Annotated in this window: 50 protein-coding genes (1 of these 50 running past the window's edge); 28 read left to right on the forward strand and 22 right to left on the reverse strand. The window is 53.7% G+C overall.

Going from position 1 to position 57,671, the window contains the following annotated elements; genetic code table 11:
* Nucleotides 1-329 precede the first annotated feature (329 nt).
* Together sbcC and sbcD are read right to left on the reverse strand one after the other, a co-directional pair.
* Complete coding sequence (gene sbcC / locus VGM55_RS07675; RefSeq protein ID WP_331635141.1) at nt 330-3,485, reverse strand: exonuclease subunit SbcC; 3,156 nt, start codon at nt 3,483-3,485, stop codon at nt 330-332.
* Entirely contained in the window at nt 3,482-4,699 is a 1,218-nt protein-coding gene (gene sbcD, locus VGM55_RS07680; RefSeq protein WP_154185379.1) for an exonuclease subunit SbcD, read from the reverse strand. Before sbcD ends, sbcC begins: the two co-directional genes overlap by 4 nt.
* Nucleotides 4,700-4,724: 25 nt before the next feature.
* On the opposite strand from sbcD, the gene VGM55_RS07685 reads away from it, so the two are divergent.
* Genes VGM55_RS07685 through phoR form a run of 3 tightly spaced genes read left to right on the forward strand, consistent with a single transcriptional unit; the run spans nt 4,725 to nt 6,918 of the window.
* On the forward strand, nt 4,725-4,895 hold the full coding sequence (locus VGM55_RS07685; RefSeq protein WP_331635142.1) for a hypothetical protein: 171 nt from the start codon (nt 4,725-4,727) through the stop codon (nt 4,893-4,895).
* Nucleotides 4,896-4,898: 3 nt separating this feature from the next.
* Nucleotides 4,899-5,588 (forward strand): phosphate response regulator transcription factor PhoB, encoded by a 690-nt coding sequence (gene phoB / locus VGM55_RS07690; RefSeq protein ID WP_154185378.1) that lies wholly within the window; start codon nt 4,899-4,901, stop codon nt 5,586-5,588.
* A gap of 22 nt (nt 5,589-5,610) precedes the next feature.
* The gene (gene phoR / locus VGM55_RS07695) at nt 5,611-6,918 is read left to right on the forward strand and encodes a phosphate regulon sensor histidine kinase PhoR (RefSeq protein ID WP_331635143.1); all 1,308 of its coding nucleotides are present in this window, start codon (nt 5,611-5,613) and stop codon (nt 6,916-6,918) included.
* Here phoR and VGM55_RS07700 read toward each other — a convergent pair.
* Entirely contained in the window at nt 6,915-7,070 is a 156-nt protein-coding gene (locus tag VGM55_RS07700; protein WP_154185377.1) for a hypothetical protein, read from the reverse strand. The genes phoR and VGM55_RS07700 overlap by 4 nt on opposite strands.
* Before the next feature lie 272 nt (nt 7,071-7,342).
* Here VGM55_RS07700 and brnQ point away from each other — a divergent pair, with 272 nt between their 5' ends.
* The 3 genes from brnQ to malZ all read left to right on the forward strand — a co-directional run bounded on the left by brnQ (nt 7,343) and on the right by malZ (nt 12,169).
* Nucleotides 7,343-8,662 (forward strand): branched-chain amino acid transporter carrier protein BrnQ, encoded by a 1,320-nt coding sequence (gene brnQ, locus VGM55_RS07705; RefSeq protein WP_154185376.1) that lies wholly within the window; start codon nt 7,343-7,345, stop codon nt 8,660-8,662.
* A 71-nt stretch (nt 8,663-8,733) separates the two neighbouring features.
* Nucleotides 8,734-10,092 (forward strand): proline-specific permease ProY, encoded by a 1,359-nt coding sequence (gene proY / locus VGM55_RS07710; protein WP_154185375.1) that lies wholly within the window; start codon nt 8,734-8,736, stop codon nt 10,090-10,092.
* A gap of 259 nt (nt 10,093-10,351) precedes the next feature.
* On the forward strand, nt 10,352-12,169 hold the full coding sequence (malZ, locus tag VGM55_RS07715) for a maltodextrin glucosidase (protein ID WP_154185374.1): 1,818 nt from the start codon (nt 10,352-10,354) through the stop codon (nt 12,167-12,169).
* A 57-nt stretch (nt 12,170-12,226) separates the two neighbouring features.
* Here malZ and VGM55_RS07720 read toward each other — a convergent pair whose 3' ends face one another.
* Both VGM55_RS07720 and acpH read right to left on the reverse strand, forming a co-directional pair.
* Nucleotides 12,227-12,829, reverse strand: coding sequence for a peroxiredoxin C (locus tag VGM55_RS07720; protein WP_126357339.1), 603 nt, complete (start codon nt 12,827-12,829; stop codon nt 12,227-12,229).
* 200 nt (nt 12,830-13,029) lie between these two features.
* A complete protein-coding gene (acpH, locus tag VGM55_RS07725; RefSeq protein ID WP_154185373.1) occupies nt 13,030-13,611 on the reverse strand; it encodes an ACP phosphodiesterase in 582 nt (193 codons plus the stop codon).
* A 114-nt stretch (nt 13,612-13,725) separates the two neighbouring features.
* On the opposite strand from acpH, the gene queA reads away from it, so the two are divergent.
* The 7 genes from queA (at nt 13,726) to VGM55_RS07760 (ending at nt 20,615) form a co-directional block, all read left to right on the forward strand.
* Nucleotides 13,726-14,841: a tRNA preQ1(34) S-adenosylmethionine ribosyltransferase-isomerase QueA gene (queA, locus tag VGM55_RS07730; RefSeq protein WP_154185372.1), complete on the forward strand. Its 1,116-nt coding sequence runs from the start codon at nt 13,726-13,728 to the stop codon at nt 14,839-14,841.
* A gap of 178 nt (nt 14,842-15,019) precedes the next feature.
* Nucleotides 15,020-16,147, forward strand: a complete 1,128-nt coding sequence (gene tgt, locus VGM55_RS07735; RefSeq protein ID WP_331635147.1) for a tRNA guanosine(34) transglycosylase Tgt — start codon at nt 15,020-15,022, stop codon at nt 16,145-16,147.
* A 21-nt stretch (nt 16,148-16,168) separates the two neighbouring features.
* Entirely contained in the window at nt 16,169-16,501 is a 333-nt protein-coding gene (yajC, locus tag VGM55_RS07740; protein ID WP_154185370.1) for a preprotein translocase subunit YajC, read from the forward strand.
* Between the two features lie 27 nt (nt 16,502-16,528).
* Nucleotides 16,529-18,376 (forward strand): protein translocase subunit SecD, encoded by a 1,848-nt coding sequence (gene secD / locus VGM55_RS07745; protein WP_331635148.1) that lies wholly within the window; start codon nt 16,529-16,531, stop codon nt 18,374-18,376.
* 10 nt (nt 18,377-18,386) lie between these two features.
* Complete coding sequence (gene secF / locus VGM55_RS07750; RefSeq protein WP_331635150.1) at nt 18,387-19,358, forward strand: protein translocase subunit SecF; 972 nt, start codon at nt 18,387-18,389, stop codon at nt 19,356-19,358.
* A 130-nt stretch (nt 19,359-19,488) separates the two neighbouring features.
* Complete coding sequence (locus tag VGM55_RS07755) at nt 19,489-19,854, forward strand: VOC family protein (RefSeq protein WP_331635151.1); 366 nt, start codon at nt 19,489-19,491, stop codon at nt 19,852-19,854.
* Nucleotides 19,855-19,913: 59 nt separating this feature from the next.
* Nucleotides 19,914-20,615: a helix-turn-helix transcriptional regulator gene (locus VGM55_RS07760; RefSeq protein WP_154185367.1), complete on the forward strand. Its 702-nt coding sequence runs from the start codon at nt 19,914-19,916 to the stop codon at nt 20,613-20,615.
* Nucleotides 20,616-20,656: 41 nt separating this feature from the next.
* Here the strand turns inward: VGM55_RS07760 and VGM55_RS07765 are convergent, their stop codons facing one another.
* Nucleotides 20,657-21,511, reverse strand: a complete 855-nt coding sequence (locus VGM55_RS07765; RefSeq protein WP_085540368.1) for a nucleoside-specific channel-forming protein Tsx — start codon at nt 21,509-21,511, stop codon at nt 20,657-20,659.
* Between the two features lie 362 nt (nt 21,512-21,873).
* The gene (locus VGM55_RS07770) at nt 21,874-22,434 is read right to left on the reverse strand and encodes a DUF3251 domain-containing protein (RefSeq protein WP_154185366.1); all 561 of its coding nucleotides are present in this window, start codon (nt 22,432-22,434) and stop codon (nt 21,874-21,876) included.
* A gap of 154 nt (nt 22,435-22,588) precedes the next feature.
* Here VGM55_RS07770 and nrdR point away from each other — a divergent pair, with 154 nt between their 5' ends.
* From nrdR to VGM55_RS07805, 7 genes are all read left to right on the forward strand, one after another.
* The gene (nrdR, locus tag VGM55_RS07775; RefSeq protein WP_016535162.1) at nt 22,589-23,038 is read left to right on the forward strand and encodes a transcriptional regulator NrdR; all 450 of its coding nucleotides are present in this window, start codon (nt 22,589-22,591) and stop codon (nt 23,036-23,038) included.
* A 5-nt stretch (nt 23,039-23,043) separates the two neighbouring features.
* The gene (ribD, locus tag VGM55_RS07780) at nt 23,044-24,162 is read left to right on the forward strand and encodes a bifunctional diaminohydroxyphosphoribosylaminopyrimidine deaminase/5-amino-6-(5-phosphoribosylamino)uracil reductase RibD (RefSeq protein WP_154185365.1); all 1,119 of its coding nucleotides are present in this window, start codon (nt 23,044-23,046) and stop codon (nt 24,160-24,162) included.
* A gap of 76 nt (nt 24,163-24,238) precedes the next feature.
* Entirely contained in the window at nt 24,239-24,709 is a 471-nt protein-coding gene (gene ribE / locus VGM55_RS07785) for a 6,7-dimethyl-8-ribityllumazine synthase (protein ID WP_154185364.1), read from the forward strand.
* 20 nt (nt 24,710-24,729) lie between these two features.
* The gene (nusB, locus tag VGM55_RS07790; protein ID WP_331635154.1) at nt 24,730-25,149 is read left to right on the forward strand and encodes a transcription antitermination factor NusB; all 420 of its coding nucleotides are present in this window, start codon (nt 24,730-24,732) and stop codon (nt 25,147-25,149) included.
* A gap of 62 nt (nt 25,150-25,211) precedes the next feature.
* Nucleotides 25,212-26,183, forward strand: coding sequence for a thiamine-phosphate kinase (gene thiL, locus VGM55_RS07795; RefSeq protein WP_154185362.1), 972 nt, complete (start codon nt 25,212-25,214; stop codon nt 26,181-26,183).
* 320 nt (nt 26,184-26,503) lie between these two features.
* Entirely contained in the window at nt 26,504-27,724 is a 1,221-nt protein-coding gene (locus VGM55_RS07800) for a hypothetical protein (protein ID WP_331635155.1), read from the forward strand.
* A gap of 43 nt (nt 27,725-27,767) precedes the next feature.
* Complete coding sequence (locus tag VGM55_RS07805) at nt 27,768-28,970, forward strand: amidohydrolase (protein WP_414648218.1); 1,203 nt, start codon at nt 27,768-27,770, stop codon at nt 28,968-28,970.
* Between the two features lie 41 nt (nt 28,971-29,011).
* Here the strand turns inward: VGM55_RS07805 and VGM55_RS07810 are convergent, their stop codons facing one another.
* The 4 genes from VGM55_RS07810 to xseB form a co-directional block, all read right to left on the reverse strand.
* Nucleotides 29,012-29,986 carry an aldo/keto reductase gene (locus tag VGM55_RS07810; protein WP_331635156.1) on the reverse strand — a complete coding sequence of 325 codons (975 nt, stop codon included), beginning with the start codon at nt 29,984-29,986 and terminating at the stop codon, nt 29,012-29,014.
* Nucleotides 29,987-30,168: 182 nt separating this feature from the next.
* Nucleotides 30,169-32,031: a 1-deoxy-D-xylulose-5-phosphate synthase gene (gene dxs / locus VGM55_RS07815; RefSeq protein ID WP_331635157.1), complete on the reverse strand. Its 1,863-nt coding sequence runs from the start codon at nt 32,029-32,031 to the stop codon at nt 30,169-30,171.
* A 29-nt stretch (nt 32,032-32,060) separates the two neighbouring features.
* A complete protein-coding gene (ispA, locus tag VGM55_RS07820) occupies nt 32,061-32,960 on the reverse strand; it encodes a (2E,6E)-farnesyl diphosphate synthase (protein ID WP_331635158.1) in 900 nt (299 codons plus the stop codon).
* A gap of 1 nt (nt 32,961) precedes the next feature.
* Entirely contained in the window at nt 32,962-33,204 is a 243-nt protein-coding gene (xseB, locus tag VGM55_RS07825; RefSeq protein WP_016535170.1) for an exodeoxyribonuclease VII small subunit, read from the reverse strand.
* A 221-nt stretch (nt 33,205-33,425) separates the two neighbouring features.
* On the opposite strand from xseB, the gene thiI reads away from it, so the two are divergent.
* A complete protein-coding gene (gene thiI / locus VGM55_RS07830) occupies nt 33,426-34,874 on the forward strand; it encodes a tRNA uracil 4-sulfurtransferase ThiI (RefSeq protein WP_154185357.1) in 1,449 nt (482 codons plus the stop codon).
* A gap of 138 nt (nt 34,875-35,012) precedes the next feature.
* Here thiI and yajL read toward each other — a convergent pair whose 3' ends face one another.
* Entirely contained in the window at nt 35,013-35,609 is a 597-nt protein-coding gene (gene yajL, locus VGM55_RS07835; protein WP_331635160.1) for a protein deglycase YajL, read from the reverse strand.
* Nucleotides 35,569-36,486, reverse strand: coding sequence for a 2-dehydropantoate 2-reductase (gene panE, locus VGM55_RS07840; RefSeq protein ID WP_154185468.1), 918 nt, complete (start codon nt 36,484-36,486; stop codon nt 35,569-35,571). Before panE ends, yajL begins: the two co-directional genes overlap by 41 nt.
* Before the next feature lie 140 nt (nt 36,487-36,626).
* On the opposite strand from panE, the gene VGM55_RS07845 reads away from it, so the two are divergent.
* Nucleotides 36,627-37,118, forward strand: coding sequence for a YajQ family cyclic di-GMP-binding protein (locus tag VGM55_RS07845; RefSeq protein WP_331635161.1), 492 nt, complete (start codon nt 36,627-36,629; stop codon nt 37,116-37,118).
* A 41-nt stretch (nt 37,119-37,159) separates the two neighbouring features.
* Here the strand turns inward: VGM55_RS07845 and VGM55_RS07850 are convergent, their stop codons facing one another.
* The 7 genes from VGM55_RS07850 to VGM55_RS07880 form a co-directional block, all read right to left on the reverse strand.
* Nucleotides 37,160-38,521 (reverse strand): MFS transporter, encoded by a 1,362-nt coding sequence (locus tag VGM55_RS07850; RefSeq protein ID WP_154185354.1) that lies wholly within the window; start codon nt 38,519-38,521, stop codon nt 37,160-37,162.
* A 228-nt stretch (nt 38,522-38,749) separates the two neighbouring features.
* Nucleotides 38,750-39,637 carry a heme o synthase gene (cyoE, locus tag VGM55_RS07855; protein ID WP_154185353.1) on the reverse strand — a complete coding sequence of 296 codons (888 nt, stop codon included), beginning with the start codon at nt 39,635-39,637 and terminating at the stop codon, nt 38,750-38,752.
* Between the two features lie 11 nt (nt 39,638-39,648).
* The gene (locus VGM55_RS07860) at nt 39,649-39,978 is read right to left on the reverse strand and encodes a cytochrome o ubiquinol oxidase subunit IV (RefSeq protein ID WP_038475091.1); all 330 of its coding nucleotides are present in this window, start codon (nt 39,976-39,978) and stop codon (nt 39,649-39,651) included.
* Complete coding sequence (locus VGM55_RS07865) at nt 39,978-40,586, reverse strand: cytochrome o ubiquinol oxidase subunit III (RefSeq protein WP_154185352.1); 609 nt, start codon at nt 40,584-40,586, stop codon at nt 39,978-39,980. Before VGM55_RS07865 ends, VGM55_RS07860 begins: the two co-directional genes overlap by 1 nt.
* Nucleotides 40,576-42,567, reverse strand: a complete 1,992-nt coding sequence (gene cyoB / locus VGM55_RS07870) for a cytochrome o ubiquinol oxidase subunit I (protein ID WP_154185351.1) — start codon at nt 42,565-42,567, stop codon at nt 40,576-40,578. The genes VGM55_RS07865 and cyoB overlap by 11 nt, the downstream gene beginning before the upstream one ends.
* A gap of 19 nt (nt 42,568-42,586) precedes the next feature.
* On the reverse strand, nt 42,587-43,549 hold the full coding sequence (gene cyoA / locus VGM55_RS07875; protein ID WP_039290768.1) for a cytochrome o ubiquinol oxidase subunit II: 963 nt from the start codon (nt 43,547-43,549) through the stop codon (nt 42,587-42,589).
* A 682-nt stretch (nt 43,550-44,231) separates the two neighbouring features.
* The gene (locus VGM55_RS07880; RefSeq protein WP_331635162.1) at nt 44,232-45,743 is read right to left on the reverse strand and encodes an anion permease; all 1,512 of its coding nucleotides are present in this window, start codon (nt 45,741-45,743) and stop codon (nt 44,232-44,234) included.
* Between the two features lie 647 nt (nt 45,744-46,390).
* Between VGM55_RS07880 and VGM55_RS07885 the strand changes: the two genes are divergently transcribed.
* Nucleotides 46,391-49,168: a flavocytochrome c gene (locus tag VGM55_RS07885; RefSeq protein ID WP_331635163.1), complete on the forward strand. Its 2,778-nt coding sequence runs from the start codon at nt 46,391-46,393 to the stop codon at nt 49,166-49,168.
* A 79-nt stretch (nt 49,169-49,247) separates the two neighbouring features.
* On the opposite strand, the gene ampG is transcribed toward VGM55_RS07885, so the two are convergent.
* Both ampG and VGM55_RS07895 read right to left on the reverse strand, forming a co-directional pair.
* Nucleotides 49,248-50,723 carry a muropeptide MFS transporter AmpG gene (gene ampG / locus VGM55_RS07890; RefSeq protein ID WP_331635165.1) on the reverse strand — a complete coding sequence of 492 codons (1,476 nt, stop codon included), beginning with the start codon at nt 50,721-50,723 and terminating at the stop codon, nt 49,248-49,250.
* Nucleotides 50,724-50,780: 57 nt separating this feature from the next.
* On the reverse strand, nt 50,781-51,359 hold the full coding sequence (locus VGM55_RS07895; protein WP_038475068.1) for a lipoprotein: 579 nt from the start codon (nt 51,357-51,359) through the stop codon (nt 50,781-50,783).
* A 304-nt stretch (nt 51,360-51,663) separates the two neighbouring features.
* On the opposite strand from VGM55_RS07895, the gene bolA reads away from it, so the two are divergent.
* The 5 genes from bolA to lon form a co-directional block, all read left to right on the forward strand.
* Entirely contained in the window at nt 51,664-51,981 is a 318-nt protein-coding gene (gene bolA / locus VGM55_RS07900; RefSeq protein WP_039897969.1) for a transcriptional regulator BolA, read from the forward strand.
* Between the two features lie 349 nt (nt 51,982-52,330).
* On the forward strand, nt 52,331-53,629 hold the full coding sequence (tig, locus tag VGM55_RS07905; RefSeq protein ID WP_331635166.1) for a trigger factor: 1,299 nt from the start codon (nt 52,331-52,333) through the stop codon (nt 53,627-53,629).
* 295 nt (nt 53,630-53,924) lie between these two features.
* Nucleotides 53,925-54,548, forward strand: a complete 624-nt coding sequence (gene clpP / locus VGM55_RS07910) for an ATP-dependent Clp endopeptidase proteolytic subunit ClpP (RefSeq protein ID WP_038475060.1) — start codon at nt 53,925-53,927, stop codon at nt 54,546-54,548.
* Nucleotides 54,549-54,680: 132 nt separating this feature from the next.
* Entirely contained in the window at nt 54,681-55,955 is a 1,275-nt protein-coding gene (gene clpX, locus VGM55_RS07915; protein WP_154185346.1) for an ATP-dependent protease ATP-binding subunit ClpX, read from the forward strand.
* Nucleotides 55,956-56,130: 175 nt separating this feature from the next.
* Nucleotides 56,131-57,671 carry the 5' portion of an endopeptidase La gene (lon, locus tag VGM55_RS07920; protein WP_331635168.1) on the forward strand. It continues 814 nt past the right edge of the window, so the window shows 1,541 of its 2,355 coding nt (coding positions 1-1,541); the start codon lies at nt 56,131-56,133; the stop codon falls past the right edge of the window.

Here is a 57,671-nt window from a genome sequence, read left to right on the forward strand (position 1 = left end):
GCCCGGCGAGCTCATCGCCGCTGAAGCGGTAAACCCACCGGCTATCACCCAAACAGTCGGGGTCGTTCGCGATTCGTTCCCGACGATCGCTCTCTTTCGCTGCTCCCGGCAGCTCAACCCCGCCTGAGTTGGGTCATAACCTGGGGCGATGAGAGCCGGGAACAAGGGCGTGGCTGTAAGTCTTGAAGTGACGGTGACTTCCCCGAGTCGTTCACCGGTTCGGTGGCTGCATATAAAACAGGGCTGGAAGTGAACGGAACTTTAGCCGATCCTTCATAAGCGTATTTGTGACTACCAGACACTTCCCTGGGAGTGAGCCAGGATAAAGGTCAATCCACCGCAAAAACCTTATCCAGTCGGCTCACGCCCAGGCCGTTGATCTTCTTCACCTTAATTTGCACCGGGATCCGCTCTTTCATCGCCTCAACGTGGCTGATGACGCCGATGGTTTTGCCGCTGGCGTTCAGCGTATCCAGCGCGTCGAGCGCGGTATCCAGCGTTTGTGCGTCCAGGGTGCCAAAGCCTTCGTCAAGAAACAGCGAGTCAATGCGCGTTTTGTGGCTGACAAGGTCGGACAACGCCAGCGCCAGCGCCAGACTCACCAGGAAGCTTTCGCCGCCGGAGAGCGTGCGGGTATCCCGCACCGCGTCAGCCTGCCAGGTATCAACCACCTGTAACTCAAGCGCTTCGTTATCTTTACGCTGGAGCAGGTAGCGGCCGTGCAGGCGATTAAGCTGATTGTTTGCCAGCCATACGAGGTTATCCAGCGTCAGTCCTTGGGCGAACTTACGGAATTTATCCCCTTCTTTGGAGCCGATAAGCGCGTTGAGATAACCCCAGTCTTCCACCTGCGCTTCACAGGCTTTTATCTCCAGCATCAGCGTTTGCTGGCGAACCCGGTTTTCCTCGTCGTGGCGAAGCTGTTGGACGATTTGCCCTTGCTGTGAAGCATTTTCACGCAGCTGGAGGGCAAGCGCTGAGATTTGCGCCTCCAGCGCGCCAGGGTCTGTTTCTTCATGCAGATTTTCTGGCCGTGCCGATAAGTGCTGAGCCAGCGCATTTTCAGCCTGTTCCAGCAGAGTGACCTGCTGTTGCTGCTGGCGCTCCAGATGCTGTTTACGCTGTTCCAGCCCAAGGCGCTCGGTTTCTTCCAGCAGGGCGCTGCAGAAATCGGCTTCATCGCTGAACTGGCTGGCCGAAAGCGCATTCCTGAACTGAGTCTGCGCCGCAGTACTTTCTTCTTCGCTTTGCTTCAGTTGCTGTTGCAGGGACTGGCGCTGCCCTTCAAGCAGGTTGCAATCGTTATGCAATGCCTGCCAGTTTTGCAGCGCTGCCTGGTGCTCGTGTTCATCCAGCAGCGGTGGGGTGGAGCCATCGTCTGCAAGGGTTGAGAGCAACATGTCGAGAGCGGAGAGCTGCTGGCGAAGCTGGGGCAGTTTGTCCTGCTGGTGCTGCCATTGCTGAGATTCCTGTTGGCGAGTCTCAAGCCAGGTTTGCTCTTCGCCCGGCTCAGGTCGCTGAAGACCTGCCTGCTCCAGTACCGCTTGTAGCGAAGCGCGCTGCGCCACAAAGTCTGCGTTCAACTTTTCATGTTGCTGGCTGTCGCGCTGATATTGCGCCTCCAGCGTCTGGCGTTCACCTAGCTGGCGCAGCTGCTGTTCACGCTGTTCCTGCTCTTCAAGCCAGGCGGTGAGATCGTCCTGCGGCGTTAAAGCGATACCTAGTTCTGCGCACTGCTGCTGCCAGCGGGCGGACAGTGAAGTTTCTTCTGCCTCAATGGCGGCGCTGGACTGTGCCAGTTTTTCGCGCTGCTGGCACAGTGATTCCCATTGCGCTTTTAGCGCAGCCCCAAGTTTGGACAGGGTGGAAACATCCTCTTCAACTTGAGCCAGCCGTTTTTGGTTCTCCCTCGGTTGCAGAGCCGTATATTCTGCAACTGCTGGATGTGACGTTGAGCCGCACAGCGGGCAAGGTTGATCTTGTTGCAGGCGCTCTCGCTCATCATTCAGGCGAATAATATGATTTTCTTGCTCACAGATTGTTTTTACATCCAGCAATTCCTGTCGTTTAGCGGCGAACTCGGTTCTTTTCTGTTTTAGTTCAGCATCACGCCCGGCAATCAGTTTATCCAGCTCGGCAAGCTCGCGCTGTTGCTCGGTTTTGCGTTTCTCAAGCGTGGCAAACTGCGGCTGCAAAGTGGCCAACAGCTGGCGAGCAGGCCGGGTTGCCAGCATTCGCTGTAAATGAGCACTTACTTCATCAGGAGAAAGGCTAAGCTTTGGCTCCGGCAGCGCCTGTAGTTTTTGCCGGCTGGCTTCTCGCGCCTGCTTTAGCTCAGTCAGCTGTTTTTCGTCGCGCTGCTGCTGGGTAAACGCCATGCGCCAGCCCGTCAGCTCTGCGCCCCACAGGCGATAGCGGTCATTGGCCGCGAGCCATTCCTGTACATGCTGTGCTTCCGACTGAAGCTTTTGAGCCTGTTCGGCGGCTAACAGACGGGTTTGCTGGCGACGAACGGTGAGCTGCTGTAAGCGGGTATTCACTTTCTCTGCGGCTTCGCCGTTTTGCCTTAACGTCTGCTGCTTTTCCTGCAGTCGCTGCCAGTGAGGGCGCAGTTTTTCGGCAGGCAAGGCGCGGGTCAGCTTCGCCAGCATCGGCTCTGCGGCTTTGAGCGACTGATTGGCTGCGTCCAGCGCCTGCTGCTTTTGGGCTTTGTCGGTGGTGAGCCGGGCGAGCTGGCTGAGCCAGTGCTGATGTTGCTGCTGCTGTTGGTGTTCCCCGGACAGCTTTTTCTCTTCCAGAGTGAGCGCCTGCAAACTTTCCGTAAGCTGCTGTTGCTGCTCTTCATTCAATAGTGCAACACCTGAAGCCTGAGCCAGCAGGTTTTCAAAGCGGCTTTTGATTTGCTTATGATTTTCAAACACTGCGGCGGAAACGGTGCCGTAAATCTCCGTGCCGGTCAGCTCTTCAAGCAGCGAGGCGCGGTCGTTGGCATCGGCGTTTAAAAAGGCGGCAAACTGCCCCTGGGAGAGCATCATCGAGCGGGTGAAGCGATCGTAGTCCAGCCCGGTCAGCGAGGCGACAATCTCAAGCTTGTCTTTAATTTTATCGGCGAGGATTTGGCCGTCGCTGATTTGGGCCAGCTCTACGCGCGGTGCCTGGAGGTTGCCGTTTGCCGCGTTACGGGCGCGGTTCTGGCTCCAGAACGCCCGGTAGCCAACGCCTTTGACTTCAAATTCGACTTCTGCCAGGCACTCTGCGGTGTCCCGGGTCATCAGGTCGTTTTGCGACTGCGAAACGGTGCTGAGGCGAGGCGTCTTGTGGTAAAGCGCCAGGCAAATAGCGTCCAATAGGGTAGTTTTTCCCGCGCCCGTCGGGCCGGTGATGGCAAACAGCCCGTTGCTGGCGAAAGGCTCCTGGGTGAAATCAATTTTCCACTCGCCTTTCAGGGAGTTGATGTTTTTTAACCGCAGGCTGAGGATCTTCATGCCTGGTCCTCCTGCTGGTGCAAATCTGAAAGGGTTTGGGCAAACAGCGTTCTTAGCCTGGCGGCGCGTTCCTCGCTGGTTCCTTCCTGACTCAGCCGCCGCTCAAAAACCTCTTCAACGCTTAACTCGCTCAGCGTCTCTTTATGCTGGCTGGCAATCACCCGTTCGCGCTGTTCGCGGCTGCGGCGAAGCAGGACGACTTCAACCGGTAAATCGTCGGTCAGCGCCTGTACCTGGCGCTGCATGTCGTGCAGATATTCATCGGTGGCGATTTCGATATCCAACCAGACTTTCGGTTCAGTCGGCGCGTTTCGCCACTGCTCAAGCTTCTGCTCAATTTCGCGCAGCGAGCCTTTGACGATGGCCAGTGGCTGGCTGATGGGGACCTCCAGCGGTTCGACGCTGGCCAGCGCAGCGCCGCTAAACTCGACGAGAAACACGCTTTTTGCTTTGCCGGTTTCGTCGAAGCTCAGCGGAATCGGCGAGCCGCTGTAGCGAATATGCTCGCTACCGCCGATTTTCTGTGCGCGATGAATATGCCCGAGCGCGATGTAGTCGGCGGGCGGGAAGTGCTGCGCCGGGAAAGCGTCCAGCGTGCCGATATAAATGTCGCGAACCGCGTCGGATTTCGTTACGCCAACGGTGGTCAGGTGCCCGGTGGCGACAATCGGCAGCGGTCTGTCACCTCGCAGGGCAACGGCAGCCTCATAGCAGTGCTGATAATGTTCGCTGATGGCTTCCATTAAGGAGCGCTGTTTTTCATGGCCGGACAGCCCGGCCTGGCTGCTTTGAATGTCGCGTGGGCGAAGGAACGGAATAGGGCACAGGATAGCGCCAGGCGTGCCGTCTTTTTGATTAAGGACCAGCGCCTGCTCGTCTTTTTGGTGGCGGGCGCTGGCAATCACCCGGGTATTCAGGCAGGCCAGCAGCTCGCGGGATTCGTTAAGTGTGGCAACGGAATCGTGGTTACCCGCCAGCACCACAAGCTGGCAGCCGGTGGCCTGCAGCTGTACCACAAAGCGGTTATACATTTCGCGGGCGTAGCTCGGCGGCGAGCCGGTATCAAAGATGTCCCCCGCGACAATAATCGCGTCCACCTGATGCTCAAGCGCGGCGTTTAGCAGCCAGTCGAGAAAGGCCTGGTGTTCAGACGCCCGGCTTTTGGTATAGAAGTTTTGGCCGAGGTGCCAGTCTGATGTGTGGAGAATGCGCATAACCTGTCCCATGGCAAAGAGGCGAATGACCGATTATAAGCTATTGAGTCAGAAGCGTAACCGTCAGCAAAAATCTGTGGCTGTCATAATTCAAAAAGGTGAAATATCTGGCCGTAATCTTTTTCATAAATCTGTCACAAATCTGACGCATACTGGCGCACAATTAATAAGAGATGGTCTCTTTTCAACAGGGTAAATCATGGCGAGACGCATTTTAGTCGTAGAAGATGAAGCTCCGATTCGTGAAATGGTGAGCTTTGTGCTCGAGCAAAATGGCTTCCAGTCGGTAGAGGCGGAAGATTATGACAGCGCGGTTAACCTGCTGATTGAACCTTTCCCCGATCTGATCCTGCTGGACTGGATGCTGCCAGGCGGCTCCGGGATCCAGTTCATCAAGCACCTTAAGCGCGAAGCATTGACCCGCGAGATCCCGGTGATGATGTTAACCGCGCGTGGCGAAGAAGAAGATCGCGTCCGCGGTCTTGAGGTCGGTGCCGATGACTACATCACCAAGCCGTTTTCGCCAAAGGAGCTGGTTGCGCGTATTAAAGCGGTAATGCGCCGTATTTCACCGATGGCGGTGGAAGAGGTGATAGAGATGCAGGGCCTCAGCCTTGACCCGTCCTCACACCGCGTGATGACCGGTGAAGAGCCGCTCGACATGGGGCCAACCGAATTTAAGCTGTTACACTTCTTTATGACTCACCCGGAGCGCGTTTACAGCCGTGAACAGCTACTTAATAACGTGTGGGGGACTAACGTTTACGTTGAGGACCGTACCGTAGACGTGCATATTCGCCGCCTGCGCAAAGCTTTGGAAACAAGTGGTCATGACAAAATGGTGCAAACAGTTCGCGGCACGGGTTATCGTTTTTCAACCCGTTTTTAAGATGCTTACAGGAGCGTGACGCGTGCTGGAACGGCTGTCATGGAAAAGGCTGGTACTGGAGCTCATGCTCTGTTGTTTACCGGCGGCTATTCTCGGATTGATTTTTGGCCATCTGCCGTGGTTTCTACTGGCGGCAGTGACTTCCCTGTTGAGCTGGCATTTCTGGAACTTGCTCCGTCTCTCCTGGTGGCTATGGGTTGATCGCAGCATGACGCCTCCTCCGGGGAGCGGGAGCTGGGAACCGCTGCTTTACGGGCTGCACCAGATGCAGTTGCGCAATAAAAAACGCCGTAAAGAGTTAGGTAATCTGATCAAACGTTTTCGCAGTGGAGCGGAATCCCTGCCCGACGCGGTGGTGTTGACCACCGAAGAAGGCACCATTTTTTGGTGTAACGGCCTGGCTCAGCAGCTGCTTGGCCTGCGCTGGCCGGATGATAATGGCCAAAATATCCTCAACCTCCTGCGCTACCCTGAATTCACGCAATACGTCGCAAAGCAGCAGTTTACTCGCCCGCTTACGCTGGTATTGAACAGCGGGCGCCACCTTGAATTTCGCGTTATGCCTTATGCCGACGGGCAGTGGCTGATGGTCGCGCGGGATGTTACCCAGATGCACCAGCTTGAAGGGGCCAGACGAAACTTCTTTGCCAACGTCAGTCATGAATTGCGTACCCCGCTAACCGTATTGCAGGGGTATCTGGAAATGATGCAGGATCAGGCGCTGGAAGGGCCGCTCAAGGATAAGGCGTTGCATACCATGCGTGAACAAACGTCACGTATGGAAGGGCTGGTCAAACAGTTGCTAACCTTGTCGAGAATTGAAGCGGCACCGGCGATTTCAATGAACGAGAAAATCGACGTCCCGCTTATGCTGCGGGTCGTTGAGCGCGAAGCGCAGACGCTAAGCCAGCAAAAGCATACGCTCACTTTTAACGTTGAGTCAGGGCTACAGGTTTACGGTAATGAAGAGCAACTGCGCAGCGCCATTTCCAACCTGGTCTACAACGCTGTAAACCATACGCCTGCAGGAACGCATATCACCGTTACCTGGAGGCGTTTGCCTCACGGCGCGGCGTTTAGCGTTAAAGATACCGGGACCGGGATTTCTGCCGAGCATATTCCGCGCCTGACCGAGCGTTTCTACCGGGTGGACAAAGCCCGCTCGCGCCAAACGGGAGGAAGCGGGCTTGGGCTGGCAATTGTGAAACATGCTCTCAGCCATCATGATGCGCGACTGGACATTGAAAGCCAGCCGGGGCAGGGGGCAACGTTCTCATTTATCCTCCCTGAGCGATTAATTGCCCATGATGCTGCGGTGGCGGCACATTAATTTGCCCCTGCCGTCAATTTCACTTTCCACAGGCCAGTTTTCTGGCCTTTTTTGTTTGTATTTCCACCACTCGTTAAGTGCTGAATATCGAATTGATGCTTTTTTGTCCGAATGATAAGCCATAACAAAAGCGCATAATCAACTTTATTCACTGGTTATCCGTATTTTAAAAGGATATCTTTCTGGTTTCCCGATCCCTTCTTGCCTTCAAACGCTATAAGCGTTTTAATTGCCCCCTGTTATTACCAGACCGACTGAAATTGCGTGGTAATTCGACTAACTATTCTTCGCCACCGATCTGGAGAAGCATATTCCGCTGTCGTTACCGGTAATAACCGCGTTTTTACCGAATGTTGATTGGAACAACTGACGGTGAAAAATTTGAATTTTTTCAACACCACACATCCACAGGCTGCATTATTTTATGACCTATCATTTAAAATCTCGTGACATCATCGCATTGGGCTTTATGACCTTTGCGCTGTTTGTGGGCGCGGGCAATATTATTTTTCCCCCTATGGTTGGCTTACAGGCTGGCGAACACGTCTGGACGGCGGCGCTTGGCTTCCTGGTGACCGCGGTCGGTCTACCCGTTCTGACTATCGTGGCGATCGCGCGCGTGGGCGGCGGCATTGATAGCCTCAGCTCGCCGATTGGCCGCCGCGCCGGTATCTTGCTGGCGACCGTTTGCTATCTGGCCGTTGGGCCGCTGTTTGCCACGCCGCGTACCACCACCGTCTCCTTTGAAGTGGGAATTGCCCCGCTGACCGGTATGGGTGATATGCCGCTGTTTATCTATAGCCTGGTGTACTTCGCGTTGGTGATTGGTATCTCTCTTTATCCTGGCAAGCTGCTGGATACCGTAGGCCACGTACTGGCGCCGGTGAAAATCATCGCGCTGCTGATCCTGTCTGCCGGCGCGCTCCTGTGGCCAGCCGGTGGCCTGAGCACGGCGACCGAGGCTTACCAGAATGCAGCCTTCTCTAACGGGTTTGTTAACGGCTACCTGACGATGGATACCCTGGCTTCGCTGGTGTTCGGTATTGTTATCGTTAACGCCGCACGCTCTCGCGGCGTGACGGAGTCTCGCCTGCTGACCCGCTACACTATCTGGGCTGGCCTGATTGCCGGTATTGGCCTGACGATTATCTACCTGGCGCTGTTCCATCTCGGTTCCGACAGTGCGAACCTGGTCAGCCAGAATGCAAACGGCGCGGCTATTCTGCATGCTTATGTGGCCCACACCTTTGGCGGTGCCGGTAGCTTCTTCCTCGCGGCGCTGATTTTCCTGGCCTGCCTGGTGACCGCAGTTGGCCTGACCTGCGCCTGTGCGGAGTTCTTTAGCCAGTATCTGCCGCTCTCTTATCGCTCTCTGGTGTTTATCCTCGGCCTGTTCTCGATGGTGGTGTCCAACCTGGGCCTGAGCCATCTGATTCAGATTTCTATCCCGGTGCTGACGGCAATCTACCCGCCTTGTATCGCACTGGTGGTGCTGAGCTTTACCCGCCCGTGGTGGCATAATTCCACCCGCGTTATTGCGCCGGCGATGCTGATAAGCCTGCTGTTTGGTATTATTGATGGCATCAAGGCTTCGGCAATTAGCGATATGCTGCCAGCTTGGGCCGCGCATCTGCCGCTGGCCGATCAGGGGCTGGCCTGGCTGCTGCCTACCGTGGCAATGATAGTTATTACCGCTGTCTGGGATCGTGCAGCAGGGCGCCAGGTTACCTCCGCCGCCCACTAACGTGTTGATTGCTATGTAACCACGGAGTCGCTCTCCGTGGTTTTTTTATTGTAAAGCGTGGTACTGGATTAATGGAAAACACCAACAAGCTCAAGCGCGGTTTGAGCACCCGGCACATTCGATTTATGGCGCTGGGGTCGGCGATTGGCACTGGACTGTTTTACGGGTCGGCGGACGCCATTAAGATGGCGGGGCCAAGCGTGCTGCTGGCGTATATTATCGGCGGCGTGGCGGCCTATATCATCATGCGTGCGCTGGGCGAAATGTCGGTGCACAACCCGGCTGCCAGCTCGTTTTCCCGTTATGCCCAGGACAACCTTGGGCCGCTGGCCGGCTACATTACCGGCTGGACATACTGCTTCGAGATTTTGATTGTCGCCATTGCCGACGTGACCGCGTTCGGGATTTATATGAGCGTCTGGTTCCCAGCGGTGCCACATTGGGTGTGGGTGTTGAGCGTGGTGCTGATCATCTGTGCCATTAACCTGATGAGCGTTAAGGTGTTCGGCGAGCTGGAGTTCTGGTTCTCCTTCTTCAAGGTTGCCACCATTATCATCATGATTATTGCCGGGATCGGCATTATTGTCTGGGGCATTGGTAACGGTGGTCAGGCGACCGGTATCCATAATCTATGGAGCAACGGCGGCTTCTTCAGCAACGGCTGGCTCGGTATGATTATGTCGCTGCAAATGGTGATGTTTGCCTACGGTGGGATTGAGATTATCGGCATCACCGCGGGGGAAGCGAAAGATCCGCAGAAGTCCATTCCACGCGCCATCAACTCCGTACCGCTGCGTATTTTGGTGTTCTATGTGGGGACACTGTTTGTCATCATGTCTATCTATCCTTGGAACCACGTGGGCACCGAAGGCAGCCCGTTTGTGATGACGTTCCAGCATATGGGCATCACTGCGGCGGCCGGTATTCTGAACTTTGTGGTTATCACCGCTTCTCTCTCGGCAATTAACAGCGATGTGTTCGGCGTAGGCCGTATGTTGCATGGTATGGCTGAGCAGGGCAGCGCGCCTAAGGTGTTTGCTAAAACCTCTCGCAATGGGATTCCGTGGGTCACGGTCGTCGTGATGGCCTGTGCGCTGCTGCTGGCGGTTTACCTTAACTACATCATGCCGGAAAACGTCTTCCTGGTGATTGCGTCGCTGGCGACCTTTGCCACCGTGTGGGTGTGGATAATGATCCTGCTGTCGCAGATTGCCTTCCGTCGCCGCCTGTCGCCGGAAGAGGCGAAAGCGCTGAAGTTCCCTGTTCCCGGCGGCGTTATCACGACAGTGATTGGCCTGGTGTTCCTCGTGTTTATCATTGCGCTGATTGGCTACCACCCGGAAACCCGCATTTCACTGTACGTGGGTTGCGGCTGGATTGCGCTGCTGCTTATCGGCTGGATTGTTAAGCGCCGGGTTAACGCGCAGTAGTTGCCAGTTTAGTCGCGGAACGTTGCTTCTGATTTTTACCCTCACCCTAACCCTCTCCCTGAAAGGGAGAGGGGATAAATAGCGCTATCCTCTCTCTCGTTTTTCCCCGTCGCCCCTTTGGGGAGAGGGCCGGGGGGAGGGGGCAAATTATTCCTATCTCCGCCCCTCCCATCCTCCCCCAAATTAACCCGGAATGATGAGTGATAAACCCTTATGCTATGGCAAGGTGGCGTCATTTTTAAGCGATGGGAAAGTTACTATGTTGAATGCCTGGCACCTTCCGGTGGCGCCGTTTGTTCAGACGCGTGAACAAAGCTTGATCATTACGTTATGGCTTGCGGGCGAGGCGTTACCGGAGAAAGTCGTTCTGCGTGGCGAAAAGGATAACGAAGAAATTTCATTGGTGATGGTGCGGCAGAAGACTCCTCCTCTCGAGGGCGTCGTCGCCTGGAAGGGGACGATTGACACTTCTGAAGGCCAGCCACGCCGCCGCTACACTTTTAAACTGCTCTGGCTGGACAGGCAGCGCTGGTTCACGCCCCAGGGATTTCGTGCAACGCCGCCGGCCCGGCTTGAGCAGTTTGCTTTTGATACGCCGGATACCGGCCCTGATTGGGTGCAGGATCAGGTGTTTTACCAGATCTTCCCGGACCGTTTTGCCCGAGGAGAAAACCGCCGACCGGAACAGGATAGTGTTTACTTTCATCATGCGGCAGGACACGAGATTGTGCGGCGGACATGGGATGAGCCGCTTAATGGTGAAGCCGGAGGATCAACGTTTTACGGTGGCGATCTGGATGGCATCAGCGAGAAGCTGCCCTACCTGACAAAGCTTGGCGTTACCGCGCTTTACCTGAACCCGATTTTTACCGCACCGAGCGTGCATAAATACGATACTCAGGACTACCGCCAGGTTGACGAACAGTTTGGCGGAGACGCCGCTTTTCTGCGGTTAAGAGAAAATACGCGCAAGCAGGGTATGAAGCTGATGCTGGATGGGGTTTTTAACCACAGCGGTGATACGCACGCGTGGTTTGACCGACATCAGCAGAGCGACAATGGAGCCTGCCATAACCCACAGTCTCCGTGGCGTGAATGGTACAGCTTCTCGGACCAGGGGTTGGCGCTGGACTGGCTGGGTTATTCAAGTTTGCCCAAGCTAGACTACCGTTCGGCTACGCTGGTAGACGAAATTTACCGCAGCGAGCAAAGTATTGTGCGTTACTGGCTGCGCGAGCCATGGGGCATTGACGGCTGGCGGCTGGACGTTGTGCATATGCTGGGCGAAGCCGGCGGAGCAAAAAATAACCTTCTGCATGTCGGCGGTATCACTCGCGCGGCGAAAGAGACAAAACCGGATGCTTACGTCCTGGGTGAGCATTTTGGCGATGCTCGCCAGTGGCTGCAGGCGGATGCCGAAGATGCCGCAATGAACTATCGCGGTTTTACTTTCCCGCTTTGGGGTTTTTTGGCAAACACCGACATCTCTTATGATCCTCAGCATATTGATGCGCAAACCTGTATGGCGTGGATGGAAGAGTATCGTTCGGCGCTTTCCCATCAGCAGCAGCTGCGCATGTTTAACCAGCTCGACAGTCACGACACCGCCCGTTTTAAGTCGATTCTCGGTAAAGACGTTGCGCGGCTGCCGCTGGCTGTCATTTGGCTTTATGGCTGGCCCGGTGTTCCGTGCATCTACTATGGTGATGAGGTCGGTCTGGATGGAAACAACGATCCTTTCTGCCGCAGGCCCTTCCCGTGGAACAAGCAGGATCAGGATTTAGAACTGCTGGCACTTTATCAACGGCTTGGCAAACTGCGTAAGCAAAGCCGGGCGCTACGCCAGGGAGGTTGCCGGGTTATCTATGCGGAAAACGATGTCGTGGTGTTTGTTCGTGTTTATCAAAACGAGCGCGTGCTGGTGGCAATAAATCGCGGTAGTACAGTAAGGGTCGCGCTGCCATGGGATGCCCTGCTGAGCGGCAGGGCCTGGACGCAGCTCGAAGGCGAAGCCGTGCTTGATAGCCGAGAACTGGCGCTGCCCGCGGTTTCTGCTGCCGTATGGCGGAGCGTGTAGGCAGCAAAAAACAAAAAAGGCCGCATTCGCGGCCTTTTCTTCAAACTTGCTTAGCGATTACAGCTTAGCAACGTTCTCGCTCAGGTACTTAGCAACGCCATCCGGAGACGCGTTCATGCCTTCTTTCCCTTTTTCCCACTGAGCCGGGCACACTTCGCCGTGCTCTTCGTGGAACTGCAGCGCGTCAACCATACGCAGCATTTCATCGATGTTACGGCCCAGCGGCAGGTCGTTAACGACCTGGTGGCGAACGATACCGGCTTTGTCGATCAGGAAGGAGCCGCGCAGCGCAACGCCAGCGTCCGGATGTTCGATACCGTAAGCTTTTTGGATTTCACGTTTGATGTCAGCAACCATCGCGTATTTCACTTCGCCGATGCCGCCTTTATCAACCGGGGTTTTACGCCATGCGTTGTGAACGAACTCGGAGTCAAAAGATACACCAACGACTTCTACGCCACGTTTCTGGAATTCTTCGTAACGCTTGTCGAACGCAATCAGTTCAGACGGGCAAACGAAGGTGAAGTCCATTGGCCAGAAGAACACAACGGTGGCTTTACCGTTGGTGTGTTTTTTGAAGTTGAAGTTTTCAACGATTTCGCCATTGCCCAGAACGGCAGCAGCGGTAAAGTCAGGGGCTGGACGAGTAACCAGGACCATATGTACTCCTGTTAATTTTGTTAAAGTGAATGTTAACGCAACGGGGGGAGTATAGGGGCTCCATTCCATGTAGCTCAATGGCATCTTGCCAATCGATCAGATAGGTTTTGGCTATCAAAAACTCGATTAGAGCGATGCCGGTAACCAAGATAGCCCTTTTTTATAAAAGGGCAAGATGTTGTAACGTGAACCGAGAACGATCACAAATTTTTTTGTTCTGCCATCACCATCATGCGGGGGTAAAACTGCCAGAATAGCTCCTCCAGCTTGTCATAATGAGTGTCAAGGTCGTGCCACGAGTCTCGCAAAGCATCGAGTTTGGGTCTACGGCTTGCCATGCCGTTGAGAACATTAGAAATAAAGCTCATCTCACGGTAACGCTCCAGCCAGCGTTCACGCCATAAATAGTTATTAAGGTTAATGAAACGCGGCGGCATGTCGTCCAGCCTGGGCTCGATTTGCCCTCGGGCGTAGGCGATAAAATCTTCAAGCTCGATATCAGGGCAGACGGTTGCCCAGTGGCGGGACAGAAAGTGATCCCACATGACATCCAGCGAAATGGGCGAAACGCGCCGCGTTTTTGGGCTAAACCAGCCGCGCGCAAGGGCCACTTCCGGCAGGCCGTCCGTCAGAGAATCAACCCGGCGGTGCATATAAATACCGGCCACGACCTCGGGCGAAAAGCTGTCGTCCGGGCTGCCGCGCACGAAATCCGCCAGCAAATTTCCCAGCAGTGAACTTTGGGCCAGATGAGCAAGATGCAGGTGGGCGAGAAAATTCATCGAATAGTTATTCCATTTATGGCTTTAAAACGGCCTGAGCGGGGTAAACGTGTTGCAGGGAAAGCCCCCTGCCACTAGACTAAGCCGCCTGTTTTTAAGTCTGAGTGCTATACCATGCGTGTTGCTGATTTTTCCTTTGAATTGCCTGAATCCCTGATTGCTCATTATCCGCAAGCCGAGCGCAGCAGCTGCCGTTTGCTGTCTTTGGACGGGCCGACGGGCGCACTCACGCATGGCACTTTCACCGATCTGCTCGACAAGCTCAACCCCGGCGACCTGCTGGTCTTCAATAACACCCGGGTTATCCCGGCTCGTCTGTTTGGCCGTAAAGCCAGCGGCGGTAAAATTGAAGTGTTGGTCGAGCGTATGCTTGATGATAAACGCATTCTGGCACATATTCGCGCTTCAAAAGCACCTAAACCAGGAGCAGCACTGCTGCTGGGCGATGATGAAAGCGTACACGCCACCATGGTTGCTCGCCACGACGCGCTGTTTGAAGTCGAGTTTAACGACGAACGCGGCGTGCTGGATATCCTGAACAGCATCGGCCATATGCCGCTGCCGCCGTATATCGATCGCCCTGATGAAGAATCAGACCGTGAGCTTTATCAAACGGTTTACAGCCAGAAACCCGGTGCCGTAGCCGCGCCGACGGCGGGTCTGCATTTTGACGAGCCGCTGCTGGAAAAACTGCGTAATAAAGGCATAGAGATGGCGTTTGTCACGCTGCACGTGGGCGCAGGGACCTTCCAGCCGGTACGCGTGGACAGCATTGAAGACCACATCATGCACTCTGAGTATGCTGAAGTACCGCAGGATGTTGTCGACGCGGTGTCGGCCTGTAAGGCGCGCGGTAACCGCGTGATTGCGGTAGGCACGACGTCGGTACGCTCGCTGGAAAGTGCCGCTCAGGCCGCTAAAAATGACCTCATCGAGCCCTTCTTCGGCGATACGCAAATCTTTATCTATCCTGGCTATCAGTACAACGTTATCGACGCGCTGGTGACGAACTTCCACCTGCCGGAGTCTACGTTGATCATGCTGGTCTCCGCATTTGCCGGGTATAAAAACACGATGCACGCCTATCACGAGGCGGTGAAGGCGGAATACCGCTTCTTTAGCTACGGCGATGCGATGTTTATTACCTGTAACCCGCAGGCAATTAACGAGCGCCCGGGGGAGTCATCTCCCCTCACCCTGACCCTTTCCCCAAAGGGGGAGAGGGAATAACAAAGGGCAACCTCTCTCCTCGAGGGAGACGGGACGATGCAGGTCTTATTTTTTCTCCCTCTCCTTTCCAGGGAGAGGGTTGGGGTGAGGGTCAAACCTGCCCCTAAATATTCCGCCGCGAGCACCGCCCACGGCGTTAATTGACTCACCAGACTGTTTCTCTGGTGCTGGAGGAAATGTGAAATTTGAATTAGATACCACCGACGGCCGTGCCCGTCGCGGCCGCCTCGTCTTTGAGCGTGGCACCGTCGAAACCCCGGCCTTTATGCCGGTGGGCACCTACGGTACGGTAAAAGGGATGACGCCAGAAGAAGTTGAAGCCACAGGCGCGCAGATTATTCTGGGGAATACCTTCCATTTATGGCTTCGTCCTGGCCAGGAAATCATGAAGCTGCACGGGGACCTGCATGACTTTATGCAGTGGAAGGGACCAATCTTAACGGATTCAGGTGGTTTCCAGGTGTTCAGCCTTGGCGATATCCGTAAGATAACGGAAGCAGGCGTCCACTTCCGCAATCCGATCAACGGCGACCCAATTTTCCTCGATCCTGAAAAATCCATGGAAATTCAGTACGACCTCGGTTCTGACATCGTCATGATCTTCGACGAATGTACGCCGTACCCGGCTGACTGGGATTACGCGAAGCGTTCTATGGAAATGTCGCTGCGTTGGGCGCAACGTAGCCGCGATCGCTTTGATTCTCTTGGGAATAAAAATGCGCTGTTCGGTATTATTCAGGGCAGTGTTTACGAAGATTTACGCGATATCTCGGTAAAAGGTCTGGTAGAGATTGGCTTTGATGGCTACGCTGTCGGCGGCCTGGCGGTAGGAGAGCCGAAGGAAGATATGCACCGTATTCTGGAGCATGTTTGCCCGCAAATTCCTGCCGACAAACCACGTTACCTGATGGGCGTAGGTAAACCGGAAGACCTGGTTGAAGGGGTACGTCGCGGTATCGATATGTTCGATTGCGTCATGCCTACTCGTAATGCGCGTAACGGTCACCTGTTTGTGACGGACGGCGTGGTAAAAATCCGCAATGCTAAGCATAAGGATGATACTGCACCGCTGGATGCAGAGTGTGATTGCTATACGTGTCGCAATTATTCACGTGCCTACTTGCATCATCTTGACCGTTGCAACGAAATACTGGGCGCCCGTCTGAATACCATTCATAACCTGCGCTATTATCAGCGTTTAATGGCTGGTTTACGCAAGGCCATTGAAGAGGGTAAATTAGAGCACTTCGTGACGGATTTTTACGAGCGGACAGGTAAGCCAGTTCCACCTTTGAACGTTGATTAATTTAATAATGAGGGAATTTTGATGAGCTTTTTCATTTCTGATGCGGTAGCTGCAACAGGTGCTCCAGCGCAGGGTAGCCCGTACTCTTTGATTCTTATGCTGGTGGTGTTCGGCCTGATTTTCTATTTTATGATCCTGCGTCCGCAGCAAAAGCGCACCAAAGAGCATAAAAAACTGATGGACTCCATCTCTAAAGGAGACGAAGTGCTGACTAACGGTGGTCTGGTTGGTCGCGTAACGAAAGTAGCTGAAACTGGCTATGTTGTTATCGCGCTGAACGACACCACCGAAGTGGTTATCAAGCGTGATTTCGTAGCTGCCGTTCTGCCGAAAGGCACCATGAAGGCGCTGTAATTTTCGTTTTCCCTAAGGGAACTACACGTGTTAAACCGTTATCCTTTGTGGAAGTACATCATGCTGATCGTCGTACTTGCGATTGGTCTGCTGTATGCGCTTCCCAACCTGTATGGTGAGGATCCGGCAGTTCAGTTAACTGGCGTGCGCGGTGCCGCCGCCAGTGAACAAACGCTGATCCAGGTCGAAAACACCTTAAAACAAGAAAAAATCACCGCTAAATCTGTGGCACTGGAAGAGGGCGCCATTCTCGCTCGCTTCGACTCTACTGATACCCAGCTGCGTGCGCGTGAAGCGCTGATGAGCGTGCTGGGCGACAACTATGTCGTGGCGCTTAACCTTGCTCCTGCCACCCCTCGCTGGATGTCCGCTATCAGCGCAAACCCGATGAAACTCGGTCTTGACCTGCGCGGTGGTGTTCACTTCCTGATGGAAGTGGATATGGACACAGCGCTTGGCAAACTCCAGGAACAAAACATCGATGGCCTGCGCAGTGACCTGCGTGACAAGGGCATTGCCTACACAAACGTGCGTAAAGCCGATAATTACGGTGTAGACATTGTCTTCCGTGATGCCGCATCGCGTGACTCTGCAAGAGATTACCTCTCTTCTCGTCATCGTGATCTGGTGTTCTCAACCCAGGGAAGCAATACGCTGCGCGCCGTGATGAGCGACGCCCGTCTGAGCGAAGCTCGCGAATATGCGGTACAGCAGAACATTACAATCCTGCGTAACCGTGTAAACCAGCTTGGTGTCGCTGAACCGCTGGTACAGCGCCAGGGGGCTGACCGTATCGTGGTTGAACTTCCGGGTATTCAGGACACCGCGCGTGCTAAAGAAATTCTTGGCGCGACTGCAACGCTGGAATTCCGCCTGGTTAACACCAACGTTGATTCCTCGGCTGCTGCCGCAGGCCGTGTCCCGGGTGACTCGGAGGTGAAGCAGACTCGCGAAGGGCAGCCCGTTGTGCTGTACAAACGCGTGATCCTGACCGGTGACCATATCACCGACTCCACGTCCAGCATGGATGAATACAACCAGCCTCAGGTAAATATTTCCCTGGATAGCGCTGGCGGTAACATCATGTCTAACTTCACAAAAGACAATATCGGCAAGCCGATGGCGACGCTGTTTGTGGAGTACAAGGACAGCGGTAAGAAAGACGCGAATGGTCGTGCTGTTCTGGTGAAAGAAGAAGAAGTTATCAACGTTGCGAACATTCAGTCTCGCCTGGGTAACAGCTTCCGCATCACCGGTATCAGCAATCCGAATGAAGCTCGCCAGCTGTCTTTGCTGCTGCGTGCGGGCGCGCTGATTGCGCCGATTCAGATTGTTGAAGAGCGCACTATCGGTCCAACGCTGGGTCTGGAAAACATCAAGCAGGGTCTGGAAGCGTGTCTGGCCGGTCTGGTGGTCTCCATCATCTTCATGCTGTTCTTCTATAAGAAGTTTGGCCTGATTGCGACCTCTGCACTGCTGGCTAACCTGGTGTTGATTGTGGGGATTATGTCCCTGCTGCCGGGCGCAACGTTGACCATGCCGGGTATCGCGGGGATTGTCTTAACCCTTGCGGTAGCGGTGGATGCGAACGTACTGATCAATGAGCGTATCAAAGAAGAGATCAGCAACGGGCGTACTATCCAGCAGGCGATTGATGAAGGTTACAAAGGCGCGTTCAGCTCCATCTTTGATGCCAACATCACTACGCTTATCAAAGTTATCATCCTGTATGCCGTGGGCACCGGGGCAATCAAAGGTTTTGCGATCACCACCGGTATTGGTGTTGCAACCTCGATGTTTACTGCAATCGTCGGGACTCGTGCCATTGTGAACCTGTTGTATGGCGGCAAACGCATCAACAAGCTGTCTATCTGAGGAGTGCGTTGTGGCACAGGAATATACTGTTGAACAATTGAACTACGGCCGTAAAGTTCATGACTTTATGCGCTGGGATTACTGGGCCTTCAGCATCTCCGGTATCCTGCTGATCCTTTCCGTCGTGATTATCGGCGTGAAAGGTTTCAACTGGGGCCTGGATTTTACTGGGGGAACGGTGATCGAAATCGGGCTGGAAAAACCGGCCGATCTTGATGAAATGCGTGCTTCGCTGCAGAAAGCGGGTTTTGAAGAGCCGCTGGTGCAGAACTTCGGTAGCAGCCGTGACATCATGGTACGCATGCCGCCTGCTAAAGGCGAAGCTGGCGGCCAGATTCTGGGCAGCAAGGTTGTTAGCGTGATTAACGAAGCAACCAACCAAAATGCAGCCGTAAAACGTATTGAGTTTGTTGGCCCGAGCGTCGGTGCCGATCTGGCTCAAAACGGCGCTATGGCGCTGCTGGTTGCGCTGATTTCCATCCTGGTGTACGTCGGTTTCCGCTTTGAGTGGCGTCTGGCTGCCGGGGTCGTTATCTCTCTTGCTCACGATGTGATTATCACCCTGGGCGTGCTGTCGCTATTCCACATCGAAATTGACCTGACTATCGTTGCGTCATTGATGTCGGTTATCGGCTACTCGCTGAACGACAGCATCGTGGTTTCGGACCGTATTCGTGAAAACTTCCGCAAGATCCGCCGCGGAACGCCTTACGAAATCTTTAACGTCTCCTTGACTCAGACCCTGCACCGTACGTTGATCACTTCTGGCACCACGTTAGTGGTTATTCTGATGCTGTATCTTTTCGGTGGCGCGTTGCTGAAAGGCTTCTCCCTGACGATGCTTATCGGTGTGTCCATCGGTACCGCGTCCTCTATCTACGTCGCCTCTGCGCTGGCGTTGAAGCTGGGTATGAAGCGTGAGCATATGCTGCAGCAGAAGGTGGAGAAAGAAGGGGCGGATCAGCCGTCTATTCTTCCTTAATCCTGCTTTAGCCTGATAAACCGCAGCCACCGTGCTGCGGTTTTTTTTCGCCAGGCGTTTCTCTCCTGACAGGATGCTGTCAGGAGGGGGGCAGTAGACTCGTGGTTACTGACAGCACAGGAGAAAAACAATGAGCACAATCATCAACTGGTTTGAGATCCCCGTTTCCGATATGGAACGCGCGATGACCTTTTACCAACGAGTACTGAACGCTGAATTTCGCCGCGAGACGATGGCCGGCGTGGACAATGCTGTATTTTCGTATGACCAACCTGCCACCGGCGGCGCTTTGGTCAAGGGAGATCGGTTTATCCCTTCAGATAAAGGCGCGGTGATTTATCTGTATACGCCCGATATCGCCCAGGCGCTGCAGCAGGTAGAAGCGGCGGGAGGTAGTCTGGACTTTGGTCCTCAGGTGCTGCCCCATGATATCGGCACGATAGCGTTAATGATTGATAGTGAGGGCAATCGGGTGGGGTTGCACCAGCCGGTTTAAGCCGCAATACTTAATTAATGCCTGCCATTTTGGCAGGCTTAATTTTGCCCGGAACCCTCATGAGCCGAAGAGCCGATCGATTATTTCAGATAGTGCAGATCCTGCGCGGCAGGCGATTGACCACGGCTGCGCAGCTTGCCGAGCGGCTGGAAGTCTCTGAGCGCACTGTCTACCGCGATATTCGGGATCTTTCTTTATCCGGCGTGCCGATAGAGGGGGAGGCGGGCTGCGGCTATCGCCTGCTGGCCGGCTACGATCTTCCGCCTCTGATGCTGACTTCCTCAGAAGTGGAGGCGGTGATTGCCGCGTTAAGAATGGTGCAGACCTGGAGCGGAGAAGCGCTGGCGAAATCTGCAGAATCCGTGCATGAAAAACTCCTCGCCGTGCTTACGCCAGAAAAGCGTCGTGTTGCCGAGCGCAGTCGTATCATCTCGCCGGATTTTAATAAATTCCCACGGGTGAAAGCCCGATTCGATCTGTTTCATTCCGCCATCGACAAATGCCAGGTGGTCCATCTGTTGTACGAGGATGAGAAAGGTGAGCCGACGGAGAGAGATATTCACCCGCTGGGGCTGTCATTCTGGGGTGAGGTCTGGCTGCTGGTCGCCTGGTGTGAGGCGCGGGATGATTACCGCAGCTTCAGGCTGGATCGCTGTCGGGATATTCGTTTAACCGGGCGTGTGTATCAGGAGCGCCACGATCGTTCTCTCCAGGCCTTTATTGCTCTTCAGAAGGCCAAAGGTTACCTGCCTGGAAAATAAAAAACCGGCCAGAAGGCCGGTTTTTTTGTCTGCTGTGACGGTTAGAAGTTGTAACCGACAACCACGTAGTAGCCGAAGCCGGTAGACTTCACGCGCTCGTTCATGAAGAACGGCTGATCGCCATCTTTCCACTGGCCGCCGTTATGGAAGTAACGGGCCACGAAGGAATAGTGCAGGTGATCGTAGTTCAGCGACAGGATGTGGCTGGATGCAACGGAGTTGTTGGTGCGGTACTGGTCGTTGCCCAGGTCAGAGTCCCAGTCAACGTTGGTGAAACCGATGTAACTCAGTTTACCGCCCCACAGGGAGGTAATCGGTACGAAGTATTTCACCTTGAAGCGGTAACCATCCCACTCGTTTTCGTTAGAGGCACCGTAGTTCTGCCACTGGTATTTGGCGTACACGTTCATCGACAGGCTCATCGGCAGGCCGGTATCGATGTCGGTACCCAGACCCATATACCAGGTGCTCTGGCGGTTGGCCTGGTTACGACCCATGTCGTAAATATAGTTGTTCGCGAAGTACCACTCTTTGAACGGACCAAAGCTCAGATCGGTGCCGGTCAGCTTATCGATGGAGAAGCGAGGTTCGATTTCCATAAACAGTGGGGAACCGTGGTTCCAGATCCCTTTCGCCTGGGTGTTACCGCCGAAGAAGACTGGCGCATCCACGTAGCCGTAGAAATCGAACCAATCTTTTTTGGCGAACGCTTCGTATTCCAGGTAGGTATCGTTACGCAGCTGCGGCCCGAAACGGGTGTGGTAGCTGCCGACAACGTTAACGCTCTGGTGCCACCAGTCGGAGAGGTATTCGCTGTTTTTTGCTTCTTCTGCGCTGGCAGAGAAAGAGCTGGAAAGCGCCAGAACGGTGCCGGCTGCCAGAATAATTTTTTTCATATTTTTAGCCACTGTTTACGTAATTTTGGTGCGATGCGGATGTGAGATGTCATCCATGGCCGCCGGTCTCAGGGGAAGGACCTTTGCAGCGCGACTATTATAGAAATCCCTGCTCACAAAAATATGTTCTATTTCACATTCTTCTCATATGCGTAATCGATTGCGTTCACGTTTGCGCATAATAAAAACGGCGTGATTGTACCTGCTTCGTCAAATTACGCAAACAAGCGTCAGGCTGTTACAAATAACTGTGATGCATATCACGTTATGGGGCGGGAGGAAAGAAGAGCTTTGCTTCACATATTGTGCGGGCAGTGTGAAAGAGTGTGACGAACTCCCCTGCCTGGCAAGGGAGTGGAGAGCTACTGTGCAGGCGCTGGCTGTGCGGCAGAAACCGGCTGAATATCGTGAACGCGCACAAAGCCAAGTTGCTCAGGCGTAATGCCGGACAGGCGCAGAGGAATGGACACATCGCTTGGCGCCAGAATACTGGCTGGAGCGTCGATTTGCTGCGTCTGGACGTTAACTTCCTGGAAGCTGTCCGTTGTGCCCTGGATCTGGCCCCATTCAACCTTGCCGCTAAATGCCGGCAGCGGATCGTTAGACTCGCTTTGAATCAGCAGCGTGGCGCGAGTGCCGTTGGCTTCCGCCGCAACATGCGTCAGCGACATTTTAAGGCTACCGAGCTGGCTATTCAGGCGCGCTGGGGTGTTCGAACCCGGGAGCAGGTAGACACCGGTGGTTGATTTGGCGTTGAGGGCATTTTGCTGAGTCAGTTTTACCGTCTGCTGGCTGAGCTTCGTCATCTCCTGATTTAACGAGCCAATCTGGCTGCGCATCTGACGCACTTCGGTTTGCTGGGCGCAGGCGGACAGACTCATCAGGCTGGATACCAGGATAATTCTTAGGTAAGTCTTTGTCATGGTTGTTTTTTCCTTGTTGCCGTTTGCTGATTTAAGCGTAGTTCCTGTTGCTTGAAAAGGCCTTATTTCACTGCACCTGGGCGGCGGTGTCTTTGTACTCCCGCGACTTCGCGGTAAACTGTTGTTCATCTTTATAATCCCAGCAGGAAACGCTATGCATTGCCCATTCTGTTTCGCCGTGGACACCAAAGTTATTGACTCTCGCCTGGTGGGTGAAGGTTCCTCGGTACGCCGCCGGCGCCAGTGCCTGGTTTGTCACGAACGCTTCACGACTTTTGAGGTTGCTGAGCTGGTGATGCCCAGAGTCGTGAAGAGCAATGAGGTGCGCGAGCCGTTTAACGAAGACAAGCTGCGCAGCGGCATCCTGAAAGCGCTGGAAAAGCGCCCGGTTAACTCAGACGACGTGGAAATGGCCATCAGCCATATTAAGTCGCACCTTCGAGCAACCGGCGAACGTGAAGTCCCGAGTAAACTCATCGGCAACCTGGTGATGGAGCAGCTTAAGAAACTGGATAAAGTCGCCTATATTCGCTTCGCTTCAGTCTACCGTAGCTTTGAAGATATCAAAGAGTTTGGTGAAGAAATCGCCCGTTTACAGGATTAATGCCGATGTCCCTTGATGAACAGTTTATGGCTCGTGCGCTTGAGCTGGCGAAGCGCGGACGTTTTACCACAGCACCGAATCCGAATGTCGGCTGCGTGATCGTCAAAGACGGCGAAATTGTCGGGGAAGGTTTCCATTTCCGCGCCGGTGAACCTCACGCGGAAGTGCATGCCCTGCGTATGGCGGGCGAGCAGGCGCGAGGCGCAACGGCCTATGTCACGCTCGAACCTTGTAGCCACCATGGCCGCACGCCACCATGCTGTGATGCCTTAATTGCTGCAGGCGTCTCCCGCGTTGTTGCCGCCATGCAGGACCCCAACCCGCAGGTCGCCGGGCGTGGTCTCTACCGCCTGCAGCAGGCGGGCATCGAAGTCAGTCACGGCTTAATGATGAGTGAGGCGGAAGCCCTGAACCGTGGCTTCCTGAAACGTATGCGCACCGGCTTCCCGTTTATCCAGCTTAAACTCGGTGCTTCGCTAGACGGACGTACCGCGATGGCAAGCGGGGAGAGTCAGTGGATTACTTCTCCTCAGGCGCGTCGCGATGTGCAGCGTCAGCGCGCACAAAGTGCCGCTATCCTCTCAAGCAGCGCCACCGTGCTGGCGGACAACCCGTCATTAACGGTACGCTGGGATGAGCTGGATAGCGCCAGCCAGGCGATTTATGCTCAACAGGATTTGCGCCAGCCGATTCGTATCGTGGTTGACCGCCAAAACCGCGTGACGCCGCAGCATCAACTTATTGTTAATCCGGGCCAAACCTGGCTTGCACGCAGCCACGCAGAGGAGCAAAGCTGGCCGGAAAACGTCGAACAGCTGTTGGTTCCGGAACATAACGGCCATCTTGATTTGGTGGTGCTAATGATGCAGCTTGGCAAACGCCAGGTGAACTCTGTCTGGGTTGAGGCGGGGGCAACGCTTGCCGGTGCGCTGCTGCAGGCAGGCCTGGTGGATGAGCTTATTGTCTACGTCGCGCCAAAATTATTAGGTAATGATGCACGTGGTTTATGTGCGCTTCCTGGCCTTGAAAAACTTGCTGATGTGCCGGAGTTTAGCTTTAGCGAAGTCCGGCAGGTTGGCCCAGATTTGTGCCTGCACCTGACGCCCGTTTACGGTCGCCAGTAAAACGTAAGCAGTCACGAAAAGATTATGATAAAATCCGCCCCCCTGCGGGGCTAAACAGAACCCGTAAAGGAAGATTATGAACATTATTGAAGCTGCCGTTGCTACTCCTGACGCTCGCGTCGCCATCACCATCGCGCGTTTTAACAACTTCATCAATGACAGCCTGCTGGAAGGTGCTATCGACGCCCTGAAACGTATTGGTCAGGTGAAAGACGAAAACATCACCGTGGTTTGGGTGCCTGGTGCTTACGAGCTGCCGCTGGCCGCCGATGCGTTGGCGAAAACCGGCAAATACGATGCGGTTATCGCGCTCGGCACCGTGATTCGTGGCGGTACTGCGCACTTCGAATACGTTGCCGGCGGTGCCAGCAACGGTCTGTTAAGCGTTGCCCATGACAGCGGTATTCCCGTTGCCTTCGGCGTGCTGACCACTGAAAGCATTGAACAAGCCATCGAACGCGCTGGCACCAAAGCCGGTAACAAAGGTGCAGAAGCTGCACTGACCGCGCTTGAAATGATTAATGTATTGAAAGCCATTAAGGCCTGATTTTTTGTAAGGGGAAATCCGTGAAACCTGCTGCTCGTCGCCGCGCCCGTGAGTGTGCCGTCCAGGCGCTCTACTCCTGGCAGTTGTCTAAAAACGACATCGCTGATGTCGAATACCAGTTCCTGGCGGAACAGGACGTCAAAGACGTTGACGTTATCTATTTCCGTGAGCTGCTGAGCGGGGTGGCAACTAACAGCGCGTATCTGGATGGGCTGATGAAGCCTTACCTGTCTCGTCTCCTCGAAGAGCTGGGCCAGGTGGAAAAAGCGGTACTGCGCATTGCGCTGTTCGAACTGTCCAAACGTGACGATGTGCCCTACAAAGTGGCCATCAACGAAGCGATTGAACTGGCAAAAACCTTCGGTGCCGAAGATAGCCACAAGTTCGTTAACGGCGTACTTGATAAAGCCGCTCCCGCTATTCGTCCCCACAAGAAGTAATCTCCTGGCCGGGTTTTCCCGGCCACATTTTTTCTGCAACTGACATTCTTGAGGTATCACGCATGGCATGCGGTGAGTTTTCCCTGATTGCCCGTTACTTCGATCGCGTAACAAGTTCCCGTCGTGATGTGGAAGCCGGTATCGGCGACGATTGTGCGTTGCTGTCGGTACCCGAAAAACAGCTGCTGGCGATCAGCACCGATACGCTGGTCAGCGGCAATCACTTCCTGCCGGATATCGATCCACGCGATTTGGGCTACAAAGCACTGGCGGTGAATTTAAGCGATCTGGCCGCCATGGGTGCAGATCCGGCCTGGCTTACGCTTGCAATAACGCTCCCTGAAGTGGATGAAGCGTGGCTTGCCGCGTTCAGCGATAGCCTGTTCGAGCAGCTGGATTATTACGATATGCAGCTGATTGGCGGTGACACAACCCGTGGCCCACTTTCTCTGACGCTGGGGATCCACGGTATGATCCCTGCCGGGCGCGCGCTTAAGCGCAGCGGTGCGAAAGCCGGAGACTGGATTTATGTCACCGGAACGCCGGGTGACAGCGCGGCTGGCCTGGCAATCCTTCAGGAACGTTTACAGGTTGCGAATGCACAGCACGCGGATTATCTGCTTAAACGGCATCTCCGCCCGACGCCGCGCGTTTTACACGGCCAGGCGCTGCGCGATCTGGCAAACAGCGCTATCGATCTCTCAGATGGCCTGATTTCCGACCTCGGCCATATCCTGAAGGCCAGCGAGTGCGGGGCGCGTATCGATCTCGATTTGCTGCCTTACTCCGAAGCGATGCTCGAGCACGTTGAACCGGAACAAGCGCTGAAATGGGCGATGTCCGGCGGAGAAGATTATGAACTGTGCTTCACCGTGCCAGAGTTAAACCGCGGTGCGCTGGAAGTGGCTATCGGCAACCTGGGCGTGCCTTATACCTGCATCGGGCAGATTGTTTCTGCGTCTGAAGGGCTGCAGTTTACCCGCGAAGGTAAGCCTGTGACGCTGGAGATGAAAGGCTACGATCACTTTTCGTAGTTTGAATTGGCCTTACTCTCTTATGCCGCCAGTTATGATCACACATGGCAACTGGCGGTGAAGAGATAAAGGGGGAAAAGTTATTTGTTTTTTTAATATCTTCCCGCCATTTCATTCTTTTAATGAATTATTGTTATTAGATAATAACATTTTAACCGATTTTATATCACTCTAATTAAACCTGTTTAAGTTTTATCATTCTTCCATTTGCACTTCTATTATAATATTTTTATTATCTTTGATGCCTTTCTCTTCTATATTATTGTTGTGTGCCATCAAAATAATGGAAATATCTTAATAAAGAAAAATGGAATTTAATCATGTCACAAATGCTCGCATTGTTGCTTGTAACCGGGGTTTTGTACTTTGGTGATGTTATTTCGGTAAGGACAAAAGCAAAAATACCTTCTGTTTTTGTCTGCGCAGTACTTTTTCTTTTGGGCTATTGGAGTTTTTTCCCTAAGGATATTATCAGCATTGCCGGGGTAGCGCCGGTCGTGGCCATCATGGCAATGTATTTACTCATTACCAATATGGGAACGCTTTTATCGATACCGGAGTTGTTGCGGCAGTGGAAAACCATTGTCATTTCACTGTCGGGCATCATTGGGATTATGGCGGCAGTCTGGTGTATCTGCGCATTCCTCTTCGATACCAATACTGCCATTGTGACAACGCCGCCGCTGGTTGGCGGTATTGTTTCGGCCGTTATCATGTCAAAAGGGGCCGCCGAGGCCGGGCTTGTGGATCTCTCCGTTTTCGCCATTTTGATTTATGTGATGCAGGGGTTTGCGGGCTACCCGTTAACGACGTTGATGTTGCAACGGGAAGGTCGACGGGTGCTTGAACTTTACCGTTCTGGTCAATGGCATGAGGATATGCACGGTACTGGCTCTGTTTTAAAAAAAGCGGATTCACAGAATGAAAATGCCATGCCGGGGTTATTCAGAATGTTCCCGGATTCTTACAATACCGGTTACTTCAAATTCTTCCGCCTGGCATTGGTTGGATATCTTGCATATCTGGCCTCGAACTGGCTGGGGCCACTGATCTCTGTAAGCCCGTTTGTGCTTTGCTTACTGTTTGGCGTTATTGCATCATCAGCTGGTTTTCTTGAGAAACAGCCGCTACAGAAGGCTAATGGTTTCGGCTTTACCATAATGGTGCTGATGTTGTTTATCTTTGATACGTTGAATCAGGCAACGCCGGATATGCTGCTACGTCTGCTCGTTCCAATGCTAGTGCTTATTACTACCGCTATTGTTGGTATGTTTCTTGTTTCGTGGGTGATTGGGAAGGTATTGGGAGTTACGATGGAAATGGCATTTGCCATCTCTTTGACGGCCATGTATGGGTTTCCCGCCGACTATATTATTACGAATGAAGCGGTGACTGCGCTGACGCAAAACGCAAAAGAGCGCGAGGTGCTTATGCAGCATATGTTAGCCCCAATGCTGGTCGGAGGATTTATTTCAGTGACGATGGTCTCGGTAGTATTAGCAGGAATTATGGTTGGGTATATCACTCCATTTACAGGTTAGAGACATCAAATTACCTGATGTTATATGAAAAGGATTTTATGTTATGGCTGAAACTAATTTACCGGTCAGCGCAGCACTTGCTCAGTCTGTGCGTCAGCACGTAAGTGCGATGATTGACTTCCGACGTGATCTTCATGCGCATCCCGAATTGCCGTGGCAGGAGCACCGTACTACGGAAAAAATTTTAGAGGAACTAAAGCGTATAGGAATCACCTGCAGGAAAGCGGAACCGACGGGAGTGATTGCTGAAATTGTCGGAGATATGCCAGGAAAAACCGTGGCTCTGCGTGCTGATATGGACGCGCTGCCCGTAAAAGAACTTAACGATTCCTTAAGCTATAAATCGAGTCACGATGGGATTATGCATGCCTGTGGGCATGACTCTCATACCGCTATGTTGCTTACCGCAGCTAAAGCATTACAGGAAAATAAAAAGAGTCTGCGTGGAAAGGTCAGGCTGATTTTTCAGCCAGCCGAAGAGATTGCCGAAGGTGCGAAAGCCATGATTGCTCAGGGGGCGATTGATGGTGTTGATAACGTTTTTGGAATGCATATCTGGAGTTCGCTCTCATCGGGAAAAATCTCCTGTAATGTAGGATCAAGCTTTGCTTCCGCCGATCTACTGAAGGTTACGTTTACTGGAAGAGGTGGACATGGTTCCATGCCTGAGGCCTGCGTCGATGCGGTGGTGGTGGCTTCCTCTTTCGTGATGAATCTTCAGGCAATCGTGGCGCGGGAAACATCAGCACTCGAATCTGCCGTTGTCACGATAGGGCGTATGGAAGTGGGAACCCGCTTCAATGTCATTGCCGAAAATGCTTTACTGGAAGGCACGGTTCGCTGTTTTGATAATGTCACTCGGGAGCGTATTCGCGCTGCTATCGAACGCTATGCACAGCATACCGCCGCTCTTTATGGTGCAAAAGCTGAGGTTGAGTACTCTTATGGCACCCAACCCGTTATCAATGAGGAGCGTAGTGCACTTCTGGCCCAATCGGTTATCTGTGCCTCGTTCGATCAGGCGGTACTCGTAACGGAAAAACCAACGACAGGGGGAGAAGATTTTAGCTTTTACATGGAGGATATCCCTGGCTGTTTTGCTCTTGTTGGCTGCCGGAACCCTGAGAAAGGAAGCATTTGGGCGCATCACCATGGTTGCTTCAATATTGACGAAGATGTGATGGTCTCAGGTGCAGAGTTATATGCTCAATATGCCTGGTGTTATCTGGAGCAGTGCCGCTTTTGATATCGTCGTCCCGGCTTCCAGAGAGAGGCCGGGAGAGGGCATTATTTATATCCCGCCACGGGATGGCGCTGATAAAGCGTCTCCAGCTCGGCAATCTCCTGCGGCTTCAGCGTTAACTCTACGGCACCCAATAAATCATCCAGCTGTTCCTGCCTTGATGGGCCAATAATAGGCGCGGCGATACCCGGTTTGCTGAGCAGCCATGCCAGCGCCACCTGCGCGCGTGAAGCGCCTTTATCGGCCGCGACGTTTGCCAGTCGCTCAGCAATGAGAGCATCGTTTTCATTATTCGTCTGGTACAGCGACTTTCCGACTTCATCTGAAACAGATCTTGCCGTGGTATCGCCCCACGGGCGAGTCAGCTTGCCTCGCGCAAGAGGGCTCCAGGGGATCACCGCTATTTTTTCTTTGTAGCACAGCGGCAGCATCTCCAGCTCTTCTTCGCGGTAAATCAGGTTGTAGTGATCCTGCATGGTGACAAAGCGTGCCCAGCCTGCCTCAGACTGCAAAGCCAGGGCCTGAGCGAACTGATCGCTGCGCATTGAAGAAGCGCCGATATAGCGTGCTTTACCGGCCTTAACCACGTCGTTAAGCGCCTCAAGCGTCTCTTCAATGGGCGTGTCGTAATCCCAGCGGTGGATTTGCAGAAGATCGACATAGTCGGTGCCGAGTCGTTTCAGGCTATCGTCAATAGAACGCAGGATCTGTGGGCGGGAGAGGCCCTGTGGGAGATCGCCGACTTTGTTATAAACCTTAGTCGCCACGACGACATCCTTCCGGCGAGCAAAATCACGCAGCGCACGGCCCAGGATCTCTTCGCTGCTGCCGTCGGAGTAATTATTCGAGGTATCGAAGAAGTTGATCCCTTTATCCAGCGCGTGGCGGATGATTTCCCGGCTGCTTTCTTCGGGAAGGGTCCAGGCGTGGCTGCCGCGATCGGGTTCACCAAAGGTCATGCAGCCGAGGCAAAGACGGGAAACCTTAAGGTCGGTGGTGCCTAACGGGGTGTATTGCACGATGTCGCTCCTGCTATGTTGTAGGGGTATCCTAAAAGCATAGCAGGCCGTACACGTCATACTTCAAACCACAGCGGCGTTGGTGGCGCTCTCATACCTGAATCACTTACCTGAGTAAGCGCATCGGGATATGTTCACTTTCCGTCGTGCTGTGGGTTGAATTATTTAGTGTACGGATGAAGTTAACTTACCCAGCCCCGAATCTTAGCTTCAATACCGGCGGCATCAAGGCCAATCGCGGCGCGCGCTTCTTCCTGAGTTCCCTGAGGAATGAAGAAATCAGGCAGGCCGAGGTTGAGTACGGGAACCGGTTTGCGGTGCGCCATCAGTACTTCGTTCACGCCGCTGCCAGCTCCGCCCATAATGGCGTTTTCTTCAATGGTCACCAGTGAATCGTGGCCTGCTGCAAGCTCCAGAATCAGGGCTTCATCCAGCGGCTTAACAAAACGCATATCGACCAGCGTGGCGTTGAGTGCTTCGGCGGCGGCGGCGGCTTCAGGCAGCAAAGTCCCAAAGTTCAGTAGCGCAATTTTTTCGCCTTCGCGCTTCACCACGCCTTTACCGACAGGCAGCTCAGTTAGCGGAGCAAGCTCTGCACCGGTACCCGTGCCACGTGGATAACGCACGGCGCTTGGGCCTTCGCTGTAGTGGTAGCCGGTATGCAGCATCAGGCGACATTCGTTTTCATCGCTCGGGGTCATGATAACCATGTCCGGAATGCAGCGCAGGAAGGAGATATCAAAGGCGCCCTGGTGCGTCTGGCCGTCGGCACCGACAATCCCGGCGCGATCGATGGCGAACATCACCGGCAGCTTTTGAATGGCCACGTCGTGAATCACCTGGTCGTAAGCACGCTGCAGGAAGGTGGAGTAGATGGCAACGACCGGCTTATAGCCGCCAATCGCCAAGCCTGCCGCGAAGGTAACCGCGTGCTGCTCGGCAATCGCGACGTCAAAATATTGGGCAGGATACTGGCGCGAAAACTCCACCATGCCGGAGCCTTCACGCATGGCCGGGGTGATGGCCATCAGCCTGTCATCGTGGGCTGCGGTTTCGCACAGCCAGTTGCCGAAAATCTTCGAGTAGCTCGGCAGGCCGCCGGTGCTTTTCGGCAGCGTTCCGCTCTGCGGATCGAACTTTGGTACGGCGTGGAAGCTGATCGGATCTTTTTCCGCAGGCGCGTAGCCACGCCCTTTCTTAGTCATGATGTGCAGGAACTGCGGGCCTTTAAGGCTGCGCATATTCTTCAGCGTATTCACCAGGCCAATCACATCGTGGCCGTCGATTGGGCCGATGTAGTTAAAGCCGAGTTCTTCAAACAGCGTACCCGGCACGACCATGCCTTTGATGTGCTCTTCGGTGCGCTTCAGCAGCTCTTTAATCGGCGGTACGCCAGAGAAGACTTTCTTGCCGCCTTCGCGCAGCGTCGAATAAAGCTTGCCGGAAAGCAGCTGTGCCAGGTGGTTGTTCAGCGCGCCCACGTTCTCGGAAATCGACATCTCGTTATCGTTAAGCACGACCAGCATGTCCGGGCGAATATCCCCCGCGTGGTTCATCGCTTCGAAGGCCATGCCGGCGGTGATGGCGCCGTCGCCGATCACGCAGACGGTTTTGCGATCTTTACCTTCTTTTTCTGCGGCAACGGCTATCCCGATGCCTGCGCTAATGGAGGTTGAGGAGTGGCCGACGCTCAGCACGTCGTACTCGCTCTCTGCACGCCATGGAAACGGGTGCAGGCCGCCTTTCTGGCGAATGGTGCCAATATTATCGCGGCGGCCGGTCAGAATTTTGTGCGGATAGGCCTGGTGGCCTACGTCCCAGATGAGTTGATCGAACGGCGTGTTATAGACGTAATGCAGCGCCACGGTCAGTTCGACCGTACCAAGTCCGGAGGCAAAGTGCCCGCTGGAACGGCTTACGCTGTCGAGCAGATAGCGGCGCAGCTCATCGCAAAGCTTAGGTAAGCTTTCTTTAGGCAGCACTCGCAGATCCGGGCTGGCATCCACCAGAGCAAGGGTCGGGTATTTGGCGATATCAAAACTCATCAGAAATCTAAACTCATCGTTGTTATGCGTTATTTATCACGGTGGATAATGTAGTTTGCCAGCGCTTCCAGTGCCGCGGTATTCAGCGACAGCTCAGCAAGCTCGGCCAGAGCCTGCAGTGCTTCCTGATAGAGATCCTGCGCTTTTGCCTGAGCCTGTTCAAGCCCCAGCAGCGCCGGGTAGGTACTTTTGCCAAGCTGTTGATCGGCACCCTGGCGTTTGCCAATGACAGCGGTATCACCAATCACGTCGAGAATATCATCCTGCACCTGGAAGGCGAGGCCGATACTTGCGGCATAGCGATCCAGAATCGGCAGGGCTTTGCGCCCTCGCTCTCCGGCACTTAATGCGCCCAGGCGAACCGCCGCGCGAATCAGGGCCCCGGTTTTATGCAGATGGATACGCTCCAGCGCCGCCAGATCAATTTGCTTGCCTTCGGCGGCCAAATCCAGCGCCTGACCGCCGCACATGCCCGCCACGCCGCTGGCGGTTGCCAGTTCTGAAACCATAGCTAAGCGATCGGCAATCTCAACACCCGGCATTGGCGCATCACTCAGTATAGAAAACGCCAGCGTTTGCAGGGCGTCACCGGCCAGAATGGCGTTCTCTTCGCCAAATTTAATGTGGCAGGTTGGCTGACCGCGACGTAAATCATCGTTGTCCATCGCCGGTAAATCATCGTGGATCAGGGAGTACGCGTGAATACATTCCACGGCGGCGGCCGGTGCATCCAGCGCGTCGTCCGCTACGCCAAACATTTCACCGGTGGCGTACACCAGAAAGGGGCGCAGGCGCTTACCGCCCAATAGTGAGCCATAGTGCATCGCTTCAACCAGTGGACTGTTCTGAAACGGCAGCGGTGCCAGAAAGCGTGAAATGGCGTCATTGACCCGCACAACATGGGCCTGAAGCTGTTGATTGAAATCCATGTTACTCGGCGTCCGGGGTAAAAGGAGTCAGAGGGGCTTCTTCGCTGTCGCTCAGTAGAATCTGTACGCGCTGCTCCGCCTGCTGGAGTTTCACTTGCCCCTGGCGAGCCAGCTGCACGCCGCGTTCAAATTCGTTTAACGCCTCTTCAAGGGCAAGATCGCCGCTTTCCAGACGAGTAACTATTTGCTCCAGTTCGACCAGCGCGGTTTCGAAGCTGGCCGGGGATTCAGTTTTTTTCGGCATAGTGAATGTCTGACTCTGTTTTAATTCGACGCCGACATGGTAGCGGAGTCAATGTGATTATCAAGCAGGCTCGTGCAAGTCGGTTAAGGTGCGCAGTCTTTGCGGGATGGTGATATACTTGCGCGCCTCGGATGCAGGTGGCATTACGCCGCTGCAAGTACTTCTTTTTATGCCCGCGTGCTGCGCAGTCAGCCCGGCTGACTAAACGAACCCTTACCGCCATGAAGTTTATCATTAAATTGTTCCCGGAAATCACCATCAAGAGCCAATCTGTGCGCATTCGCTTTATTAAGATGCTCACCGGGAATATTCGTAACGTTTTAAAACACTACGACGAGAGCCTGGCGGTCGTTCGCCACTGGGACAACATCGAAGTTCGCGCCAAAGATGAAAGTCAGCGTATCGCGATTCGCGAAGCGCTGACCCGCATTCCGGGTATCCACCACATCCTTGAAGTAGAAGATGTGCCGTACACCGATATGCATAACATCTTTGAGCAGGCGCTGGAACTTTATCGCGATAAGCTGGAAGGTAAGAGCTTCTGCGTGCGCGTAAAACGTCGCGGTAAACACGAATTTAGCTCGATTGACGTTGAGCGCTACGTTGGCGGCGGCCTGAATCAGCACATCGAATCCGCGCGTGTGAAGCTTAACGATCCGGACGTAACGGTTAACCTGGAGATCGAAAACGATCGCCTGCTGCTGGTAAAAGGCCGCTATGAAGGTATCGGCGGTTTCCCTATCGGCACCCAGGAAGACGTGCTATCGCTGATTTCCGGCGGTTTCGACTCCGGCGTTTCCAGCTATATGCTGATGCGTCGCGGCTGCCGCGTGCATTATTGCTTCTTTAACCTTGGCGGCGCCGCTCATGAGATTGGCGTTAAGCAGGTGGCTCATTACCTGTGGAACCGCTTCGGCAGCTCTCACCGCGTGCGCTTCGTGGCGATAAACTTTGAGCCAGTGGTCGGCGAGATCCTTGAGAAAGTCGAAGACGGCCAGATGGGCGTGGTGTTAAAGCGTATGTTTGTGCGTGCGGCCTCTCAGGTTGCCGAGCGCTACGGCGTTCAGGCGCTGGTGACCGGTGAAGCATTGGGGCAGGTGTCCAGCCAGACGCTAACCAACCTACGTCTGATCGATAACGTCTCCGATACGCTGATCCTGCGTCCGCTGATCTCTCATGATAAAGAGCACATCATCGATCTGGCGCGTGAAATCGGTACCGCTGATTTTGCCCGCACGATGCCAGAGTATTGCGGCGTGATCTCGAAAAGCCCAACCGTGAAAGCGGTGAAGGCGAAAATTGAAGAAGAAGAGCAGAAGTTCGACTTCTCTATTCTGGAGCGTGTGGTTGCGGAAGCGACCAATATCGATATCCGCGATATTGCGACCCAGACTCAGCAGGAAGTGGAGGAGGTCGAAACGGTTAACGCGTTTGGGCCAAACGAGGTGCTGCTGGACATTCGCTCCAACGATGAAGTGGACGAGAAACCTTTTGCGCTGGAAGGCGTTGAGGTTGTTGCGCTGCCGTTCTACAAGCTAAGCACTAAGTTTGCCTCCCTCGACCAGAGCAAAACCTACCTGCTGTGGTGTGAGCGTGGCGTGATGAGCCGCCTGCAGGCGCTGTACCTGAGCGAGCAGGGCTTTAAGAATATTAAGGTATACCGCCCGTAAAAGGCTGACCCTCACCCCGGCCCTCTCCCTAAAAGGGAGAGGGAGAATTCAGGTTAGTCTCTTCGCCCCTGTGGGGAGAGTAAGAACACCATTCTGGTTCCCTCGCCCCTTTGGGGAGAGGGTTAGGGTGAGGGGCTATTACTGATAATCCCTGAAGCTATAAATCCCCGCAGCCAGCACCAGCTGCTGCGACACTTCATGCGCCTTTTCGCGGCTCACCAGTAGGTCGATAATCTTCAACGCAAAATCAATCGCCGTTCCCGGCCCCTGGCTGGTGAGCAGGTTGACGCGTGGATCCCAGACGACGCGTTTATCCTGCCATTGCCCCTCGGGGATGGTGTCTTTCAGGCCAGGAAAGCCGGTCATATTGCCTATCGGGAATAGCTCATGTGGTACCAGGACGGTACCCGCCGCCGCACAAATCGCGGCCACAATGCGGCCGGAAAGATGGAACTGGCGAACGGTTTCAACCAGTAACGGGCTGTCGCGGAAGCATTCAGCGCCCTTAAGGCCGCCGGGTAACACGATGATGTCGAAGTCGCCGTCGGCAACCTCAACCAGCGGCGCGTCCGCCAGCAGCTTCACGCCGCGTGAGCAAACAATTTTCAGGTCGCCGTCGGTAGCCACGCTTGCCGTCGTCACCTTGATTCCGGCGCGAACCAGCAGATCGATAGTCGTGACCGCTTCGGTCTCTTCAGTGCCAGGTGCCAGGCAGACCAGCGCTTGTGCGCTCATATTCATTCTCCTTACGTTTAACCCGCTCGTAGAGGCGGGCGTTCACCGGTACGGGGATGCCGTGAGCTCTTGCTCTGCGCAACAGATAGCCGGTGATATAGTCAATTTCCGTGTGGCGCTCCAGGCGGATGTCCTGCAGCATCGATGAGGTGTTTTCTGCCGTGCTATCAATAACCTGCCCGACATAATCAAGAAGGCTTTGTTGTGATGTATGGTGTCCCTCACGCTCCATCACCTGCGCCACTTCTTCACAGATGCTGGCAACCTCTTCAGCGTGATTTTTCAGTTCGCCGTTTGAGCAGCCGTACAGCGCGGTCAGCGGGTTAATCACGCAGTTTACCGCAAGTTTGTTCCAGCTCGCCGGCTGGATATTGTTGTGCCAGGCGACGTCCGACAGTGCGGCATGCAGCATATCTGCAAGGAAGCTGTAGTCGCTGGCTTTGGCGTTGCCTGGGCCAATATGGGTGGTGCCTGAGGCCACATGAACAATGACATTACCGTCTCTTTTGGCCGCCTGGGTCGTTAACCCGAGCAGCAAAGGCTGAGGCAAACCGCCCAGCTCATCCAGCGTCCCCATCCCGTTATGCAGCAATAAAATAGGGCAGCTCGAAGGTAGTTGTGTGGATAAGGTGCGCACGGCATCGGAAACCTGCCATGCTTTGAGCGTCACCAATAAGAGATCGCTGGTGGCGAGAAATTCGGGATCGTTAGCCGTGAACGACTCGTTAACGACGCTACCGTTAGTATTATCAAGCAGATTTACGTGGCAATATGGCTGCGGAACCCGCAACCAGCCCTGAAGCTCATGGCCTTGTTTATGTAGTGCTGCCAGCCATAGCTGACCCAGCGCACCGCAACCCAACACGGTGATTTTCATCATTGCCTCCCCATTCGCCGACTTCGCGAATGCTAAACTTACTTTCTATTATAGCGTTATCGACTTTCTGACTCTTTAACGGGTTGTTTTGCGCCGCTCAGCGGGTATTATGCAACGCAAACCAGAGAGGGAGAAAACATATGCCATCTTTTGATATCGTTTCTGAAATCGACATTCAGGAAGTAAACAACGCGGTAGAGAACGCCGAGCGCGAACTGGCTACTCGTTTTGACTTTCGTAACGTGCCGGTGAGCTTTGAACTGAATGAAAAAAATCAGACCATCAAAGTCGCCAGCGAATCAGACTTCCAGGTTAACCAACTGCTGGATATTCTGCGGGCCAAGCTGCTTAAACGAGGCATCGAGGGCAGTTCTATCGATGTGCCGGAAGAGTTTGTCCACAGCGGTAAGACCTGGAGCGTGGAAGCGAAGCTGAAGCAGGGGATTGAAGCCAGCGTCGCCAAGAAAATCATTAAGCTGATTAAAGACAGCAAGCTAAAGGTTCAGACCCAGATCCAGGGCGAAGAGATCCGCGTCACGGGTAAAGCTCGCGATGATTTACAGGCCGTAATGGCGCTGATTCGTGGCGGCAATCTGGGGCAGCCGTTCCAGTTTAAGAACTTCCGCGACTGATTTTTACCCTAACCCTCGCCCTTTTAGGGCGAGGGTTTTTTTTAGCCCTTCACCACCTGCTCAATCTCATACCGGTTCGTCAGCTTGCTGTCTATTTTCACGTACGCGCTGCGTTCTTCTGGAATGATATTCGCTTCGCTCACGCCCGGCTGAGCCAGCAGCCTTTCCCGCAAATTCTTGTCGTTCACGCTGCTTTCCGGTAGCTCAATACGCAGGCTACTGACGTAAGGTGGTTCCTGCATGGTCCAGCTTACCAGCAGCCAAACCATTGCCAGTAGCGCGCCTGCCAGGAAAACGGTTTGCGAATCAAACAGTCCGTTCAGCCAGCCGCCGAGCGACCCGCCGATAGCCACGCCGATAAACTGGCTGGTGGAGTAGATGCCCATCGCAGTGCCTTTATAGCCCGCCGGTGATTCTTTACTGATAAGAGAAGGCAGAATGGCTTCCATCAGGTTAAACGCGAGGAAGAACAGCTGAACGCCGATGATCAGATCCCAGAAATGTGGGCCCGCGCCCCAAAGTACGATCTCGGCAATCAGCAGTATCGCAACACAGCCAACGAACACGTGCTTCATGCGGCGCTTCACTTCGGCATAAATGATGAAGGGCACCACCGAAACAAACGAAATCAGCATCGTGCAGAGATAAACTTTCCAGTGCTGAGCCGCCGGGAAGCCCGCTTGTTCAAGCTGACCCGGCAGTGCGACAAAGGTGGACATCAGCATGATATGCAGGCACATAATGCCAAAATTCAGTTTTAGCAGCTTCGGCTCCATCATCACTTTGCGGAAGCAGCCTTTGACCATCCCCGACTCGCGGTTTAGCACGTGCGTTTCGGTATTCGGGACCACCCAAAGGGTAATAAGAATACCGCAGCTTGCCAGGACGGCAATCATCCAGAACAGCGCCTGCAGGCCAAGCGCCTGTGTGATGATTGGCCCCAGCACCATCGCGATGGCGAAGGTGACACCGAAGCTGACGCCAATAAAGGCCATGGCTTTGGTGCGGTTCTGCTCGCGGGTCAGGTCGGAGAGCAGCGCCATTACCGCGGCGGCAATGGCGCCGGAGCCCTGCAGCGCACGGCCTAAAATCACGCCCCAGATAGAGTCAGTGAGGGCGGCGATAATGCTGCCGAGCACAAAGATTGCCAGCCCGCCGACGATCAGCGGTTTGCGGCCAATGCGGTCTGAAAGCAGGCCGAACGGGATCTGAAAGACGGCCTGGGCCAGGCCGTAGATACCAATTGCCAGGCCAATGAGCGCTTCGCTCGCACCCTGTAACGCCATACCCCAGGTGGTTAGAACCGGCAATACCATAAACATACCCAGCATGCGCAGGGAAAACACGGTTCCTAAACCCCACGTCGCTCGCAGCTCGACGGGCGTCATTTTGTAATCGTTCATTACCACCTCAGATAAAAAGTCGGCCTTAGTGTAGTGCGAGGGCAGGGGAGGGTAAATCGATAGTTATTTAACAGATATTACAGTAGATAAGTCTTGATGATATTAACAAAAAAGCGGGTCAAGGCGTTCTTTCAGGGCATTGACAAAGTAGTGAGCGGGTACGTAGGTATTTTGTTGGACTTATCAATGAAAAAAGGGCGCCTGAGCGCCCTTTATGTGCTTGATGACCTACCAGACGTAAGTCAGCAGACTATGTGAGTCTGGTACCATGAAGTCGACCGACATCATTACGCTGAGCGAGGTGATGGCAACGATAGAGAAGATGAACAGCTTGCGTGCCCAGACTTTATCGTCTTCCACTTTATAGCCCCGCAGCGCCATGCCCAGCCACCAGACGCTGACCGCAGCGGCAACCACCAGATACTTGTATCCGGCATAACCGCCCAGGGAGAGCATCAGCGTCGCCACAGCAAAGGCGATGATATACAGCGTGATATGGTTTTTCGCCACCGAAATGCCTTTCACCACCGGCAGAACCGGGATGTTGGCGGCCTGGTAATCTTTAAAGCGGAAGATGGCAATCGCGTACGAGTGCGGCATCTGCCACAGGCTAAAGATAGCTAACAGGATTGCTGCGCCGGTGTCGAACTCGTTGGTCACGGCGCAGTAGCCGATAACCGGAGGAGCCGCACCGGACAGGCTGCCAATCAGCGTGCCGTAGACCGAGTGGCGCTTCATGTAGAGGCTATAAACCCCGACATATACCACAAAGCCCATTACGGCCAGCCACATTGCGAGTGGATTAGCACCAAACCACAGCAGCATGAAGCCAGCAATACCCAACAAGGTGGCATACACCAGCGAAATTTTCGGTGAAATCAGGCCTTTAACCAGCACCCGATTCTTTGTCCTCTCCATCTTCTGGTCGATGTCGCGGTCGATAAAGTTGTTATAAACACAACCTGATGCGACGACCAGTGACACACCCACCAGCGTGTAGAGGAACAGCGGGTAATTAATGCTGCCCTTCGAGGCCAGTAAAAATCCCCCAATGACAGAAATTAAATTACCGAAAATAATTCCTGGTTTCGTTACTTGCAGGTATTGCTTAATCATACATGCCGCTCTTAGTGAACCATCATGTTCAGGTTGAGGTTCCACATAATCCAGATCGAGCCAATCACCAGGATGGCGATAATCAGCACCGTAAAGGCGAAGGCCACCAGGTTCCAGCGCTCACTCGAAGAGGTGTTCAGATGCAGGAAGCACACGAGGTGCACCAGAATCTGTACTACTGCAGTGACCAGGACCACGGCAAGCATCGTGCCGTGAGAAGCGGTTCCTTCCATTACAATCCAGAACGGGATAGCCGTCAGGATGATAGACAGGATAAATCCTGTCATATAGGTCTTCACGCTACCGTGGTGGGCGCCGCTGTGTTCAGTTGAATGACTCATTACATCGCCCCCATCAGATACACTACAGAGAATACACAGATCCATACCACGTCAAGGAAGTGCCAGAACAGGCTCAGGCACATCAGACGCGCACGGTTGGTGTTGGTCAGGCCGCGACGGGACACATGAATCATCATGAATGCCATCCACACCAGACCGGAGGTGACGTGCAGGCCGTGGGTACCAACCAGCGCGAAGAACGCTGACAGGAAGCCGCTGCGATCCGGACCGAAGCCTTCCGCAATCAGGTGATGGAATTCATAGATTTCCATCCCGACGAAGCCTGCACCGCACAGGAAGGTCAGCGCCAGCCAGGAGATAACCTGGCTTTGGTTGCCCTTGTTCATGGCGATAATCGCCATGCCGTAGGTGATGGAGCTGACCAGCAGCAGGGCAGTTTCAACCATCACGAACGGCAGTTCGAAGATATCTTTACCTGCCGGGCCGCCCGCAGTGCCGTTCACCAGAACGGCATAGGTCGCAAATAAGCAACAGAACAGAATGCAGTCGCTCATCAGGTAGATCCAGAAACCAAAGACCTTATTGGTTCCCGCATCGTGGTGCCCGTGCTCCGCGGCGTGGGCGTTATTTACAGTCTCAGTTGCCATTTTTCAGCCCTGCTTTGGTGAGTTCTTCGAAATGCTGATTTTCCAGTTTTTCGACTTCAGCAACCGGAACATAGTAATCCACATCTTCGTCGAAGCTTTTCGCGATCCAGGTGATGATGATGCCGGCAAAGCCAACAATCGCCAGCCACCAGATATGCCAGATCATGGCAAAACCAAACACGGTGCTGAATGCTGCAATAATGATACCGGCTGCGCTGTTGCGCGGCATATGAATCTCTTCATAGTGCGCAGGCTGTTTGTACGCTTCGCCTTTCTCTTTCATCTCCCAGAATGCATCACGTTCGTGAACGTGCGGCAGGTGGGCAAAGTTATAGAACGGAGGCGGAGAAGAGGTTGCCCACTCCAGCGTACGGCCACCCCACGGGTCACCGGTCAGATCGCGGTTCTGCTCGCGGTCACGGATAGAGACGTAGAACTGAATCAGCTGGCACAGAATGCCCAGAGCGATCAGCGCCGCACCACAGGCTGCAACGACCAGCAGGGTGTGGAACTGTGGATCGATCTGCTGGCTCAGACGACGGGTCATGCCCATGAAGCCCAGCACGTATAGCGGCATAAACGCCACGAAGAAGCCGATAATCCAGAACCAGAAGGCGCGTTTGCCCCAGGTTTCGTTCAGCGTGAAGCCGAACGCTTTTGGCCACCAGTAGGTCAGACCTGCGAAGCAACCGAAGACCACGCCGCCGATGATAACGTTGTGGAAGTGTGCAATCAGGAACAGGCTGTTGTGCAGCACGAAGTCCGCGCCCGGCACCGCCAGCAGAACACCGGTCATCCCACCGATAGAGAAGGTGACGATGAAGCCAATGGTCCACAGCATCGCGGAGTTAAAGACGATGCGGCCCTGATACATGGTGAACAGCCAGTTGAAGATCTTCACCCCGGTCGGGATGGCGATAATCATGGTGGCAATACCGAAGAAGGCGTTTACGTTCGCACCGCTGCCCATGGTGAAGAAGTGGTGCAGCCAAACGATGAACGACAGAACGGTAATCGCAATGGTCGCCCACACCAGAGAGGTGTAACCGAACAGACGCTTTTTGGAGAAGGTTGCCACAACCTCGGAGAACACACCGAACACCGGCAGCACCAGGATGTAAACTTCCGGGTGGCCCCAGGCCCAGATGAGGTTGATGTACATCATCATGTTGCCACCCATATCGTTGGTAAAGAAATGGGTGCCAAGGTAGCGGTCGAGGGTCAGCAGCGCGACGGTCACGGTGAAGATGGGGAACGCGGCAATAATCAGTACGTTAGTACACAGCGAAGCCCAGGTGAACACCGGCATTTTGAACATGGTCATACCCGGGGTACGCATGTTCAGAATGGTCACGAAGAAGTTAATACCGGTCAGCGTCGTACCGATACCGGACAGCTGGAGACTCCAGATCCAGTAGTCGACCCCGACGCCGGGACTGTACTCAATCCCCGAGAGCGGTGGATAAGCCACCCAGCCGGTCTGTGCGAATTCGCCCACGCCCAGTGAGAGGTTAACCAGCACCACGCCGACAACGGTGAACCAGAAGCTCAGGTTGTTCAGGAATGGGAAGGCAACGTCACGTGCGCCAATCTGCAACGGCACAACCAGGTTCATCAGGCCGATAACAAAAGGCATCGCCACGAAGAAGATCATGATAACGCCATGGGCGGTAAAGATCTGATCGTAGTGGTGAGGCGGCAGGAAGCCTGCTTCGCCCGCGGAGGCCAGCACCTGCTGGCTACGCATCATGACCGCATCGGCAAAGCCGCGCAGCAGCATGACGATAGCGACGATAACGTACATTACGCCAAGGCGTTTGTGGTCAACGGAGGTTAGCCACTCTTTCCATAAATATTCCCACTTACCGAAGTAAGTGATAGCCGCAAGCAGCGCCAGTCCCCCGACGATGATTGCCGCAACCGTAACCATGACAATTGGCTCATGATACGGGATTGCATCCAGTGTAAGTTTTCCGAACATCGTATTATTCCTCGGCCCCTTAGTGAGAGGTTTCCGCGTGACTCATGTCCATGCCTTCCATACCTTCCATGCCTTTCATATCGTCATGGGAAGCCTGTTCACCTTCCGGCTTGGCCATGTGCATGCTCCCGTGTCCCATAAATTTGTTAATCACGTCTTTAAACAAATCAGGTTTAACACTGGAGAAGTATTCGACTTTGTTGTATTCGCTTGGTGCGGCCAGTTTCTCGTAGGTCGCCATATCGTTCATGACTTCCGGAGACTGTTTCGCTTTAGCAACCCATTGGTTAAAGGTGTCCATGTCCGGCGTGGCAATAGCCTTGAACTTCATACCGGAGAAACCTTTACCGCTGTAGTTTGACGAAATACCGTCGTAGGTGCCTGCTTCATCGGCAATCAGGTGCAGTTTGGTCTGCATGCCTGCCATTGCGTAGATTTGGCTACCCAGGCGCGGAATAAAGAAGGAGTTCATCACCGAGTTAGAGGTGATTTTGAATTCCACTGGGGTATTGGCCGGGAAGGCAATTTCATTCACCGTTGCGATACCCTGCTCCGGATAGATGAAGAACCATTTCCAGTCCATAGCGATAACTTCGATGGTAACCGGCTTCGCCTCATGCTCCAGCGGACGGCTAGGTTCAAGAGAGTGAGTGGTTTTCCAGGTCAGTACCGCGAGGAAGATAACGATAAGGATAGGAATCGTCCAGACCACAGCTTCAACTTTGTTCGAGTGCGACCAGTTTGGGCTGTATTTGGCGTCTTTGTTTGAAGCCCGATACTTCCAGGCAAAACCGATAGCCATTGCGATTGCAGGAATAACGACAATCAACATCAGGCCAATAGCCGTCAGTATCAATGAACGTTGTTCCAGTCCGATCTGTCCTTTGGGATCAAGGAGTGCAGAATCACAGCCACTGAGTAAAAATGCGCCTGCGATTAATGACAACCATCCCAAACTTTTATTGTATTTCCTGAGTCTCATTTAACGACCTCAATTCCGGGGAGCTCTATTGTCGTTTAAAGTGTGCCGGCATTTTACGGGAAGGTTACATTACTGTAAACATGAATGGCTCAGTGTCAGTAGGGTGTTACTGGGTTCTGCCGCCAATGTCACACAGAATGCAACAAACTGTAAAATCTAGCGTTGGTGCGTGGTAGCTGAAGGATATAACGAAAACCTATCTCAGGGGAAATAGACCGGGAAAATTGGTATAACCAACCAAATTGAAATACATTTAATTAACAATGTGGCAGCAATTATCACATGTTTCCAACAAATATTAATTTCGCACCGGGCTGAATCGTTAAGGGTAATCTTTTAATGCGTATTGAACAAAGTAATTAAAGAAAAGTGTATTTAATGATGATAAATAGTCCGCGGCGGTAACACTTAACGACCTGAGTAATTAATAGACAAAAAAAGTAACTACCCGGTATTAATTACATTCTGTTCAATTCAGCAATCATGGATAACCTCGGGCTAAGGACGTTTTTTATCCGCGGTGATGTCGGGGTTGTGGCGGTGGTTGCGCATATTTCATCTACGATTGGTCTCCCCAACCTTCTGGCGCTATCGTGACTGTCATGTCCCTACGAAGCAGCCTGATGGATAAAATAAAAAAGCCCCGGTGTACGCCGGGGGCTTTCACATCAAGCGCCGTTCATCAGAACATCAATACCATCCACGGGTAGCTGATAAGCATCAGCGAGCAGAGGAAGATGGCGCCAAAGATGGTCCCCATTCGCCAGTAGTCTTTGGTTGGCAGATAGCCGCTGCCGTAGTAAATCGGGCTTGGGCCGGTGCCGTACGGGGTGATGATCCCCATCACGCCGAGCGAGGTCACCATCATCAGGCAGAACACCGGCATATTAATACCCGGAATCGACGCGGCGATGGTCAGGGTCGCAGGCAGTAGCGCGGTGGTGTGTGCCGTGGTGCTGGCGAACAGGTAATGCAGTAGATAAAAGGCCACCAGCAGCATGACCGCAGAAGCTTGCGGGTCGAATCCTTGCAGTAGCGAGGCTCCTTCTTTACCCAGCCAGGCAATAAAGCCCACGCGCGCCAGGCCATCGGCCAGCGCCACCAGGGTGGCAAACCAGGCAAAAGTATTCCAGGCCGGTTTATTACTGATAATATCGTTCCAGTTCAGTACGCCGGTCCAGAGCATCAGGATAATGACCAGCAGAGCGGCCATCGCGGGCTCAATCCACGCTGCGGCGAAAATCCACATCAGCAGGGCGCTACAAACGAACAGCAGCAGCAGAATTTCGTTGCGCGACAGTTTGCCCAGTTTTTCCAACTCAGCGGCAGCCCACTTAGGCACTTCGTCATTCACCTTCACTTCCGGTGGGTAGAACCAGTAGGCCAACAGCGGCATCGTCAGGATCAGCAGCACGCCCAGCGGCAGGAAGGCCAGGAACCACATCCCCCAGGAGATCTCGAAGCCGATGATGCTTTTCACCAACGCGAGAGCCAGCAGGTTAGGTGCCAGTGCAGAAAGGAACATCGAGCTGGTGATACAGGCGGCACTGATCGCAACCCACATCAGGTAAGAACCGATCCTACGCGAGCTTGGATCGTTCGGCAAAGAGCCATAAAGCGGCGGCAGGTTGGCAATAATCGGGTAGATGGTGCCCCCGCTGCGCGCGGTATTAGACGGCGTGAACGGCGCGAGGAGCAGGTCGGCGAAGGTAATCGCATAGCCCAATGTCAGGCTACGTCGGCCAAGATATTTCACCAGAATCAGCGCCAGGCGACGGCCAAACTGTGTTTTGTCATAGCCGGCGGCAAACATAAAAGCACCAAAAATCAGCCAGACAGTTGAGTTACTGAATCCGCTCACCGCCCACTGGAAGGACTGGCTGGCCAGCTTAAACTTAGGATCGGCAAGCTCCGCCGGGCTAAACAGCAGCCACTGACTGAACAGGGCGATCACGACCACGCCCGTTAATCCAATCACCGCGCCCGGCAGCGGTTCAAATATCAAACCGACAATCACGCCGACGAAGACGGCAAAGAAGTGCCAGGCATAGGGCTCTAATCCTGCAGGAACCGGCAGCAGTAATATTATTATGCTGATCAGAATGGGTAAAAAGAGCAATATCAAGCGCTTTTTATTCTCCGCACCTGGCGGCGGAGCTTTCGCTGGTGCGCTTATTGTTGAGGTGTTAGTCATAACCTGTGCCTTAAAGTTATCATGATGAATTCGATTAATATTCCCTGCGTAACCTGTTTCCTGAATTTTATTTCTGCCTGATCTCTTATAGGCAGAATTTGATGCATTCATGATAGTTTTTTTAACCGGTGCAAATCTGACCGCTCATTGCACCTGATTCCAGCCTCCATTTAACCTCATATTTAATGTGTGATAATCGATAGTTTCTTGAATACTTCATCATACTGAAACAATTGGTGATTATCCCTTTTTTTGCTCTTTGCTATGTCATCTCAGCTATTTGATTTTGGTTTTTATTTGGTAAAAAACCAACGATTTTATTTAACTAAAAAAACTTGCTCTATTTATATCCATAGTCTCTGAGTGGTTAACGGTCAAATCATAAGCTGATCTAGATATACTGCTTCGCTTACGCTCACGTCTTACTCACAAGAATAGGTGGCGTATAAAACCACTTGTTATTTATGGTTATTATTTGTATTTGCTTTTTTTAAGGCGTTGACTAACATTCGAAAAATATATTCCGCAAAATTGCCGTTTTCTGTTCACAAATTCAAATTACGTTACTCCCTGATAATTGTGTTGCCTGCCGGGGCTATTCACCGAGTGCCGGACAATGTCGACCTCACCTGCTGGAATGATAAAGAATGAACGCCAAAACCCCGATCCTGAAGCCGCTCACCTTGCCCAACGGCGCGGTACTGAAAAACCGTCTGATCATGGCGCCGATGACCACCTGTACTGGTTTTTACGACGGCAGCGTGCCGAGCGATCTCGTTGAGTATTATCGCGAACGCGCCGGCACTATCGGCACCGTTATCGTCGAATGCTGCTTTATCGACCCTAAGGGTCCCGCTTTCCCCGGTGCTCTGGCCATCGACAGCGATAACAAAATCCCCGGCCTTGCGCGCATTGCCAGCGCGATTAAATCCCAGGGGTCGAAAGCGATTCTGCAGATTTACCACGGCGGCAGGATGGTTGAGCCGGAGCTGATTGGCGGTAAAAAGCCCGTTGCGCCGAGCGCCATCGCCGCGCCGCGTGAGGGTGCGACTACGCCCGTAGCCTTAACCGCTGAAGAAGTCGACGTGATGATCACCAAATTTGGTGACGCCGTGAACCGTGCCATTAAAGCCGGATTTGACGGCGTGGAGATCCACGGCGCAAACACTTACCTGATCCAGCAGTTCTACTCGCCAAACTCGAACCAGCGCGACGATAAATGGGGCGGCAGCCGTGAAAACCGCGCCCGCTTCCCGCTGGAAGTGCTCGAGATCACTCATAAAATGGCGAGTCGCTTCGCCGATGCTTCCTTTATTATCGGCTATCGCTTCTCGCCGGAAGAAATTGAGGTACCGGGCATTCGCTTTGACGACACCCTGTATCTGCTGGAAAAGCTGGCTGAAAGAGGCGTTGATTATCTGCACTTCTCCGTGGGCTACTTCAAGCGCGCCTCAATAGTCGACACCAAAGACCCAACGATGCTGATCGACAAATACCTGACTATGCGCTCTGAAACGCTGGCGAAAGTCCCGGTTATCGGCGTGGGCGGCGTAGTTAATCGCAGCGACGCTGAAGAAGCGCTGGGACTAGGCTATGACCTGATTGCCGTGGGTAAGGCCTGCATCGCTTATCCGGACTGGGCCGATCGTATTTTGAAAAATGAAACGCTCGATCTGTTCATCGACAGTACCAAGCGTGAAGAGCTTCTGATCCCTGAGCCGCTGTGGCGCTTCTCGCTGGTTGACGCCATGATCCGCGATACCACCACCACTGGCCGTAAATACAAAGCCGGCGTCTTCCAGGAAAAAGTGGAGGCCGAAGCGCTGAAGCTTAAAATCAGCGTTACCCTCGACACCGACCGTATCACCGACATTACCCTGGTGCAGGATGACTCAGTGGATGTCGATTTCACGCCAAGCTTCGAGATCCTGCGTTCCCGTATGCTGGTGGCCAACAGCCCGTACGTTGATGCCGTGACCGGAGCGACCACCCAGAGTGAGGCGTTGAAGAAAGCGGTATCCCGCGCGTTGACGACGTCGAGCAAAGAACACGTCATTGAAGAAGGCGGCAACCCTGATGCCCCTCAAAGCTACGATGTTGTGGTGATTGGCAGTGGCGGTGCAGGTCTGGCGGCGGCCATTCGTGCTTCCGATGCCGGTGCCCGCGTGGTGATTATTGAGAAAATGCCAACCATTGGCGGTAACACCATTAAGGCATCCGCGGGGATGAATGCCGCGGAAACGCGCTTCCAGACGATGAAGGGCATTAAGGACAGCAAAGAGCTGTTCTACGATGAGACGCTGAAAGGCGGCAAGTTCAGAAACAATGTTGAGCTGCTGAAGGCGTTCGTGGATCGCGCGCCAGGCGCCATTGAATGGCTGGCAAGCCTCGACATCGCGCTGAGTGACATCACCACCACCGGTGGCATGAGTATTGATCGCACGCACCGGCCTGAAGATCGGTCCGCCGTCGGCGGCTATCTGATTAGCGGTCTGGTGAAGCAAATTAATCAGCGCAGCATTGACGTTCTGCTGGATTCGACCGTCGAAGAGATCCTGCACGAAAATGGTGTGGTGAACGGGGTTAAGATCGTTAACGAATATAACGAGCACCATATTCTGCTGGCGAAAAGCGTGGTGGTGGCGACGGGCGGCTTTAGCGCCAACCGTAAAATGGTGGTTCATTATCGCCCTGAGCTGAAAGGCTTTGTCACCACCAACCACAAGGGTGCGACCGGCAGCGGCATCGCCCTGCTGGAAAAAATCGGCGCCGGTACTGTAGATATGGATCAGATTCAGATTCACCCAACCGTGGAACAAACCACCTCTTATCTGATCTCCGAGTCCATTCGCGGGGGCGGGGCCATTCTGGTGAGCCAGGAAGGGCAGCGCTTCTACAATGAACTGCAAACGCGCGACAACGTTTCGGCAGAAATTATCGCTCTGCCTGAAAAGAGCGCCTGGATTCTGTTTGACGAGCAGGTACGCCAGAATAACAAAGCGGCGGACGAGTACATCGCCAACGGTTTTGTTATCAGCGCGCCAACGCCAGAAGAGCTGGCGTTGAAGCTGAACATCGATGCCACCGCTCTTCAGCAAACGCTTGACCGTTACAACGGCTTTGTTAAGCAGAACAAAGATGAAGACTTTGGACGCACCACCGGCATGCGCTTCCAGTTGAATACCGGGCCATACTATGCGATCCGCGTTGCGCCTGGCGTTCACCATACAATGGGCGGCGTGACTATCAATACCAACGCTGAAGTGATGAGTACACAGCAGCAGGTGATCACAGGCGTCTGGGCGGCGGGTGAAGTAGCCGGCGGCATTCACGGCGCTAACCGTATCGGCGGTAACGCGGTGGCCGATATCATTATCTTCGGCACGCTCGCCGGGCAGAACGCGGCAGCTCACGCGCTGGCTTAAGGACATAAAAAAACCGGAAAGGATCTCCTTTCCGGCTTTCTCAGACCGGGCGTTAATCTGCCCGGTTTTTTTTATTCTCTTAGATAAGTGCCGTTTTGCGCAGGGCCAGGAAGTCCAGTACGCCGCCAAACAAAATCCCACCAATGGCAAACAGTGCGCCCCATTCCAGAAGCTGTAAACCAAACCTCCACTCGGTAAGCCCCAGCGCATTACAGATAATCACCACCAGCCATGTCGCCAGCAGCAGGCAACCAAAGCTTAGAATACGCAGCGCCAGGCGGTAGGCCGGAGCAAATTCACTGCGTGACATGAAGGTTTCGGTTTGCTGAGTGAATGCCAGCGTGCGTTTACAGACCAGCAGTAAAAGGATCCCCGGCACCGCCGCAACGACCGAGAACAGGTAGAAGGTTGGCCAGCCGTGCGCCTCAACAAACCAGCCGGCAATCGGGCCGACATAGACGCGACCCACGGCGGACAGCGCGGAAAGCAGCGCAAACTGGGTGGCAGAGAAGGATTTATTGCACAGGGTCATCAGCAGCGCCACGAAGGCCGCGGTGCCCATGCCGCCGCACAGGTTTTCAAAGAATACCGCGCTTGCCATAGTGAACATATCTTTGTCCGTCACCGACAATAGCCAGTAACCGGCGTTAGAGACACCCTGCAAAATGCCAAAGATCAGCAGCGCACGGAACAGCGTCAGCTTTTGCATCAGCATCCCGCCCAGCAATGCCCCGATGATAGTGGCGCACAGCCCAAGGGTTTTATTCACCACGCCGACCTCACCGGCATCAAAGCCGACGCCGCGGATCAGGAAAGTGGTGGTCAGGCTCATAGCAAAGGCATCGCCCAGCTTATAAAGCACGATCAGCAGTAAAATCAGCCAGGCGTTGTTGCGGCCAAAGAAGTCGCGCAGTGGCTCAACGACGGCGCGCTCCAGGCTTTTGGGCACCGGAATGGCGTCCGTGGGCTCCGGCGCCAGAAAGGTTGCGATAATACAGGGTACCAGCAGGGCGGCCATCAGCCAGTAGGTGGCCTGCCAACCCAGGTAGCGGTCCGCTATCCACAGCGCAAGGCCGCCGGAAACCAGCATTGCCAGGCGGTAGCCTAATACGCTTATCGCGGCCCCGGTGCCGCGTTCTTCAGCGGAGAGCACATCGGTTTTCCAGGCATCAAATACGATGTCCTGGGAGGCGGAGCAGAAGGCGATGATCACCGCCAGCGCCGCCATCCAGCGTAGCTGGGACGAAGGTTCGAGGAAACCCATTGCGGCGATAGCCACCAACAACAGAACTTGCGTAATTAACAGCCAGCCGCGACGACGCCCGAGCAGAGGCGGGGTGTAGCGGTCCATTACCGGCGACCAGAGAAACTTAAAGACGTAGGCCTGGCCTACAAGCGAAAAGAAACCAATGGTTTTCAGGTCGATATTTTCGACGGTCATCCAGGCCTGCAACGTACCGGACGTCAGGGCTAAAGGCAGGCCAGATGCAAAGCCCAGAATCAGTAAAATGGCTGATTTCGGCTGCTGAAAGATGCGCAGATAATGATTGGACATAGGAGAATTGTGCAAACTCTGTTGTTGGCCCGCGTGAGCAGGCCAACGGGGTAAAAATTAACGAGCGTTCTGCTTGATGAAGTCGTGAACGCTGGTGTCCTGAGCCATATCAGCAATGGTATCGGTCAGCACGGAGTTAACCGCGTTAGCAATATTCTTGTTGGTCGCCTGGAATGCACCTTCTACGTTGTAGTTGGAACGGTAGTTCTTGGTCATCTTGTTGCCATTCTTCGCGGTGGCAATGATGGATATATCCGCTTTAGTGGCGATGTTGTAGCGCACGTTACCCTGGGAAACGTCGGCGTACAGTTGGTTAACGATAATCTGCAGATCAACCGGGCTGTTTGGCCCAATCATGTAACCGCGTGCGGTCATCTGCTTTTCCAGTACTTCCTGCAGCAGGAAGCGCAGATCGCGGGATGGCGTCAACGTCACCAGTTGGTTATCACGGGTGACTTTAGCCAGCGCCTGGTCGGTACGCTGATCGGCACCGTTGATGCTCAGCGTGACGCCCATCAGGCTGGGATCCTGCTGCGGCAGCGTGATCTTCGGCGCAACTTCAATGGTGGTTGGCGGTGTTGCACAGCTGGCCAGCATAAACATGGCAACCAGCGGGAAAAGTAATTTTTTTAACATGTTCGCTTTCTCAATGTACTCAAAGGGCAGGCTGATAAAAAATCACGCCATCATAACACTGCGGCCGTTCAGGGGAAGTGCTTAACGCACGGAATTTCATCGCGTTGCATTTTTTCTGAGCCTCAGCAAAACCTTCTGACAGTTTTCTCACGGTTTAGTGCCTTAACTGTATGACACGTCAGGTAACCGATGACGAAAGGGCTGCGAAAGCTAAATTTTTGTTGTGTTTAGATTAAAAGCTGGCTAAAAGCGGCTAACATTTAAAGGGATGAGTGGCATCTCTACGTTGTTGAGGAGAAAGTTCATGCTGATACGCGAGCAGATAGAAGAGAAGTTAAAAGCCGCCTTTACCCCCGCGTACCTTGAAGTCGTGGATGAAAGCTATCGTCACAACGTCCCGGCGGGCTCCGAGAGCCATTTTAAGGTGGTGCTGGTTAGCGATCGCTTCGTGGGGGAACGTTTTTTAAACCGACATCGCATGATTTATGGGACATTGAGCGAAGAACTGGCAGGCCCGGTGCACGCTCTGGCGCTGCATACCTATACCATTAAAGAGTGGGAAGGGCTGCAGGATACGGTGTTTGCTTCACCGAACTGCCGTGGCGCGGGCAGTATCGCCTGATTTACCGCTAAGCGTTTGCAACTAAGGGAACTTTTCCGTTATGTTGCGGTATGTATACTGCGTTTTCAAAAACGGCCTGCGGGCCGTTTTGTTTTGTCTGGCTCTTCCAGGGAACAGGCAAATAAAGAATAAATGACAGAGAAGTGTGAAAAGGGCCGCAGCCGTACGCTATTGCCGTTCTCGACTCACCCCAGCGATGCCGCTATAATGCTGCGTCTTATTTTTCGGAATGTCTTCGGGATGATTCTGACGACAAGGAATGTGTTTCTGTTTCAGAGAACATCCTGGTTCTGTGAAGCCACCGGGCTTCCGGAGTTGACCGAGCACTGTGATTTTTTGAGGTAACAAGATGCAAGTTTCAGTTGAAACCACTCAGGGCCTTGGCCGCCGTCTCACGATTACTATCGCTGCAGACAGCATCGAAACCGCTGTAAAAAGCGAGCTGGTCAACGTGGCAAAAAAAGTTCGTATTGATGGCTTCCGTAAAGGCAAAGTGCCGATGACCGTCGTTGAGCAGCGCTACGGTGCTTCCGTTCGTCAGGACGTGCTGGGCGAGCTGATGAGCCGCAACTTTATTGATGCGATCATCAAAGAGAAGATCAATCCGGCTGGCGCACCTAACTACGTGCCGGGCGAATACAAACTGGGCCAGGACTTCACCTACGCGGTTGAGTTCGAAGTGTACCCAGAAGTTGAGCTGCAGGGTTTGGACGCTATCGAAGTTGAAAAACCGGTTGTTGATGTGACCGACGAAGACGTTGACGCGATGCTGGACACCCTGCGTAAGCAGCAGGCGACCTGGAAAGACAGCGACGCTGCAGCGACTGCAGAAGATCGCGTCACCATCGATTTCACCGGTTCCGTTGACGGCGAAGTGTTCGAAGGCGGCAAAGCCTCTGACTTCGTACTGGCAATGGGCCAGGGCCGCATGATTCCGGGCTTCGAAGACGGGATCAAAGGCCACAAAGCGGGTGAAGAGTTCACTATCGAAGTGACCTTCCCTGAAGAATACCACGCTGAAAACCTGAAAGGGAAAGCGGCGAAGTTCGACATCGTGCTGAAGAAAGTTGAAGCGCGTGAACTGCCGGAATTCACCGAAGAGTTCATCAAACGTTTCGGCGTTGAAGATGGCTCCGTTGCAGGTCTGCGTACCGAAGTCCGCAAAAACATGGATCGTGAACTGAAAGGCGCAGTGCGTAATCGCATCAAGTCTCAGGCAATCGACGGTCTGGTTAACGCGAACGACATCGACGTGCCGGCTGCGCTGATCGACGGCGAAATCGACGTGCTGCGTCGTCAGGCTGCACAGCGCTTCGGCGGTAACGAGAAGCAAGCTCTGGAACTGCCACGTGAGCTGTTCGAAGAGCAGGCTAAACGCCGCGTTGTTGTTGGTCTGCTGCTGGGCGAAGTGATTCGTACCCACGAGCTGAAAGCTGACGAAGAGCGTGTTAAAGGTCTGATCGAAGAAATGGCTTCTGCCTACGAAGATCCGACTGAAGTCATCGAGTTCTATGGTAAAAACAAAGAACTGATGGACAACATGCGCAACGTTGCTCTGGAAGAGCAGGCTGTTGAAGCCGTTCTGGCTAAAGCGAAAGTGTCTGAAAAAGCGACCACTTTCAGCGAGCTGATGAACCAGCAGGCGTAAGTGCTTTTTGGCTAACAGGCCAAAAACAGCTGCATCAGGCCCGTCACCTTCCGGTGGCGGGCTTTTTTTATTGCTAAATCACACGATAAGCCATCAATAAATCCCCTTTTCAGGGTTAGCGTATCAAGAAAAGGTTGTTATGCTTGAAACAGGGCAAATCATCCCCATTATTCGGGTGTGGTTCCATTAATAATCCCTGACTGACTCCGTCCAGAATCGGCGCAAGGAACATAGTCAATATCCTGCGTTTCAAGTAGAATCAGTACAGTAGGCTTAATTACTCCAGGAGACGGACATGTCATACAGTGGCGAACGAGATCAATTAGCACCCCATATGGCCCTGGTGCCGATGGTTGTTGAGCAAACATCCCGCGGCGAACGTTCATACGATATCTATTCCCGTCTGCTTAAGGAACGCGTCATCTTCCTGACCGGCCAGGTAGAAGATCATATGGCTAACCTGATTGTGGCGCAGATGCTGTTTCTGGAAGCAGAAAACCCGGAGAAAGATATCTATCTCTACATTAACTCTCCGGGTGGCGTAATTACGGCCGGGATGTCGATTTACGACACCATGAAATTTATCAAGCCGGACGTCAGCACCATTTGTATGGGACAGGCTTGCTCGATGGGCGCCTTCCTGCTGACAGCAGGGGCGAAAGGTAAGCGTTTCTGCCTGCCTAACTCCCGCGTCATGATTCACCAGCCGCTGGGCGGCTATCAGGGGCAGGCGACGGATATTGAAATCCACGCTAAAGAGATCCTGAAAGTGAAAGCACGTATGAACGAGCTGATGGCAGAGCATACGGGCAAAACGCTTGAACAAATCGAGAAAGACACCGAGCGCGATCGTTTCCTCTCCGCAAGCGAAGCGGTAGAGTACGGTTTAGTTGATTCGATCCTGACTCACCGTAACTAATGCCCGAAGCTTTGGGCCGTTATACTATAGTCAATGTAGCGGCCCGACTTAACGCTTCAATATCGGCTGCGCCGTAGAATGGCACTTGTGCTGCCGGTGGTAGCACACAGAAACAGAGAAGAGGTTTTACTGATGACAGATAAGCGCAAAGACGGTTCAGGCAAACTGCTGTACTGCTCTTTTTGCGGCAAAAGCCAGCATGAAGTGCGTAAGCTGATTGCCGGGCCGTCAGTGTATATCTGCGATGAGTGTGTCGATTTATGTAACGACATCATTCGCGAAGAGATTAAAGAAGTGGCCCCGCACCGTGAACGTAGCGCGCTGCCAACGCCGCACGAAATTCGTAACCACCTTGACGATTACGTTATCGGGCAAGAGCAGGCTAAAAAAGTGCTGGCGGTTGCGGTTTACAACCATTACAAGCGTTTACGCAACAGCGACACGTCTAACGGCGTCGAGCTGGGCAAAAGCAACATCTTGCTGATCGGCCCAACCGGTAGCGGTAAAACCCTGCTGGCAGAAACGCTGGCTCGCCTGCTGGACGTGCCGTTTACCATGGCGGATGCAACCACGCTGACCGAAGCGGGTTACGTGGGCGAAGACGTTGAAAACATCATTCAGAAGCTGCTGCAGAAATGCGATTACGACGTACAGAAAGCCCAGCGCGGCATCGTGTACATCGATGAGATCGATAAAATCTCCCGCAAGTCTGATAACCCGTCAATCACTCGTGATGTCTCCGGTGAAGGCGTGCAGCAGGCGCTGCTGAAACTGATTGAAGGCACCGTGGCTGCCGTTCCACCGCAGGGTGGGCGCAAGCACCCGCAGCAGGAGTTCCTGCAGGTTGATACCTCCAAGATCCTGTTTATCTGCGGCGGCGCCTTTGCTGGTCTGGACAAGGTTATTGCTAACCGCGTAGAAACCGGCTCCGGTATCGGCTTTGGCGCAACGGTAAAAGCGAAGTCTGAGAAAGCCAGTGAAGGTCAGTTGCTCGGTCAGGTTGAGCCAGAAGATCTGATCAAATTTGGTCTGATCCCTGAATTCATCGGTCGTCTGCCGGTTGTGGCGACCCTCAGCGAGCTGAGTGAAGACGCGCTGATCCAGATCCTGAAAGAGCCGAAAAATGCCCTGACTAAACAGTACCAGGCATTGTTCAATCTGGAAGGCGTGGAGCTGGAGTTCCGCGACGAAGCGCTGGACGCGATTGCCAAAAAAGCGATGGTGCGCAAAACCGGTGCCCGCGGCCTGCGTTCAATCGTTGAAGGCGCGCTGCTGGATACCATGTACGATCTGCCATCCATGGACGACGTGGAAAAAGTGGTGATTGATGAGTCCGTCATCGCTGGCCAGTCCAAGCCGCTATTAATTTACGGTAAGCCGGAAGCGCAGCAGGCATCCGGTGAATAATTCGCCAGAGTAACCAGTCAGTTAATAAAAAATGGGGGATTTTATCCCCCATTTATTTTTCCTTCATTCCCACAGTTGAATGTCCGGGAAACAGCCCCATATACTGATTTACTTGTTGGTGGAGCGGAAGCGTTCACCTAATCACCTGGCGGACATTAAACTAAGAGAGAGCTCTATGAATCCTGAGCGTTCTGAACGCATTGAAATCCCCGTATTGCCGTTGCGCGATGTGGTGGTTTATCCGCACATGGTTATTCCACTGTTTGTCGGGCGTGAAAAATCCATTCGCTGCCTGGAAGCTGCAATGGACCATGATAAGAAAATCATGCTGGTGGCGCAGAAAGAGGCTTCGACGGATGAGCCAGGTGTCAACGACCTGTTCACAGTTGGTACCGTCGCTTCTATTTTGCAGATGCTGAAACTGCCTGACGGTACGGTAAAAGTGCTGGTGGAAGGCCTTCAGCGCGCGCGTATCACCACGCTTTCTGACAACGGCGAGCACTTCGCTGCTCAGGCGGAGTACCTGAACTCGCCGGCGATTGAAGAGCGCGAGCAGGAAGTCCTGGTTCGCACCGCAATCAATCAGTTTGAAGGCTACATCAAACTGAACAAAAAAATCCCACCGGAAGTGCTGACGTCGCTAAACAGTATCGACGACCCTGCACGTCTGGCCGATACTATTGCCGCCCATATGCCGTTGAAGCTGTCGGACAAGCAATCTGTGCTTGAAATGTCCGATATCAACGAACGCCTTGAATACCTGATGGCGATGATGGAGTCGGAAATCGATCTGCTGCAGGTTGAGAAACGCATTCGCAACCGCGTCAAAAAGCAGATGGAAAAAAGTCAGCGCGAGTACTATCTGAATGAGCAAATGAAAGCCATTCAGAAAGAACTGGGCGAAATGGATGACGCGCCGGACGAAAATGAAGCGCTGAAGCGCAAAATTGACGCGGCGAAAATGCCGAAAGAAGCGCGTGAGAAAACCGAAGCCGAGCTGCAGAAGTTGAAAATGATGTCGCCAATGTCTGCGGAAGCGACGGTGGTGCGCGGCTATATTGACTGGATGGTGCAGGTGCCGTGGAATGCCCGTAGCAAGGTCAAAAAAGATCTGCGTCAGGCTCAGGAAATCCTCGATACCGATCATTACGGCCTTGAACGTGTTAAAGATCGCATTCTGGAATATCTCGCAGTCCAGAGTCGCGTCAACAAGCTGAAAGGGCCAATTCTGTGCCTGGTTGGGCCACCGGGGGTAGGTAAAACCTCTCTGGGTCAGTCCATCGCCAAAGCCACAGGCCGTAAATACGTGCGTATGGCGCTGGGCGGCGTGCGTGATGAAGCGGAAATCCGTGGCCACCGCCGGACTTACATCGGCTCTATGCCGGGTAAACTGATTCAGAAGATGGCAAAAGTCGGGGTTAAAAACCCGCTGTTCCTGCTGGATGAAATCGACAAAATGTCCTCCGACATGCGCGGCGATCCGGCGTCTGCTCTGCTGGAAGTACTTGATCCAGAACAGAACGTAGCGTTCAACGACCACTATCTGGAAGTGGACTACGATCTCAGCGACGTGATGTTTGTGGCGACCTCTAACTCCATGAACATCCCGGCTCCGCTGCTTGACCGTATGGAAGTCATTCGTCTTTCCGGCTATACCGAAGATGAAAAACTGAACATCGCGAAACAGCACCTGTTGTCGAAGCAGATTGAGCGTAA

This window comes from Cedecea sp., from assembly GCF_036500665.1.
Classification (GTDB): domain Bacteria; phylum Pseudomonadota; class Gammaproteobacteria; order Enterobacterales; family Enterobacteriaceae; genus Cedecea.

Excerpts from the sequence above, each read along its gene's own strand:
- sbcC (WP_331635141.1), bottom strand. The coding sequence starts at position 3,485 with ATGAAGATCCTCAGCCTGCGGTTAAAAAACATCAACTCCCTGAAAGGC.
- sbcD (WP_154185379.1), bottom strand. The coding sequence starts at position 4,699 with ATGCGCATTCTCCACACATCAGACTGGCACCTCGGCCAAAACTTCTAT.
- VGM55_RS07685 (WP_331635142.1), top strand. The coding sequence starts at position 4,725 with ATGACCGATTATAAGCTATTGAGTCAGAAGCGTAACCGTCAGCAAAAA.
- phoB (WP_154185378.1), top strand. The coding sequence starts at position 4,899 with ATGGCGAGACGCATTTTAGTCGTAGAAGATGAAGCTCCGATTCGTGAA.
- brnQ (WP_154185376.1), top strand. The coding sequence starts at position 7,343 with ATGACCTATCATTTAAAATCTCGTGACATCATCGCATTGGGCTTTATG.
- proY (WP_154185375.1), top strand. The coding sequence starts at position 8,734 with ATGGAAAACACCAACAAGCTCAAGCGCGGTTTGAGCACCCGGCACATT.
- malZ (WP_154185374.1), top strand. The coding sequence starts at position 10,352 with ATGTTGAATGCCTGGCACCTTCCGGTGGCGCCGTTTGTTCAGACGCGT.
- VGM55_RS07720 (WP_126357339.1), bottom strand. The coding sequence starts at position 12,829 with ATGGTCCTGGTTACTCGTCCAGCCCCTGACTTTACCGCTGCTGCCGTT.
- acpH (WP_154185373.1), bottom strand. The coding sequence starts at position 13,611 with ATGAATTTTCTCGCCCACCTGCATCTTGCTCATCTGGCCCAAAGTTCA.
- queA (WP_154185372.1), top strand. The coding sequence starts at position 13,726 with ATGCGTGTTGCTGATTTTTCCTTTGAATTGCCTGAATCCCTGATTGCT.
- yajC (WP_154185370.1), top strand. The coding sequence starts at position 16,169 with ATGAGCTTTTTCATTTCTGATGCGGTAGCTGCAACAGGTGCTCCAGCG.
- VGM55_RS07755 (WP_331635151.1), top strand. The coding sequence starts at position 19,489 with ATGAGCACAATCATCAACTGGTTTGAGATCCCCGTTTCCGATATGGAA.
- VGM55_RS07760 (WP_154185367.1), top strand. The coding sequence starts at position 19,914 with ATGAGCCGAAGAGCCGATCGATTATTTCAGATAGTGCAGATCCTGCGC.
- VGM55_RS07765 (WP_085540368.1), bottom strand. The coding sequence starts at position 21,511 with ATGAAAAAAATTATTCTGGCAGCCGGCACCGTTCTGGCGCTTTCCAGC.
- VGM55_RS07770 (WP_154185366.1), bottom strand. The coding sequence starts at position 22,434 with ATGACAAAGACTTACCTAAGAATTATCCTGGTATCCAGCCTGATGAGT.
- nrdR (WP_016535162.1), top strand. The coding sequence starts at position 22,589 with ATGCATTGCCCATTCTGTTTCGCCGTGGACACCAAAGTTATTGACTCT.
- ribD (WP_154185365.1), top strand. The coding sequence starts at position 23,044 with ATGTCCCTTGATGAACAGTTTATGGCTCGTGCGCTTGAGCTGGCGAAG.
- ribE (WP_154185364.1), top strand. The coding sequence starts at position 24,239 with ATGAACATTATTGAAGCTGCCGTTGCTACTCCTGACGCTCGCGTCGCC.
- thiL (WP_154185362.1), top strand. The coding sequence starts at position 25,212 with ATGGCATGCGGTGAGTTTTCCCTGATTGCCCGTTACTTCGATCGCGTA.
- VGM55_RS07800 (WP_331635155.1), top strand. The coding sequence starts at position 26,504 with ATGTCACAAATGCTCGCATTGTTGCTTGTAACCGGGGTTTTGTACTTT.
- VGM55_RS07805 (WP_414648218.1), top strand. The coding sequence starts at position 27,768 with ATGGCTGAAACTAATTTACCGGTCAGCGCAGCACTTGCTCAGTCTGTG.
- dxs (WP_331635157.1), bottom strand. The coding sequence starts at position 32,031 with ATGAGTTTTGATATCGCCAAATACCCGACCCTTGCTCTGGTGGATGCC.
- ispA (WP_331635158.1), bottom strand. The coding sequence starts at position 32,960 with ATGGATTTCAATCAACAGCTTCAGGCCCATGTTGTGCGGGTCAATGAC.
- xseB (WP_016535170.1), bottom strand. The coding sequence starts at position 33,204 with ATGCCGAAAAAAACTGAATCCCCGGCCAGCTTCGAAACCGCGCTGGTC.
- thiI (WP_154185357.1), top strand. The coding sequence starts at position 33,426 with ATGAAGTTTATCATTAAATTGTTCCCGGAAATCACCATCAAGAGCCAA.
- yajL (WP_331635160.1), bottom strand. The coding sequence starts at position 35,609 with ATGAGCGCACAAGCGCTGGTCTGCCTGGCACCTGGCACTGAAGAGACC.
- panE (WP_154185468.1), bottom strand. The coding sequence starts at position 36,486 with ATGAAAATCACCGTGTTGGGTTGCGGTGCGCTGGGTCAGCTATGGCTG.
- VGM55_RS07845 (WP_331635161.1), top strand. The coding sequence starts at position 36,627 with ATGCCATCTTTTGATATCGTTTCTGAAATCGACATTCAGGAAGTAAAC.
- VGM55_RS07850 (WP_154185354.1), bottom strand. The coding sequence starts at position 38,521 with ATGAACGATTACAAAATGACGCCCGTCGAGCTGCGAGCGACGTGGGGT.
- cyoE (WP_154185353.1), bottom strand. The coding sequence starts at position 39,637 with ATGATTAAGCAATACCTGCAAGTAACGAAACCAGGAATTATTTTCGGT.
- VGM55_RS07860 (WP_038475091.1), bottom strand. The coding sequence starts at position 39,978 with ATGAGTCATTCAACTGAACACAGCGGCGCCCACCACGGTAGCGTGAAG.
- VGM55_RS07865 (WP_154185352.1), bottom strand. The coding sequence starts at position 40,586 with ATGGCAACTGAGACTGTAAATAACGCCCACGCCGCGGAGCACGGGCAC.
- cyoB (WP_154185351.1), bottom strand. The coding sequence starts at position 42,567 with ATGTTCGGAAAACTTACACTGGATGCAATCCCGTATCATGAGCCAATT.
- cyoA (WP_039290768.1), bottom strand. The coding sequence starts at position 43,549 with ATGAGACTCAGGAAATACAATAAAAGTTTGGGATGGTTGTCATTAATC.
- VGM55_RS07880 (WP_331635162.1), bottom strand. The coding sequence starts at position 45,743 with ATGACTAACACCTCAACAATAAGCGCACCAGCGAAAGCTCCGCCGCCA.
- VGM55_RS07885 (WP_331635163.1), top strand. The coding sequence starts at position 46,391 with ATGAACGCCAAAACCCCGATCCTGAAGCCGCTCACCTTGCCCAACGGC.
- ampG (WP_331635165.1), bottom strand. The coding sequence starts at position 50,723 with ATGTCCAATCATTATCTGCGCATCTTTCAGCAGCCGAAATCAGCCATT.
- VGM55_RS07895 (WP_038475068.1), bottom strand. The coding sequence starts at position 51,359 with ATGTTAAAAAAATTACTTTTCCCGCTGGTTGCCATGTTTATGCTGGCC.
- bolA (WP_039897969.1), top strand. The coding sequence starts at position 51,664 with ATGCTGATACGCGAGCAGATAGAAGAGAAGTTAAAAGCCGCCTTTACC.
- tig (WP_331635166.1), top strand. The coding sequence starts at position 52,331 with ATGCAAGTTTCAGTTGAAACCACTCAGGGCCTTGGCCGCCGTCTCACG.
- clpP (WP_038475060.1), top strand. The coding sequence starts at position 53,925 with ATGTCATACAGTGGCGAACGAGATCAATTAGCACCCCATATGGCCCTG.
- clpX (WP_154185346.1), top strand. The coding sequence starts at position 54,681 with ATGACAGATAAGCGCAAAGACGGTTCAGGCAAACTGCTGTACTGCTCT.